45 protein-coding genes, 1 tRNA gene, 1 pseudogene and 1 riboswitch are annotated in these 47,683 nt (G+C 70.4%); of the genes and pseudogenes, 17 read left to right on the top strand and 30 right to left on the bottom strand.

Annotated elements, in window-relative coordinates; all coding sequences use genetic code 11:
* Together GY24_RS09270 and GY24_RS09265 are read left to right on the top strand one after the other, a co-directional pair.
* Positions 1-1,129, top strand: a 1,129-nt coding sequence (locus GY24_RS09270; RefSeq protein WP_133161153.1) for a cell wall-binding repeat-containing protein, incomplete at its 5' end; no start/stop codon positions are given.
* Between the two features lie 96 nt (positions 1,130-1,225).
* Positions 1,226-2,254 carry an NAD-dependent epimerase/dehydratase family protein gene (locus tag GY24_RS09265; RefSeq protein WP_104475368.1) on the top strand — a complete coding sequence of 343 codons (1,029 nt, stop codon included), beginning with the start codon at positions 1,226-1,228 and terminating at the stop codon, positions 2,252-2,254.
* A gap of 59 nt (positions 2,255-2,313) precedes the next feature.
* Here GY24_RS09265 and GY24_RS09260 read toward each other — a convergent pair whose 3' ends face one another.
* Positions 2,314-3,618 carry an APC family permease gene (locus GY24_RS09260; protein ID WP_267892611.1) on the bottom strand — a complete coding sequence of 435 codons (1,305 nt, stop codon included), beginning with the start codon at positions 3,616-3,618 and terminating at the stop codon, positions 2,314-2,316.
* A gap of 86 nt (positions 3,619-3,704) precedes the next feature.
* Here GY24_RS09260 and GY24_RS09255 point away from each other — a divergent pair, with 86 nt between their 5' ends.
* Genes GY24_RS09255 through GY24_RS09245 form a run of 3 tightly spaced genes read left to right on the top strand, consistent with a single transcriptional unit; the run spans position 3,705 to position 4,807 of the window.
* Entirely contained in the window at positions 3,705-4,058 is a 354-nt protein-coding gene (locus tag GY24_RS09255) for a YidH family protein (protein ID WP_083364668.1), read from the top strand.
* A gap of 7 nt (positions 4,059-4,065) precedes the next feature.
* Positions 4,066-4,407, top strand: a complete 342-nt coding sequence (locus GY24_RS09250) for a DUF202 domain-containing protein (protein ID WP_104475366.1) — start codon at positions 4,066-4,068, stop codon at positions 4,405-4,407.
* A gap of 43 nt (positions 4,408-4,450) precedes the next feature.
* Positions 4,451-4,807: a hypothetical protein gene (locus GY24_RS09245; RefSeq protein WP_104475365.1), complete on the top strand. Its 357-nt coding sequence runs from the start codon at positions 4,451-4,453 to the stop codon at positions 4,805-4,807.
* Positions 4,808-4,976: 169 nt separating this feature from the next.
* On the opposite strand, the gene GY24_RS09240 is transcribed toward GY24_RS09245, so the two are convergent.
* The 4 genes from GY24_RS09240 to GY24_RS09225 form a co-directional block, all read right to left on the bottom strand.
* Positions 4,977-5,450 carry a hypothetical protein gene (locus GY24_RS09240; RefSeq protein ID WP_104475364.1) on the bottom strand — a complete coding sequence of 158 codons (474 nt, stop codon included), beginning with the start codon at positions 5,448-5,450 and terminating at the stop codon, positions 4,977-4,979.
* Positions 5,451-5,838: 388 nt separating this feature from the next.
* Positions 5,839-6,816 carry a ribose-phosphate diphosphokinase gene (locus GY24_RS09235; protein ID WP_104475363.1) on the bottom strand — a complete coding sequence of 326 codons (978 nt, stop codon included), beginning with the start codon at positions 6,814-6,816 and terminating at the stop codon, positions 5,839-5,841.
* A gap of 42 nt (positions 6,817-6,858) precedes the next feature.
* Complete coding sequence (glmU, locus tag GY24_RS09230; RefSeq protein WP_104475362.1) at positions 6,859-8,286, bottom strand: bifunctional UDP-N-acetylglucosamine diphosphorylase/glucosamine-1-phosphate N-acetyltransferase GlmU; 1,428 nt, start codon at positions 8,284-8,286, stop codon at positions 6,859-6,861.
* 143 nt (positions 8,287-8,429) lie between these two features.
* Positions 8,430-8,501, bottom strand: a tRNA-Gln gene (locus GY24_RS09225).
* A 125-nt stretch (positions 8,502-8,626) separates the two neighbouring features.
* Between GY24_RS09225 and GY24_RS09220 the strand changes: the two genes are divergently transcribed.
* Positions 8,627-9,118, top strand: coding sequence for a MarR family winged helix-turn-helix transcriptional regulator (locus GY24_RS09220; protein ID WP_083364673.1), 492 nt, complete (start codon positions 8,627-8,629; stop codon positions 9,116-9,118).
* Between the two features lie 148 nt (positions 9,119-9,266).
* On the opposite strand, the gene GY24_RS09215 is transcribed toward GY24_RS09220, so the two are convergent.
* The 4 genes from GY24_RS09215 to GY24_RS09200 form a co-directional block, all read right to left on the bottom strand.
* The gene (locus tag GY24_RS09215) at positions 9,267-9,926 is read right to left on the bottom strand and encodes a methionine ABC transporter permease (protein ID WP_104475361.1); all 660 of its coding nucleotides are present in this window, start codon (positions 9,924-9,926) and stop codon (positions 9,267-9,269) included.
* On the bottom strand, positions 9,926-10,951 hold the full coding sequence (locus GY24_RS09210; RefSeq protein ID WP_083364675.1) for a methionine ABC transporter ATP-binding protein: 1,026 nt from the start codon (positions 10,949-10,951) through the stop codon (positions 9,926-9,928). Before GY24_RS09210 ends, GY24_RS09215 begins: the two co-directional genes overlap by 1 nt.
* A gap of 148 nt (positions 10,952-11,099) precedes the next feature.
* Positions 11,100-12,008, bottom strand: coding sequence for a MetQ/NlpA family ABC transporter substrate-binding protein (locus tag GY24_RS09205; protein WP_162842932.1), 909 nt, complete (start codon positions 12,006-12,008; stop codon positions 11,100-11,102).
* Between the two features lie 213 nt (positions 12,009-12,221).
* Positions 12,222-14,069: an ABC-F family ATP-binding cassette domain-containing protein gene (locus GY24_RS09200; RefSeq protein WP_083364676.1), complete on the bottom strand. Its 1,848-nt coding sequence runs from the start codon at positions 14,067-14,069 to the stop codon at positions 12,222-12,224.
* A gap of 233 nt (positions 14,070-14,302) precedes the next feature.
* On the opposite strand from GY24_RS09200, the gene GY24_RS09195 reads away from it, so the two are divergent.
* A complete protein-coding gene (locus GY24_RS09195; protein WP_104475360.1) occupies positions 14,303-15,229 on the top strand; it encodes an endonuclease domain-containing protein in 927 nt (308 codons plus the stop codon).
* Positions 15,230-15,419: 190 nt separating this feature from the next.
* Here GY24_RS09195 and GY24_RS09190 read toward each other — a convergent pair whose 3' ends face one another.
* The 9 genes from GY24_RS09190 to rsmI form a co-directional block, all read right to left on the bottom strand.
* Positions 15,420-16,355, bottom strand: a complete 936-nt coding sequence (locus GY24_RS09190) for a 4-(cytidine 5'-diphospho)-2-C-methyl-D-erythritol kinase (RefSeq protein ID WP_104475359.1) — start codon at positions 16,353-16,355, stop codon at positions 15,420-15,422.
* A 9-nt stretch (positions 16,356-16,364) separates the two neighbouring features.
* Positions 16,365-16,910, bottom strand: coding sequence for a DUF4287 domain-containing protein (locus GY24_RS09185; protein ID WP_133161152.1), 546 nt, complete (start codon positions 16,908-16,910; stop codon positions 16,365-16,367).
* Positions 16,911-17,104: 194 nt separating this feature from the next.
* Complete coding sequence (gene rsmA / locus GY24_RS09180) at positions 17,105-18,037, bottom strand: 16S rRNA (adenine(1518)-N(6)/adenine(1519)-N(6))-dimethyltransferase RsmA (protein ID WP_104475357.1); 933 nt, start codon at positions 18,035-18,037, stop codon at positions 17,105-17,107.
* Entirely contained in the window at positions 18,034-19,086 is a 1,053-nt protein-coding gene (locus GY24_RS09175; protein ID WP_104475356.1) for a TatD family hydrolase, read from the bottom strand. Before GY24_RS09175 ends, rsmA begins: the two co-directional genes overlap by 4 nt.
* A 63-nt stretch (positions 19,087-19,149) precedes the next feature.
* A complete protein-coding gene (gene metG / locus GY24_RS09170; protein ID WP_104475373.1) occupies positions 19,150-20,712 on the bottom strand; it encodes a methionine--tRNA ligase in 1,563 nt (520 codons plus the stop codon).
* A gap of 10 nt (positions 20,713-20,722) precedes the next feature.
* The gene (locus GY24_RS09165) at positions 20,723-21,853 is read right to left on the bottom strand and encodes an FUSC family protein (RefSeq protein WP_161498716.1); all 1,131 of its coding nucleotides are present in this window, start codon (positions 21,851-21,853) and stop codon (positions 20,723-20,725) included.
* A 75-nt stretch (positions 21,854-21,928) separates the two neighbouring features.
* Complete coding sequence (locus tag GY24_RS09160) at positions 21,929-23,119, bottom strand: NADP-dependent oxidoreductase (RefSeq protein ID WP_202972930.1); 1,191 nt, start codon at positions 23,117-23,119, stop codon at positions 21,929-21,931.
* A gap of 139 nt (positions 23,120-23,258) precedes the next feature.
* A complete protein-coding gene (locus tag GY24_RS09155) occupies positions 23,259-24,053 on the bottom strand; it encodes an SDR family NAD(P)-dependent oxidoreductase (RefSeq protein WP_104475353.1) in 795 nt (264 codons plus the stop codon).
* 68 nt (positions 24,054-24,121) lie between these two features.
* Positions 24,122-24,967, bottom strand: coding sequence for a 16S rRNA (cytidine(1402)-2'-O)-methyltransferase (gene rsmI, locus GY24_RS09150; RefSeq protein WP_104475352.1), 846 nt, complete (start codon positions 24,965-24,967; stop codon positions 24,122-24,124).
* Positions 24,968-24,994: 27 nt separating this feature from the next.
* Between rsmI and GY24_RS09145 the strand changes: the two genes are divergently transcribed.
* The 3 genes from GY24_RS09145 to GY24_RS09135 all read left to right on the top strand — a co-directional run bounded on the left by GY24_RS09145 (position 24,995) and on the right by GY24_RS09135 (position 29,289).
* Positions 24,995-26,734, top strand: a complete 1,740-nt coding sequence (locus GY24_RS09145; protein ID WP_104475351.1) for a dolichyl-phosphate-mannose--protein mannosyltransferase — start codon at positions 24,995-24,997, stop codon at positions 26,732-26,734.
* A 225-nt stretch (positions 26,735-26,959) separates the two neighbouring features.
* Positions 26,960-28,102 (top strand): fatty acid desaturase family protein, encoded by a 1,143-nt coding sequence (locus GY24_RS09140; RefSeq protein ID WP_104475350.1) that lies wholly within the window; start codon positions 26,960-26,962, stop codon positions 28,100-28,102.
* Positions 28,103-28,272: 170 nt separating this feature from the next.
* Complete coding sequence (locus GY24_RS09135; RefSeq protein ID WP_104475349.1) at positions 28,273-29,289, top strand: YeiH family protein; 1,017 nt, start codon at positions 28,273-28,275, stop codon at positions 29,287-29,289.
* A gap of 56 nt (positions 29,290-29,345) precedes the next feature.
* On the opposite strand, the gene GY24_RS09130 is transcribed toward GY24_RS09135, so the two are convergent.
* Together GY24_RS09130 and GY24_RS09125 are read right to left on the bottom strand one after the other, a co-directional pair.
* Entirely contained in the window at positions 29,346-29,660 is a 315-nt protein-coding gene (locus GY24_RS09130) for a DMT family transporter (RefSeq protein WP_104475348.1), read from the bottom strand.
* 13 nt (positions 29,661-29,673) lie between these two features.
* Positions 29,674-29,738: riboswitch (guanidine-III (ykkC-III) riboswitch) on the bottom strand.
* A 113-nt stretch (positions 29,739-29,851) separates the two neighbouring features.
* Positions 29,852-30,148 (bottom strand): antibiotic biosynthesis monooxygenase family protein, encoded by a 297-nt coding sequence (locus GY24_RS09125; protein WP_104475347.1) that lies wholly within the window; start codon positions 30,146-30,148, stop codon positions 29,852-29,854.
* Between the two features lie 109 nt (positions 30,149-30,257).
* On the opposite strand from GY24_RS09125, the gene GY24_RS09120 reads away from it, so the two are divergent.
* Positions 30,258-30,818, top strand: a complete 561-nt coding sequence (locus GY24_RS09120) for a cysteine hydrolase family protein (protein WP_104475346.1) — start codon at positions 30,258-30,260, stop codon at positions 30,816-30,818.
* A 12-nt stretch (positions 30,819-30,830) separates the two neighbouring features.
* Here the strand turns inward: GY24_RS09120 and GY24_RS09115 are convergent, their stop codons facing one another.
* The gene (locus GY24_RS09115; protein WP_104475345.1) at positions 30,831-31,856 is read right to left on the bottom strand and encodes a GNAT family N-acetyltransferase; all 1,026 of its coding nucleotides are present in this window, start codon (positions 31,854-31,856) and stop codon (positions 30,831-30,833) included.
* Positions 31,857-32,065: 209 nt separating this feature from the next.
* Between GY24_RS09115 and GY24_RS09110 the strand changes: the two genes are divergently transcribed.
* Positions 32,066-33,529: an L-serine ammonia-lyase gene (locus GY24_RS09110; protein ID WP_104475344.1), complete on the top strand. Its 1,464-nt coding sequence runs from the start codon at positions 32,066-32,068 to the stop codon at positions 33,527-33,529.
* 129 nt (positions 33,530-33,658) lie between these two features.
* Here the strand turns inward: GY24_RS09110 and GY24_RS09105 are convergent, their stop codons facing one another.
* The 4 genes from GY24_RS09105 to GY24_RS09090 all read right to left on the bottom strand — a co-directional run bounded on the left by GY24_RS09105 (position 33,659) and on the right by GY24_RS09090 (position 37,710).
* Complete coding sequence (locus GY24_RS09105) at positions 33,659-35,065, bottom strand: FAD-dependent oxidoreductase (RefSeq protein WP_133161151.1); 1,407 nt, start codon at positions 35,063-35,065, stop codon at positions 33,659-33,661.
* On the bottom strand, positions 35,058-35,867 hold the full coding sequence (locus tag GY24_RS09100) for a methyltransferase domain-containing protein (RefSeq protein WP_233279287.1): 810 nt from the start codon (positions 35,865-35,867) through the stop codon (positions 35,058-35,060). Before GY24_RS09100 ends, GY24_RS09105 begins: the two co-directional genes overlap by 8 nt.
* Positions 35,864-37,120, bottom strand: a complete 1,257-nt coding sequence (locus tag GY24_RS09095; RefSeq protein ID WP_104475343.1) for a type III polyketide synthase — start codon at positions 37,118-37,120, stop codon at positions 35,864-35,866. The genes GY24_RS09100 and GY24_RS09095 overlap by 4 nt, the downstream gene beginning before the upstream one ends.
* A 71-nt stretch (positions 37,121-37,191) precedes the next feature.
* Positions 37,192-37,710 carry a rhodanese-like domain-containing protein gene (locus GY24_RS09090; protein ID WP_104475342.1) on the bottom strand — a complete coding sequence of 173 codons (519 nt, stop codon included), beginning with the start codon at positions 37,708-37,710 and terminating at the stop codon, positions 37,192-37,194.
* A 152-nt stretch (positions 37,711-37,862) separates the two neighbouring features.
* Here GY24_RS09090 and GY24_RS09085 point away from each other — a divergent pair, with 152 nt between their 5' ends.
* The 4 genes from GY24_RS09085 to GY24_RS09075 all read left to right on the top strand — a co-directional run bounded on the left by GY24_RS09085 (position 37,863) and on the right by GY24_RS09075 (position 41,683).
* A complete protein-coding gene (locus tag GY24_RS09085; protein WP_104475341.1) occupies positions 37,863-38,441 on the top strand; it encodes a dihydrofolate reductase family protein in 579 nt (192 codons plus the stop codon).
* A 333-nt stretch (positions 38,442-38,774) separates the two neighbouring features.
* On the top strand, positions 38,775-39,077 hold the full coding sequence (locus tag GY24_RS09080; RefSeq protein ID WP_104475340.1) for an acylphosphatase: 303 nt from the start codon (positions 38,775-38,777) through the stop codon (positions 39,075-39,077).
* A 56-nt stretch (positions 39,078-39,133) separates the two neighbouring features.
* Complete coding sequence (locus tag GY24_RS17645) at positions 39,134-39,286, top strand: hypothetical protein (RefSeq protein ID WP_161498715.1); 153 nt, start codon at positions 39,134-39,136, stop codon at positions 39,284-39,286.
* A 201-nt stretch (positions 39,287-39,487) separates the two neighbouring features.
* Positions 39,488-41,683 carry a RecQ family ATP-dependent DNA helicase gene (locus tag GY24_RS09075; protein ID WP_233279288.1) on the top strand — a complete coding sequence of 732 codons (2,196 nt, stop codon included), beginning with the start codon at positions 39,488-39,490 and terminating at the stop codon, positions 41,681-41,683.
* Between the two features lie 270 nt (positions 41,684-41,953).
* On the opposite strand, the gene GY24_RS09070 is transcribed toward GY24_RS09075, so the two are convergent.
* The 5 genes from GY24_RS09070 to GY24_RS09050 all read right to left on the bottom strand — a co-directional run bounded on the left by GY24_RS09070 (position 41,954) and on the right by GY24_RS09050 (position 47,201).
* Entirely contained in the window at positions 41,954-43,372 is a 1,419-nt protein-coding gene (locus GY24_RS09070; protein WP_104475339.1) for an HNH endonuclease signature motif containing protein, read from the bottom strand.
* A 491-nt stretch (positions 43,373-43,863) separates the two neighbouring features.
* Positions 43,864-44,718: an NAD(P)H-binding protein gene (locus tag GY24_RS09065; RefSeq protein WP_104475338.1), complete on the bottom strand. Its 855-nt coding sequence runs from the start codon at positions 44,716-44,718 to the stop codon at positions 43,864-43,866.
* 63 nt (positions 44,719-44,781) lie between these two features.
* The gene (locus GY24_RS09060; protein ID WP_104475337.1) at positions 44,782-45,012 is read right to left on the bottom strand and encodes a hypothetical protein; all 231 of its coding nucleotides are present in this window, start codon (positions 45,010-45,012) and stop codon (positions 44,782-44,784) included.
* A 36-nt stretch (positions 45,013-45,048) separates the two neighbouring features.
* Positions 45,049-46,479, bottom strand: coding sequence for a M18 family aminopeptidase (locus tag GY24_RS09055; protein ID WP_104475336.1), 1,431 nt, complete (start codon positions 46,477-46,479; stop codon positions 45,049-45,051).
* A gap of 197 nt (positions 46,480-46,676) precedes the next feature.
* Complete coding sequence (locus GY24_RS09050) at positions 46,677-47,201, bottom strand: nucleoside deaminase (protein ID WP_104475335.1); 525 nt, start codon at positions 47,199-47,201, stop codon at positions 46,677-46,679.
* A gap of 78 nt (positions 47,202-47,279) precedes the next feature.
* On the opposite strand from GY24_RS09050, the pseudogene GY24_RS09045 reads away from it, so the two are divergent.
* Positions 47,280-47,683: pseudogene (locus GY24_RS09045) on the top strand (oligopeptidase B); the annotation flags it as partial.

Raw genomic sequence — 47,683 nt, 5'->3', positions numbered from 1 at the left:
CGTGCTGACCGCCCGCGCGGGAACCTGGACACCGGCTCCGGTCAGCCTGACCTACCAGTGGCTCGTCGCCAACGTCGCCGTCCCCGGCGCCACGGCAGCGACCTACCGGCCGGTGGCCGCCAACGTCGGCAAGACCGTGACGGTGCGCGTCACCGGTACCAAGACGGGCTACACCACCAAGTCCGTCACCAGCGCCGCGACCACCCCGGTCGCCGCAGCGACAGCACCGCGAGGCCCACAGCGGCTCGCAGGCGCAGACCGCTTCGAGACGTCGGCCCTCGTCTCGGCAGCGACCTTCAGCGCTGGGGTGCCCGTCGTCTACATCACCACCGGCGGCGACTACCCGGATGCACTCTCTGCCGGGCCAGCGGCGGGGACGAGCGGGGGCCCGGTGCTGCTGGTCTCGAGAGACGCGATCCCGCAACCCGTCAAGACCGAACTGCTGAGGCTCAAGCCGGCACGCATCGTCGTGGTGGGTGGCACCAGTGTTGTCTCTACCGCGGTACAGACTGCGCTCGCGCAGATCGCCCCGACGAGTCGTGTGGCTGGCGCCGACCGCTTTGAGACGTCGGCCAGACTCTCGGCCGCCAGCTTCAAGCCCGGTGTCGCGGTGGCGTACGTTGCCGCCGGGACCAACTTCCCCGACGCCCTCTCGGGTGGCGCTGCGGCCGGCTCCGTGAAGTCGCCGGTGCTGCTCGTGACCTCCACGGGCATCCCCGACGTGATTCGCGCAGAGCTTCAGCGGCTCAAGCCCGCGAAGGTCGTAGTCCTCGGCGGAACCGATGTCGTCTCGGCTGCGGTGGCCACCGCCCTCGCCGGGATCGCGCCGACCTCGCGGGCTTCCGGAGCGGACCGGTACGCGACGTCGGCGAAAATCTCCAGCACCGCATTCGCTCCCGGAGTGAAGGTGGCGTACTTGGCCACGGGAGAGAACTTCCCGGACGCCCTCTCGGCCGGCTCTGCGGCGATCGTGGGCAGCGGACCGGTTCTGCTCGTCCAGGGTGGCTCGCTCCCCACAGCCATCGCGGCCGAGCTCTCCCGGCTGCGCCCCCAGCGCATCGTTGTGCTGGGTGGCCCGGTGGTGGTGAGCGATGCGGTGTTGAACGCCGCACAGACATATGTGCGCTAGCCCTGGCGGTCGGCGGCTGAACGCCCGGCCGCCGACACTCCCGACAACCGACTCACTCCACCCGCGACACATCGACCTGGAATGCGATAAAACACCATGATCACCACAGTTACCGGCGGCGCCGGGTTCATCGGCAGCCACCTGGTCGAGCAGTTGATCGAACGCGGCGACTACGTCACCGTCATCGACGACCTCAGCACCGGCTCGATCGAGAACCTCGCCCCCGTCCTCGGCCATCTCCGGATGCGCTTCATCGAGGGGTCCATCCGCGACCCGGAGGCCGTGGCCAGCGCCGTCGAGGGCGCCGACCGCGTCTTCCATCTGGCGGCCGCCGTCGGCGTGCGCCTCATCGTGGAGCACCCGCTCGAGAGCCTGCGCACGAACATCCACGGCACCGAGACGGTGCTCGACGCGGTGCGTGCGGCCGGTGCGACGCTGCTGCTCGCCTCGACGAGCGAGGTGTACGGAAAGAACACCGCAGACAGCCTCGACGAGGAGGCCGACCGAATCCTCGGCTCACCCCTCAAATCGCGCTGGACATACGCCGCAGCCAAAGGCATCGATGAAGCCATCGCCCATGCATACTGGCGCGAGTACGGGCTTCGCGTCGCGATCGTGCGGCTCTTCAACACGGTCGGCCCCCGACAGACCGGTCGCTACGGCATGGTCGTTCCCACGCTGGTCGGGCAGGCCCTGGCCGGCGAGCCCGTCACCGTGTTCGGCGACGGTTCGCAGACGCGCTGCTTCGGCTACGTCGGCGACGTGATCCCCGCCCTGATAGCCCTGGCGGAGGAGCCGGCCGCATACGGGCAGGCGTTCAACCTCGGCGGCCGCTACGAGGTGTCGATCCGAGACCTGGCGCAACGGGCCATCGACCTGCTGCACAGCGACAGCTCCATCGTCTATGTGCCGTACGCGGAGGCCTACCCGGAGGGCTTCGAGGACATGCAGCGTCGAGTGCCGAACAACGGCAAAGCCCGCGAGCTGATCGGCTTCGACCCGCAGACAACGGTCGACGAGATCATCGCCCATGTCGCCGCCGCATTGTCGACCTCTGGCGCGCGCCGCGCCGCCGTCACGGAAGTCGCCGTCGAGGAGTTCGCCGCCGGCGCCGGCGTCGTCTAGCAGTCGGGCGAGCCAGAAATGGCGCTCGACGAGCGGCCGGCCGACAACCAACGGGTGGTCTAGGCCGGGCGCGATCGTGGTCTCCGCCGTGCGCCTCGCGCCAGGCGGAGGCCACGGGCGGCCAGCCCGACGACGAGCACGACCACGGCCGTCAGCACGCCCTGCCAGGGCAGAGTGAAGACCAACAGCGTGCAGCCGACAGCTCCGACGACATGCACGGAGGGGTGCAGCCAGCGCTCGGCAACGGGTTGGCGCAGTGCGGCCAGGTGAGCGATCGCGTAGTAGGCCAGCACGCATGTGGCCGAGAAGCCGACCAGCCGGGCCGGATCGAGCAGGAGAACGGCCGCCATCGCGAGTACGGCGACGACGAGCTCGGCGACAACCGGTGAGCCGCGTCGATCCGAGACCCGACTGAGGCTGCCGGGCAACTCCTGGTCGCGGGCCATCGCCAGGCCGGTCCGGCTCAGCCCGGCCAGGATTCCCAGCAGGGAGCCGAGGCATGCCAGCGCGGCGACGAGGCTCACCACGAGCACCCACGCGTTCGGGCCGCTGGACACGCCCGAGCCACCGGTGACAACGGCCGCCACCTCGGCCAGCGGCGAACTCGAGCCAGCGAGGCGTTCCGGGCCCAGAACAAGCACGACAGAGAAGCCGATCGCTGCATACAGTCCGAGAGCGATTGCCAGCGCCCCGAGGATCGCCCGGGGAAGGGTGCGGCGCGGCTCACGCACCTCTTCGCCGAGGGTGGCCATGCGCGCATAACCGGCGAAGCAGAAGAACAGCAGCCCGGCCGATTGCAGCACGCCCAGCCAGCCGGCATCCGCCCCGGGCAGAACCGGGGCCGGGGACGCGGCGACACGGCCGCCGCCCGCCGCCCACAGCACCACGAGCACCACCAACCCGCCGAGGCCCACCAGGACGACGGCCACGACGGCGCCGCTGAAACGGGCCGTGCTGCGCACGCCGAGTGCGTTGACGATCGCCAGCACTGCGATGGCGCCGACCGCCACCCAGCGCCCCTGACCCGGCCAGAGGTACTCACCGGCGATCAACGCGATCGCCCCGGCCGAGGCTGTCTTCCCCGCCAGGAACAGCCACCCCGCCGAGAAGCCCCACCACTGTCCGAGCAGCGCGCGGCCGTAGGCATAGGCGCCACCGGAAACGGGGTGCGCCATGGCGAGCTGGGCAGAGCTCAGCGCGTTCAACGTGGCGATCACGGCCGCGATCAGCAGGCCGATCAGCAGCCCGGTCCCCGCCGCCGCGGCCGCCGGCGCCCAGACGTAGAACACGCCCGCACCGATCATCGAGGCCAGGCCGATCGATATCGCGCCAGGGATGCCGAGGTGACGTCGCAGTGTGTTCACCCGCAGATCGTAGCGGGGAGGGGTGAACGTCTTGGTGCACCGCCGTCATCCGCGATACTGGAATGCGCAACAAACAAGGAGAACGCATGCGGAACCCTCAATGGCGGCAGCAGGGCGAAGAGCCCGACTACCGTTTCACCCTCGCCAACGAGCGGACCTTCTTGGCGTGGATCCGCACCGCTCTGGCGCTGCTTGCCGGTGGCGTGCTGCTGCACCAGTTCTCCCACGCCCTCGGCCCGCGCTGGGTTGTCGTGGCGCTGGCCGTCGTGCTCGCCCTCATCGGCGCCGTGCTCAGCGTGATCGCGTACACGAGGTGGCGGGCCAATGAGATCGCGATGCGCACCGGCAAGCCGCTGCCCTTCTCGCTGCTGCTGCCACTGCTGGCCGGATTCTGCCTGCTCACGGCGGCCATCATCGCCGTTCTCATGATCTTCGGATGACGCAGCCATGACCCCCGCTCAGCCGGCGGCCCCGCGTCCGCGCGACCCCGGCTTGCAACCGGAGCGCACGGCGCTCGCGTGGAATCGCACCGCCCTGGCCGTCGCGGTCAATGCGGCGCTCGTGCTGCGTGCCGGCGCGCTCGGCGATGCCCCTCTGTTGGTGGGCGTCGGCGTCTTCCTGTTGCTGGCAGCGGGAGCGGCGACCGCCTACTCCTCGATCCGCAAGCGGCAGCTGCTGCGCGCGATCGACACGCCCCCGCCGAGCAGCTCCCTGGCGCTGACGCTGGCGGCGATCCTCGCGCTGCTGGCCAGCGCGGCCGGAATCGCGTCGATCCTCACGATTCGATGACCGTTCCCGCCCCGACAGCGTCGAACTGCGAAGATGGAGCACGATGACAAACCACCCAGAACTCGCCATCCACGACGACGATGATTCCCGGCCGCTGCACGGCAACCGGCGGCGCCGGCTCACCCAGATCGTCGTGCTGCTCTGCGTGCTCGGCCTGGTGCTGCCGACCATCTTGACCACGCTCAGCGTGTCTACGGCGACAGCGGATCGGGCCTGCGAGATCACGGTCGCCGCGTACTATCCGGACGCCGGCGGTTCTCGCGCCGGGTTCGAGCTGTTCGGCAACGGCGGCCCCGGCTGGCAGTGCTACCGGCTGAACCAGAGCGGCGCCGAGTTCTACCTGGCCCCGCTCGGACTCCTGCCCGGCATCCCCTCAGTCGTCCCCGGCCAACAGAGCTAGCCTGCTCGGGTTGGCTCGAACCCGGGTGCGCGGTCTCGATACGGCCCTGGCGGGCCTCCTCGACCAACGGGATTGATCGTTCCCCCGTCGGCTCGAGGGAATGTGCGACCGAAGCCCACTCTGTGACCCCTCTGAGTGAGACCGTCGAACCCCTGAGCCGTCAGCGCGCTCAACTCTCGGGCAGGAACACCCGCTTGTACTTGCGTCCGTCCGGAAGCTCGATGGTCTGCGCCTCCAGCTGTCCCCGCGTCACGCGCAGGTAGATGGCCTGAGCCGTCACGCCGAGCTTGTCGGCGGCCTCGGCGACAGAGAGACCGGGCAGGTCGGTGGGCTTCGCACTCGGCCGCGCCGAACGCTTCCGGCTTGCCTGCTGGCGCTCGGCGATCGCCGCGTCGTCGCCCTGCCAGCGGGCCTTGGCGGCAGCCGGGCTGAGCCGGGCGGCTCGGCCGATCTGCTCCCAGTCGGCGCCGGTCGCGAGGGCTTCCCGCACGGCCGTCAGTGCGGCGGCATCCGCCTCGAGGGCCGCGATCAGCGTGCGTACCGCGGCCAGACGGTCGAGGGCGGATGCCGGCGTTGGGGTCGCCGCGTCAAGCTCCTGAGCGCGCGCCAGAGCGGCGCGGGTGTCATCGGCGAGAAAGGGCATGGCTACCTCCGGTTCGGGACGCCTGCGTCAGGGCGGCGGCCACCTAGCGAATCTACCGAATCGCCGTGCGCCGCGGTGTTGCCCTGCCGCCCGGCCAGCGGCGCAGAAACCGCGTCTCGCTGCAGCTGGTGCTGCGGTGAAACGCGGTTTCTGGTGGGAGACGGATGCGGCGCGAGTGGCCAGCGGTCGCTGTTCCCGAGGATGCATGGGGAATGGCTGCCGTTTATCCCGGCGCCCTCGTGGCCAGCGGTCGCTGTTCCCGGGATTTCCTCTGCATGGGCTGCCGTTTATCTCGGCGCCCTCGTGGCCAGCGGTCGCTGTTCCCGGGATTTCCTTGGGATTGGCTGCCGCCTTTCGCGGCGTAATAAAAGGCGCGCAGCGCCTTTTATTACGCCGCGCCGTCAAACATGCTGGTGACGGAGCCGTCCTCGAACACCTCGTGGATGGCGCGAGCCAGCAGCGGGGCGATCGGGAGCACCGTCAGGCGGTCCCAGGTCTTCTCGGGCGGCAGCGGCAGGGTGTCGGTCACGACGACCTCGTCGATGAACTCGCTCTGCAGCAGCTCGGTCGCGGGGTCGCTGAACACGGCGTGCGTTGCGGCGACGACGACGCCGATGGCGCCGGCGGCCTTGAGCGCCTCCGCAGCCTTGACGATGGTGCGGCCGGTGTCGATCAGGTCATCCACCAGCAGGCAGACGCGCCCCTCGACCGGGCCGATGATCTCGTGCACGGAGACCTGGTTCGGCACGAGCGGGTCGCGGCGCTTGTGGATGATGGCCAGCGGGGCGCCGAGCTTGTCGCTCCAGATGTCGGCGACGCGCACGCGGCCCATGTCCGGCGAGACCACAGTCAGGGTGGCCGGGTCCAGCTTGTCCTTGAAGTGCTTGAGCAGCACCGGCATGGCGAAGAGGTGGTCGACGGGGCCGTCGAAGAAGCCCTGGATCTGCGCGGCGTGCAGGTCGACGCTCATGATGCGGTCGGCGCCGGCCGTCTTGAACAGGTCTGCGACGAGGCGGGCCGAGATCGGCTCGCGGCCGCGGCCCTTCTTGTCCTGGCGGGCGTACGGGTAGAACGGAGCGACCACGGTGATGCGCTTGGCAGAAGCGCGCTTGAGGGCGTCCACCATGATCAGCTGTTCCATCAGCCACTCGTTGATCGGGGCGGTGTGCGACTGAATCACGAAGGCGTCGCAACCGCGCACGCTCTCGTCGTAGCGAGCGTAGAGCTCACCGTTGGCGAAGGTCCGAGCATCCGTCGGCACCAGATCGGAACCCAGTTCCGTGGCAATGTCGATGGCAAGTTGCGGGTGTGCTCGCCCGGAGACGAGGACGAGGCGCTTTTCTCCGCTGGACTTGATTCCGGACACGTGTAGTCTCGCTCTCCCCGACGGCGGGCCGTCGAAATTTTGTTATTCTGCCTGCGCGGCCTGGGCGGCGTCATCCGCGGCGCTTCCGGACCGGTGGGTGTGCACCCAGCCGTCCATGTTTCGCTGCGGAGCGACGCTGATGGCCAAGGCGCCGGCCGGTACGTTCTTGCGAACGACCGTTCCCGCACCCGTGTACGCTCCGTCACCAATTGTAATCGGCGCGACGAAGACCCCGTGCGACCCGGTGCGCACATGCGACCCGATTTGCGAGGAATGCTTGTTGACGCCGTCGTAGTTGGCGAAGATCGAGCCGGCGCCGATGTTGGAGTGCTCGCCGATCGTCGCGTCGCCGACGTAGCTGAGGTGCGGCACCTTGCTGCCGGTGCCGATCTTCGCGTTCTTCGTCTCGACGAAGGCGCCGATCTTGCCGTCGGATCCGAGGATCGTGCCGGGGCGGAGGAAGGCGAAGGGGCCGACGGATGCCGCGGCGCCCACGACCGCGAGCGTGGCGTCGCTGCGGCGCACCTCGGCGCCCTCGCCGATCTCGCAGTCGACCAGGGTCGTGTCCGGGCCGATGACGGCACCGGTCTCGACGACGGTCGCACCGAGGATCTGGGTGCCGGGACGCAGCGTGACGTCGGGTGCGAGCTTCGCCTTGAGGTCGATCCAGGTGCTTGCCGGGTCCTGGATCGTGACGCCGGCCAGCTGCCAGCCGCGCACGATCAGCGCGTTCAACCGCAGGGCTGCCTCGGAGAGCTGGGCGCGGTCGTTGACGCCGGCCACCAGCCAGGCCTCGGCCACGGGAACCGCGCTCACATCGGAGCCCGCCGCGCGCAGCAGGCCGATGACGTCGGTGAGGTACTTCTCGCCCTGGGCGTTGTCGGTGGTGAGTTTGCCGAGCTGCTCGCGCAGCGCGTCGGCGGAGAAGACGTAGACGCCGGCGTTGCCCTCGCCGATCGCGAGCTGCGCTGCGGTGGCATCCTTCTGCTCGACGATGCTGTCGAACTCGCCGGTGTCCCGACGCACGATGCGGCCATAGCCCGTGGCGTCGTCGTAGACGGCCGAGAGCACGGTGGCTGCGGCGCCGCTCGCCCGGTGCGCCTCGACGAACTGGCTGAGCGTCTGGGCGTCCAGCAGCGGAACGTCGCCGTTGATGACGAGCACATCGCCGGAGAAGTCGTCCGGCAGCGCGGCGACGGCCTGCTCGACGGCGCGGCCGGTGCCCGGCACCTCGTCCTGGTCGACGATGATGCTCTCTGGCAGCTCGGCGTTGACGACGGCGGTGACGAGGTCGCGCTCGTGGCGCACGACGGTGACGATTGTCGCGGCGTCGAGGGCCTTCGCGGTGGCGAGCACGTGGCTGACCATCGGCATGCCGGCGATCGGGTGCAGGAGCTTCGGCGTCGCCGACTTCATGCGCGTGCCCTGGCCTGCTGCGAGAACGATAATCGCCAGATTCTGATCGGTCATGGTTTCAGGCTCCTCGTAGTGGGAAGTGGGCCGCTTTCGTGGCCATGTAGGTGCGGGCACGATTTCTTTTCCAAGGACTTCCTTGGAATCACGCTGCCGCCTTTCGGAGCGCCCTTTTGGAGCGCACAGCGCTGAGAAAAGCGCTCCGCCGCCAGGACTCGAACCTAGACCTAACAGCTCCAAAGGCTGTCGTGCTGCCATTACACCACGGCGGAACGCGCCGAAGTGACTTCCGCGCGTCCTCCAGTCTGCCAGAACATGGGGCCGGTCTCCGACGCGAACGCCGAAGCTGTGCGTGCCGCGCGCCGCGGCCGCGCCGTGCGGCCGGGATAATGGGGGGATGCCCACGAGTGACGAAGTCGACCGCATCGTCGATGCCTGGCTGCGCGAGCGCCCGGATCTCGATTTCACCCCGCTCCAGGTGCTCTCCCGGGTCGGCCGTTTGGCCAAGCACCTCGACCGCGCGCGCCGCACCGCCTTCGCCCGCTCCGAGCTGGAGTCGTGGGAGTTCGACGTGCTCTCGGCGCTGCGCCGGGCCGGAGAGCCGTTCCAGCTCTCCCCCAAGCAGCTCCTGCAGCAGACGCTGGTCTCCAGCGGAACGATGACGAACCGCATCGACCGGCTCGTGGTGCGGGAGCTCGTGCAGCGCCGCACCGACCCCAACGACGGCCGCGGCATCCTCGTCGTCATGACCCCGGCGGGCCAGACCCGGGTGGATGCCGCGATCACCCGCCTCGTCGACGCCGAGGCCGAGCTGCTCGGCGCACTCAGCGCCCCAGAGCAGGAGCGCCTGGCCGGCCTGCTGCGCAAGCTCTCGCTCGACTTCGACTGATCGGCGCCCCGGGTCTCGAAACGCCCGTTCCTCGCTACTCGACCAGCGGGTGACCGCGAATCCGCCGATCGACCAGCGGGTGTTCTCAACATCCGTTGGTCGAGCAGCGCCGCCTGCGGCGTGTATCGAGACCCGGGACGGACCCGCCTTAGCGGCGGAGCGCCTTGCGGGCGAGGCGGTTGCCGAGCCACTGCACGAGCTGCACGAACACGACGATGAGCAGGATGGCCGCCCACATCACGACCGGCTCGAACTGGCGGTGGCCGTAGAGCTGCGCGAAGTAGCCGAGGCCGCCGCCGCCGACGAAGCCGGCCATCGCTGTCATGTCGACGATCGCCACGACGACGAAGGTGTAGCCAAGGATCAGCGGGCCGAGCGCCTCGGGGATCACGATCGTGCGGAGGATCCGCACCGGGCCCGCGCCCATCGCGCGGCCGGCCTCGACCACGCCGGGCGACACCGTGACGAGGTTCTGCTCGACGATGCGGGCGATGCCGAACGCCGCGGCGATGGACAGCGCGAACACGGCGGCGTTGTTGCCGATGCCGGTGCCGATCACGGCGCGCGTCAGTGGCTGCAGCGCGGCGATGAAGATGATGAACGGGATCGGCCGGAAGAAGTTGATCACGACGTTGAGGATCGTGGAGATGGTCTTGTTGGGCAGCAGCCCGCCGGCACGGGTCGTGTACAGGCCCAGCCCGATCAGCAGGCCGAAGAAGCCACCGAAGAGCAGGGTCGCCGAGACCATGTAGAGCGTTTCGGCGGCGGCCTTCCAGAACTCGGGCTGCAGTTCGATCAGCGCATCCATCACGCCACCTCCGTCACGCTCGTGGCCTGGGCAATGTCGGCGAGCACGCCGTCGATGACGGCATCCGATGCCCGCAGCGCCAGGGTCAGGTGGCCGAAGGCCTTGCCCTGAATGTCGTTGATTCCGCCGTAGATGAGCTCGAATTCGACGCCGGCCTGGGCCAGCTTGAGGAACACGGAGGCCTGGCTGGCGTCGCCGTCGCGGAACGACAGCGTCACGATGCGCCCCTCGTGCCGCTCGCGCAGCACGGCGCGCTCGGCCGGGCTGGGCACGCCCTTGACGACGGTGCCGACGAAGGTCTGGCTGGAGCCGTTCTGCGGGTTGGAGAACACCTCGAACACGTCGCCGCTCTCGACGATGCGGCCCTGGTCCATCACCGCGACCTTGGTGGCGATGCTCTGGATCACCTCCATCTCGTGGGTGATCACGACCATCGTCACGCCGAACTCGGAGTTCACCCGCTTGAGCAGGGCGAGTACCTCCTGCGTGGTCTCCGGGTCGAGGGCGCTGGTGGCCTCGTCACAGAGAAGGATGCTGGGCGCCGTCGCCAGCGCGCGGGCGATGCCGACGCGCTGCTTCTGGCCGCCGGAGAGCTGTTCCGGGAAGTTCTTCGCCTTGTCGGCGAGGCCGACGAACTCCAGCAGCTCGTCGACGCGGGCCTGGATCTTCTCCTTGGAGGCGCCAGCCACGCGCAGCGGGTAGGCCACGTTGTTCCACACCGTCTTCGCGTTGAACAGGTTGAACTGCTGGAAGATCATGCCGATGCCGAGGCGCACGGGGCGCAGCTGCTTCTCGCCGAGCCCGGCCAACTCCTGGCCGTTGACGACGACGCTGCCGTCGGTGACGGGCTCGAGGGCATTGATCAACCGGACCAGGGTGCTCTTGCCGGCGCCGGAATAGCCGATGATGCCGTAGACGTCGCCCGCCTCGATGTCGAGACTGACGTCGTTGATGGCGAGGACGGGGTCGCCGCCGTTCGGGTTCGGATACGCCTTGGTGACGTTCCGCAGGCTGACCAGGGCCATGGGCTACTCCTTTGCGGCGTCGTGCGGGGTGTGCATCGGCCGCGTTGTGTGAAAACGTGAGGAGCGGCCCCGCGGGGAGGATCCTGGCCCGGTGGGGCGGATGCCTCCCCGCGAAGCCGCGGGGTGGTGCGGTGTTGCTACTGCTGAACTACTTCTGTGCCTTGGTGTCGGCCTCGACCTTGGCGAGCGAGGCGACCAGGTCGGCGACGGGGGTCTGCAGCGCGAGGCCGGTTCCGGCGGACGACTCGAGCAGACCGGCTTGGACGGCCTCGTCGGTCTGGAAGATCTCGACGAGCTTCTTGTAGGTCGCGTTGTCCTTGTCCTCGGCGCGCGCGGCGAAGACGTTGACGTAGGGCAGCGCGTTGGGGTCGCTGGGGTCGTCCTTGGCGATGGCGTCGGTGAACTCGAGGCCGGCATCCTGGACGAAGTCGTTGTTGATGACCGCGGCGGCGACATCCGGCAGCGAGGTCGGGATGAGCGAGGCTTCGAGGGCGGTGACCTTGACCTTGGACTTCGCCTCGTCGATGTCGTTCAGGCCGGAGAAGATGCTGCCGCCGTCCTTCAGCTCGATGAGCTTGGCCGACTGCAGGACGAGGAGCGCGCGGGCCAGGTTGCTGGCGTCGTCCGGCACGGCGACCGTCTCACCGGCGGGGATGTCGGCAACGCTGCCGTACTTGGTGGAGTACAGGCCGAGCGGGTAGATGGCCGTGGAGCCGATGACCGTGAGGTCCTCGCCCGAGGCGACGTTGTAGTCGGCGAGGTAGACGATGTGCTGGAACTGGTTCAGGTCGAGGTCACCGGCGGTGAGCGCGGGGTTCGGCTGGGCGTAGTCGCCGAAGTCGACCAGCTCGACCGTGATGCCCTCGGCCGCGGCCGCATCGACGAAGGCGGGCCACTGCGGGTCGCTCTTGCCGACGACGCCGACCTTGACCGTCTCGGACTGCTCGGAGGATCCGGCGCCGACCTCGGCGGTCGTGGCGCAGCCGGCGAGGGCTGCGAGGAGGGGGAGCGTTGCGAGAGCTGCGAGGACCTTGGTGGTCTTCTTCGAGATGGACATAACTACCTTTCGCTGTGTGTACCCGACGACCGGTGATCTGCTGCGATCACGAAGCCGGTGCGGCTCCGCCATCTCTCTCGGCGCAGAGCTCCGCCACGGGGAAATTCCACGGGGGTTTTGTGCGCCGCAGCTGTGCGGGGTAGTTACAACCGTACGCGGCCAATCTTCGACCGCCGGACCACTCCGCCTTAGTTCGTCACAGTTCCTGCGGCGCTAGCCCTCGAGAAGCTCAGAAAGTTCGATCCACCGGGTCTCGTTCGTGACCACGTCAGATTCGAGCTTCTGCAGCTGGGCCGTCAACGCACCCAACCCGTCGTAGTCGCTCTGGTCGTGAGTGGCGAGCTTCTCGTGAATCTCGGCGATCTGCTGCTGCCACTTGGCGATCTTGCGGTCGATGGATGCCAGCTCCTTCTGCGCGTTGCGCAGCTCGGCGCCGCCCAGCTTCGGCTTGGCGGCCGCGGCGGGCTTGCCCGCGGCAGCCGGGGTGTCGTTGGAACCGACGACGCTCTCGAAGCCGACGTTGTCGGCATCCGCCGCCACCTGGCGCTTGCGCATCTCGATGTACTGCTCGACGCCGCCGGGCAGGTGCTTGAAGTGCCCCTCGGTGACGGCGTACTGCTGGTCGGTGACGCGCTCGATCAGGTACCGGTCGTGGCTGACGACGAGCAGCGTGCCGGGGAAGGAGTCGAGCAGGTCTTCCATCGCGGCGAGCATGTCGGTGTCGAGGTCGTTGGTCGGCTCATCGAGAATCAGCACGTTCGGCTCGTCGAGCACGATCAGCAGCAGCTGCAGGCGGCGCTTCTGGCCACCGGAGAGGTCCTTGACCGGGGTGGAGAGCTGCGAGCTCATGAAGCCCATGCGCTCGAGCAGCTGGCCGGGCGTCATCTCCTTGCCGCCGGCGACGTAGCTGGACCGCTGGCGGCCGATGACCTCGCTGACGCGGTCGTTCTGGATCGCCTTGAGCTCGTTGAGCTGCTGGGTGAGAACGGCGACCTTGATCGTCTTGCCGCGCTTGACGGTGCCCGTGGTGGGCTGCAGGGTGCCGGCGACGAGGTTCAGCAGCGTGGACTTGCCGGCCCCGTTGACGCCGAGGATGCCGGTGCGCTCGCCCGGCGCGATGCGCCAGGTGATGTCGTTCAGCACGGTCTTCTCGGCCGAGTGCGCTGTGGCGGGGAACTTGACGGTGACGTCGATCAGGTCGACGACGTCCTTGCCGAGGCGCTGCATGGCCATCGACTGCATCGACACGGTGTCGCGGGGCGGCGGCTCGTTCGCGATCAGCTCATTGGCGGCGTCGATGCGGAACTTCGGCTTGGCGGTGCGGGCCGGGGCGCCGCGGCGCAGCCAGGCCAGCTCCTTCTTCATCAGGTTCTGGCGCTTGGCCTCACTGACGGCGGCCGAGCGGTCGCGCTCGACGCGCTGCAGGATGTACGCCGCGTATCCTCCCTCGAAGGGCTCGATGATGCGGTCGTGCACCTCCCAGGTGGCGTTACAGATCTCGTCGAGGAACCACCGGTCGTGGGTGACGACGACGAGGCCGCCGCTGCCCTGGGGCCAGCGGCGCTTGAGGTGCCCGGCGAGCCAGGCGATGCCCTCGACGTCGAGGTGGTTGGTGGGCTCATCGAGGAAGATGACGTCGTGGTCGCCGACGAGGAGGGCAGCGAGGGCGACGCGGCGGCGCTGGCCGCCCGAGAGGCTCTCCACGATGCCGTCCCACGGCACGTCGCTGAGCAGCCCGCCGATGACGTCGCGGACGACGGGGTCGCCGGCCCAGACGTGCTCGTCGATGCCGCCGACGACGGCCTGGGCGACGGTGAGCGTCGAGTCGACGGTGTCGGCCTGGTCGAGCATGGCCAGGCGCACGTCGCGGCGGCGCGTGACGCGGCCGCCGTCGGGCTCCATCCGGCCGGCGAGCAGCTTCAGCAGGGTGGACTTTCCGTCGCCGTTGCGGCCGACGATGCCGACGCGGTCGCCCTCATTGAGCCCCACCGTCACTTCGTCGAAGATCACGCGGGTAGGGAATTCGAGGTGCAGCCTTTCGGCGCCAAGCATGTGTGCCATATCGCCACCAACTCTACTGGGCGCGCCTGTGCGTCGGGCCCGCCTCCCCCGTTCTCCTCCCTCCTTCCCTTCGCCCTTCCTCCCCTCCCCGATTCCATCGAGACTGCGCGACTTGTAGTTCACGCCCACTCGAACGACAAGTCGCGCAGTCTCGATGTCTGGAGGAGGGAGGCGGGCGGGGCAGCTGTGGATAACTTCTGCGGGAACAGGCGCCGTTCGGGCACGCTGTGTGCATGCACAAGCGCGACCAGCTGCGCCGTTTCCTCGCCGCGAGCGGACCGCTCGCCACGACCGAGTCGGCGGCAATCGGCATCACTCCAGGACAGCTGCGGCACCGCGATGTGCTCAGCCCGTTTCGCGGAGTCGTGATGGGCCGGGCCGCCGAGTCGGTCCCCGAGTTGGCGGCCGCCTATGCGAAGCGGATGCCGCGGCGCCAGTACTTCAGCCATTCCACCGCGGCGCTGCTCCACGGCATCCCGTTGCCAGCCGAGCAGGAGCGGGCTCTCGTGCTCCACGTCAGCACCTCGGTCGCCGGAGGGATTCCCCGCTGCCGCGGCGTCGTCGGCCATCAGGGCGCCTGGGATCGCTCGCCCACCGAACGCGCGGGGCTGCGCCTCAGCGCGGCCGTGCACGCCTGGTGCGAGCTCGCGTCGCTCCTCGCCGTCGACGACCTCGTGGCCGCCGGCGACTTCCTGGTCACCGGGGACGAGCCCTACTCCGGCCTCCCTCCGCTGGCCACGCTGGAGCAGCTGACCGCAGCGGTCAGGGCGTACGGCTCCCGGCGCTACGCGCGCCGGCTTCGCCAGGCTCTCGCACTGGTGCGCTACGGCTCGATGTCGCGGATGGAGAGCCTCACCCGCCTGGCGATGCAGGCTGCGGGCCTCCCCGAGCCCAACTTGAATCACCCGGTGTTCGACGAGCACGGCACCCAGACCGCGCTGATCGATCTGGCGTACCCCGAGTTCAAGGTCGGGATCGAGTATCAGGGTGACGGGCACCGCGATCGGGTGCAGTACCGCAACGACACCGCCAGGCGGGAGCGCCTCGAAGACCGCGGCTGGACGATCGTCTATGTCACCGCCGACGACCTCAGGTTCCGCTTGAACGAGACCATGGACCGCATCCGAACCCGTCTGCGCCAGCGCGGCGCCCGCTTCTAGCCCCTCCAGCCCCAGCGCGCGCCGCCCCCACACGCCCACCCATTCACGTCGAGACTGCGCGACTTGTAGTTCGCGCGCGCTTGAACGACAAGTCGTGCAGTCTCGACGCAAGGGGGTGGGGTGCGGGGCGCGGGAGCGCGGGGCGCGGGAGCGCGGAGGGCGGAGGAGGTGGGGCGGATGCGGGGTGCGACTAGGAGTGCATGACGCGGGCGCCGTGCACCGGGCCGTGTGCCCGCACCGCGGTCAGCCGCGAGGCGGAGAGTGCCACCTGCAGCTCGAGTGCGGTGTCGGCGTCGGGTGCCAGGAAGGCCAGCGTCGGGCCGGAGCCGGAGACGATCCCGGCCAGCGCGCCGTTCGCCTCGCCGAGCTCGAGGATCTGTCCGAGTCCGGGGGCCAGGTGCAGCGCCGGCGCCTGCAGGTCATTGTGCAGCGCCTCGGCGAGCAGGACGGAGTCGCCGGCGCGCAGGGCGTGCAGCACGCGGGCGTCGACCTGCGGCGAGACGGCCGCCGGCCGGATGTCGGCGGCGTTGCGCTCCCGGTGCCGGTCCAGCTCGGCGTAGACGGCCGGCGTGGACATGCCGAACTCGGCGACGGCGAGCACCCAGTGGAAGTTGCCCTGCGCGAGCGCCGGGCTGAGCTGGTCGCCGCGGCCCGTCCCGATCGCGGTGCCGCCGGCCAGGGCGAAGGGCACGTCGGCGCCCAGCTTCGCCGCCAGCGCGTGCATCTCGTCTTTGCCGAGTTCGGTGCCCCAGAGCGCGTCGCAGGCGATCAGGCTGGCCGCGGCATCCGCGGAGCCCCCGCCCATGCCGCCGGCGATGGGCACGTTCTTCTCGATCTCCAGTCGCACGCCGCCGCGGTAACCCGTCTTTCGAGCGAGCAGCCTGGCCGCCTTGATGGCGAGGTTGCTTCCGTCGACCTCCAGCCCCGAGGTGTCGACGCTGCCGCCGAAACTCACCGAGAAGTCGTCGGCCGGGTAGGCACGCACGTCCTCGTACAGCGAGACGGCCTGATAGGCGGTGGCCAGGTCGTGGTAGCCGTCGTCCTGCAACGCGCCCACGGCGAGGAAGACATTGATCTTGCCCGGCGCCCTCGCATGTACAACTGGGGAGGAGGCGGCGAGAGTCATATCTTCACGCTATCCCAACTCGGCGGCGGCCTGCAGCCAGCCCTGCATGCGCAGCTTGGCCGGGGCGACCTCGTCTGCCCCGCCGAGCCGCTGCCAGGTGAGGCCGGCCGAGGTCCTGCCGCCCTTCGAGGGCGCGGCCGAGGCCAACAACGAACCGACCGGCATCGGCCAGCGCGCGGTGACGTGCTTCGCGGCACGGCTCTCGGAGGCCGGCGTGCCCAGCTCGGCCGAGACGGCCGCGATCACGGCGTCCAGCGCCGGGAGCTGCTCGAGCGGGAGCGTCTTGGAGACGCTCGCCTCGAAGCTGCCGTCCTGGCGCTGGCCCGGCGCGCGGATGCCGCGGGCCTGCTCATAGCCGACGGTGACACCCTGCGCCCACCAACCGCCGAGCGGGTAGTTCGCGTCGAGCCAGCGGGCGATCACGGAGTGCTTCCAGCCGACGGCCCCCTCGGCGTCGAGGATCGCGAACCACTCCGGCCAGGTCTTGCCGGTCGCGGCCGCGAGCGCCTCGTCGCTGACGCCGTCGCGGCGCCCGGTCACAGGTTCATCGGCCATGCGGGCAACGCTAGCCGGTGGCCGCCGCGCCGCGCCAGAGCGGACGCCGCCGGCCTCCGTCCTCATCCGGTGCTCCCCTGCCGATTCCCGCTGACTGGGCCTGTCGAAATCCGCTCACCCGAAATCCCCTCACTGTGGACGAGGCTTCGACATGCTGAACCAGCGGACGGGCGGATCTCCCCCGTCGGCTCGGATCAGTTGGCGCTGGCCGCAGCGGAGCGCGCGATGCGCAGGAAGTCGTGCACGGTCAGCTGCTCGCCGCGCTCGGTCGGGCTGACACCGGCGGCCTCGAGCACGGCGCTGGCCGTCGCGGTGTCGCCGAGCACGGGCGCCAGCGACTGGCGCAGCATCTTGCGGCGCTGCTGGAAGGCGGCATCCACGAGCGCGAACGTTGCGAGGCGCTCTTCCTCTGTGCCGATCGCGCCGGTCTCGTCGATGGCGGCGTCGCCGCTGGATGCGGCATCCCGGCGGTCGAAGCCGACGAGGATCGAGTCGACGTTCGGCACCGGCCAGAACACCTGGCGGGAGACGTGGCCGGCGGTGCGCCAGGAGCCGTACCACTCGGCCTTGACGCTCGGGCTGCCGTACACCTTGGAGCCGGGCGTGGCCGCGAGGCGCTGGCCAACCTCAGCCTGCACCATGACGATGCCGGAGCGGATGGACGGGAAGTGCTCGAGGAAGTGCAGCAGCACGGGCACCGAGATGTTGTACGGCAGGTTGGCGACGAGCCGGGCCGGCTCGCCGGGCAGCTCCGTGACACGCATGGCGTCCTGGGTGATGACGGTGAGCGGGACGCCCGGCTGCATGAGCTCGACGGTCTTCGGCAGCTGCTCGGCCAGGCGCTTGTCGATTTCGACGGCGGTGACGGATGCCCCGGTCTCCAGGATCCCGAGGGTGAGCGAGCCGAGCCCCGGCCCGATCTCGACGATGTGCTCGCCCGAGCGCACTCCGGCGACCTTCACGATGCGCCGCACCGTGTTGGCGTCGATGACGAAGTTCTGGCCGAGCTTCTTGGTGGGGGTGACGTCGAGGAGTTCGGCGAGGTCGCGGATCTCGGCCGGGCCGAGCAGGCGGCCGTGCCCTGGCACCGTCTCAGGCGTTTCTTCTTCGTGGCGGTGTGCGGTCATGCGATGCCTCCGATGGCCTCGGTGTTGCCAGGTGAAGTCGTGGCAGGGGAAACGGCGGGTGAGGCAGAAAGCGGTGCGCTGCGCGGCGCGGCGGATACTGCGGCGGCTGGCGTGAGGGAGCCGACCGGCTCCGCGTCCCAGCGGCCGTAGACCAGCTCGGTGTTCGAGTTGACCTGCGCGGCGAGCATGCCGACGTCGGTGCCGAGCTCGGACGCGATCGCGCGCAGCGTCAGCGGCAGCAGGTACGGCGCGTTGGGCCGGCCCCGGAACGGGGTCGGGGTGAGAAAGGGCGCATCCGTCTCGACCAGGATCTGGGAGCGCGGGATGACGGCGAGGGCGTCGCGCAGGTTCTGCGCGTTCTTGAAGGTGACGGTGCCGGCGAAGGAGAGGAACCAGCCGTTGTCGGCGCAGACCTTGGCCATCTCGGCGTCGCCGGAGAAGCAGTGGAACACGGTGCGCTCGGGCGCCCCGACCCGCAGCAGCGTCTCAATGACGGCGTCGTGCGCGTCGCGGTCGTGGATCTGCATGGCCAGGCCGTGGCGCTTGGCGATGTCGATGTGCGCCTCGAAGGAGCGGTGCTGGGCCGCGCGCCCCTCCTCTCCGGTGCGGAAGTAGTCCAGACCGGTCTCGCCGACGGCGACGACGCGCGGCAGCCCGGCGAGCCGGTCGATCTCGGCGATCGCCGCGTCGAGCCCGCCCTGCCAGCTGCCGTCCGGGCCGCCCGCGGTGTCGTAGATCGGCGCCTCGTTGGGGTGGATCGCCACGGCCGCGAGCATACGCGGCTCGATCGCGGCGGTCGCGGCGGACCACTGCGAGGTGGGAACGTCGCCGCCGACCTGGATCACGCCGCGCACGCCGACGGCCGAGGCCCGGTCGAGCTGCTCCCGGTAGTCGAGGGGGTTGTCGCCGTCGGCGATCTCCAGGTGCGTGTGGTTGTCGTAGATGCCGACGGTGAGCGCCTCCGGCAGCGGTGGGTAGCTGAGCTCCCGCCCCTCGGTCTGTGCGCGTGTGCGGACGTGCCCCGAGATGTCAATGTTGGCGTCGCTCATCGTCGTTCCTCCTGGACCCGGCCCCGGGGCGGCCGCGAACGGCCGCCCCGGGCAGCGGGCATGTTATTCGGCCGAGGTCTCGATCCGCGGGAACAGGGCCTCGAGCGGGGTGACCGTCCCGGACCCGGTCCACTCCCACGCCTGGTCGATGCGCACGTCCTGCACGGCGCCGTCGCCGCCGAGCGCGGTCCACAGCGTCGCGGTCGCCTTGGTGAGCACCGGCGAGAGCAGCACGGCGAGCGTGCCGAGGCCGCGGACGGCGGTGTTCAGCACCGTCTCCAGGCGCTCCCGCTTCTCCGGGTCCTTGGCGAGAGCCCACGGCTCCTGCTCGGTGATGTAGCCGTTCAGGGCGTCGACGAGCTCCCACACGGTGCCGATGGCCTCGTGGATGGCGAGCCGGTCGATCGCGATGGATGCCGTGGCGGTCGCCGTGCGCTCGATCGCGCGGATGGCGGCATCCGCGTCGGTCATGTCGCCGGCGGCGGGGATGACGCCGTCGCAGTAGCGGTTGACCATGGCGATCACGCGGGAGGCGAGGTTGCCGAAGCCGTTGGCCAGCTCGGAGGTGTAGCGGGCGTGCAGGTCCTCCCAGGAGAAGGAGCCGTCCTGGCCGAAGTGGATGGCGCGGAGGAAGTAGTAGCGGAACGCGTCGGAGCCGAAGGTGTCGGTGATCTGCGTCGGCGCGATGCCGGTGAGCTTGGACTTGGACATCTTCTCGCCGCCGACGAGCAGCCAGCCGTGGCCGAAGACGCGGTGCGGAACCTGCAGGCCGGCGGCCATGAGCATGGCCGGCCAGATGACGGCGTGGAAGCGCAGGATGTCCTTGCCGACGAGGTGGGTGGCCGGCCAGCGGCGCTCGAACTCGGCATCGTCCTGCCCGTAGCCGACGGCGGTGACGTAGTTCAGCAGCGCGTCGAACCAGACGTAGACGACGTGCGACTCGTCCCACGGCACCTTGACGCCCCAGTCGAAGCTGGAGCGCGAGATGGAGAGGTCGTCGAGGCCGGAACGGACGAAGGACATGACCTCGTTGCGGGCACTCTCCGGCTGGACGAAGTCCGGGCGCTCCTCGTAGAGAGCCAGCAGCTGCTCGGCGAAGGCGCTCATCTTGAAGAAGTAGTTCTTCTCGTGCAGCAGCTCGACGGGCTTGGAATGGATCGCGCAGACCTTCTGGCCTGCGTAGTCGCCCTCGCCGTCGAGCAGGTCGCCCGGCTGCTTGTACTCCTCACAGCCGACACAGTAGAAGCCCTCGTACTCGCCGGTGTAGATGTAACCCGTGTCGTAGAGGTGCTGCAGGAACTTCTGCACGTTCTCTTCGTGGCGCTTCTCGGTGGTGCGGATGAAGTCGTCGTTGGAGAGGTCGATGGTCTCCAGCAGCGGCTTCCACGCCTCCTCGACGAGCTTGTCGGCCCATTCCTGCGGGGTGACGCCGTTGGCGGTCGCCGTGCGCAGGATCTTCTGGCCGTGCTCGTCGGTGCCGGTCAGGAACCAGGTGTCATCGCCGCGCTGGCGGTGCCAGCGCGCGAGCACATCGGCGGCCACCTCGGTGTAGGCGTGTCCGATGTGCGGCACGTCGTTGACGTAGAAGATCGGCGTGGTGACAAAGAAAGAGGAGCCATCGGACATGCGCTCCATTCTATTCGGGCGCAGGATGCCGCTGGGGCGCGTTACCGGCGGCCGGCGGTTTCGGCGCGAGGGCGGCCAGAATCCGCCGGGCGTTCATGGCGATGGCGAGAGCAACGCTCAAGGTTGACGACGTTGTCTCGGATCGCTCATCGAGGCGGTCGAGCAGAGCGGTCAGAGCGTCGTCAGCCACCGCGACGGTTTCCGGGTCCGAGTCTGCTCCGTTGCGGGCGAGAAGGGCCCCGGCCACCGCTTTCAGCACCTCGCCAACGGGTGCCCGCAAATCATCCGGGAGCTCGGCGGCGAATCCGCGCTCCCATATCGACGCGGCCAAGACATCGGTCATGTCCCGCACATGGAAGGTGATCGTTTCCAGCGTCTGGAGTTGAGCGTAGTCGAGGCCGAGATCGCGTTTCTGCAGCTGCGCCCTGGGATTCGCCTTGCGCGACTCTTCCGCCTCTTGCAGGGCCGTGCGCACCGCGTCGGAGGTCGTGCGGAGCAGCTCGTCGCGGGTGGCCCACTCCTCGTTCTGTGGGGGCCATTCTTCCTGCAGCGCCGTCGACATCTCCTGCAGGTGGCGGGCCAGCAGTTCCCGGAACTCGTTGAGGCGAAGCACCGCGGCCGTCACCGTCAGGGGCGGGAAGATCAACAGGTTCACCCCGAGTCCCACCACGATGCCCACCGCCATCTGCACCAGGTACCCAATGGAGTAGTTGTCGGCATTCGCGCCGCCGATGATGAGCACGAAGAGCGCGGCGGTCGGCACATACTCACCGCCGACAGTGAGCCAGCGGCTGCCGGCGATCAGCATCCCAATTCCGACCGCGAGCGAGATCGTGAGCACATTCGGTTCCCAGAGCACGAGGACTGCGCCGGCCAGGAGGATGCCGAGGCCCAAGCCGACCACGGTCTGCAGCCCCGTGCGCACCGAACCCATCAGCGTCGGTGTCATGCTGACCAGCGCACCGAGCGGGGCGTAATAGGGGTACTCGTCGGCAACGCCAGGGACTAAGGGGGCGATGAGCCAAGCCAGCCCGACGGCGAGGGCGGTCTTGGCGGCCAACAGCAGCCGGGAGTGGGTGATCCAGGTGTTCAGGGACGTGCGGATAGCGCGCGCGGCACGCTGCGCGGCAGCGGAAGCCATCCTCATATTCTCGCCAACACCGGCTGAAAGGTCGAATCCGGCCGCGTCGCTGCACCGGTCGGCTGGCCGGGTTGCTCACCGATCGACGACCGCTTCGCCCTCCTCCTCGGCCTCCGCTTCGGCCTCGGCCAGGGCGGCGGCCTCGGCGGCCTCTGCCGCGTCCAGCTGTTCGGAGGGGTGCGGGTGATGCTGTCCGCGCAGGTGCCCGAGCACAGGGGGAAGGTTCTCGAAGACCCGCATCCTGGCGTGCCTGGTGGGAACGTCGACGGTCGAGGCGGATTCCTTGAGCGGCACCCCGTGCGCAGTGGCGCCGTGCACGCGTTGCCGGGAGTAGCCGACCGGGTGCATGCCGAGCAGGATCTTGCCCCTGACGTGCCCGCGGTCCAACTCCTCGAACGCCTCCCGGACCTCGTCGATGGCGAAGATGTCGGAAATGGGCAGCAGCAGCCGGTGCTGCACAGCGAGCCGGGCGAGTCGGCCGACGACTTCGTGCCCATACTCCTCGGCGCTCTCGTCGGCGATGTCCGAGCCTTCCGCGCCGGAAGCGGCTGCACCGGCGCCCCGCGTTCCCGGCTTGGTGCGACCGTACTCATCGAGCCCGTAGTCGAAGACGCCGTCCCAGTCGACGACGCTGCGGATACGCGCCTCCTTCACGTTGAGCTCGCGCGCGATCTCGAGGTTCTGCCCCCCGAACGCGTCGAGGTACACGTCGACCCCCTCGGGCGCGAGTTCCCGGATCTGGCCGGCGACATCGCCGTCGTGGATCACCGGGATCACATCGAGCTGGCGGAGGAAGTCGGCGTTGCGCTCGCTGACCGTGCCGATGACCTTCGCCCCGCGCAGGCGGGCCAACTGGGCGGCGATGCAGCCGACGCCGCCGGCCGCGGCCGAGATGACGACGGTGTCGCCCTGGCCGATGTCCACCGCGTTGATCGCGGCCCACGCGGTGGTGCCCGTCACGAACAGGCTGCCGGCGACCTCCCAGGGGAGGTGCGGCGGCTTGGGGGTGATGTTCGTGGCGGGCACGGTGAGGTGGGTGGCGTGCGAGCCGCGCGAGACGTGCCCGATGACTTCGTCGTTCACCGACCAGCCGGTGACGCCGGGGCCGATCCCGCGGACGAAGCCGGCGAAGTCTGAGCCTTGGCCCTGCGGGAAGTGCGCCGGTATGCGATCCGCCAGTTTGCCCTCGCGCAGCCGCGAGTCCGCCGGGTTCACCCCGGCCGCGACCACCTCGATCAGCACCTCGCCCTCTCCGGGCACAGGCATGTCAATGTCAACGACCTCGAGAACCTCGGGACCGCCGTATCGCGAGAACTTCACTGCTTTCGGCACGGTGCACCTCCAACACTGGCTTCAACGGATTAAACGCTGCCGGGCTGTGCGTTGTTCCCGGCTGCTGGCATCATCACGGCAGGATCGCCCCGGCCGAGATGTTGAGATTTGCCGCTGTGATCGTGCGGGCGTGCTCGGAGGCGGCGAAGACCGCGACGTTGCCGACGTCCTCCAGCAGCGCGGCCCTTCCGAGCATCGTGTCGGCGGTGACCATCTCGGCGATCTGGGCGAACTCCGCCGCCTCGACGGGGTCGGCCGGGGTGTCGCCCAGCACTCCGCCCGTCTGGATCATCACCGTGCGCACGCCCCGGGGACCGAGCTCTGCGGCGAACTGCTTCTGCAGGTGGTCGACGGCCTGCAGTGCCACCTGGAATCCGCCCATGCCGAAGCCGCGCACCGGATCGCCGGTGCCGCCGAAGAACAGCAGCACCCCGGAGCCCTGCGCACTCATCTGCCTGGCCGCGGCCCGCGCCGTGAGGAATGCGGTGCGCACCCCCAGATGGATGGGGCGCTCGAAATCGGCGAGCGACATGTCCACGAGCGGCGTCCCCATCACCTCGCCGATGCCGATCACGTTCAGTGAGATGTCGATGCGGCCGGATTGCTCGACCACCGCGGCCGCGTGTCGCTCGACCTGTTCCTCGTCCAGCGCGTCGACGACAGCCGGCTCGGCCTGCCAGCCGTCCGCGCGGAGCTCGACGGCGAGGCGCTCCACCGGTTCGGCGGTGCGACCGGCCAGGTGCACGGTGGCGCCGGCACGGGCGAACGCGCGCGAGACCGCGCCGCCGATCTGGCCTCCGGCACCGTAGACGATGGCGACCCGGCCGTCGAGCAGTCGGCTCCCCGAGTGGCTTTCCTGCGGCTGCATGGGCACCTCCACCGTCATGATCGCACCGGCACCGGCCGCCCGCAATCCCCGCCCAGCTCGCGCGGGGCCTAGGGAGTGACGGGCTTGCCCGGCTTGGCCGGCTTGGCCTCCAGAGCAGCCTGGTAGAGCTCGCGCTTGCCGAGTCCGGTGCCCTCCGAGACGACGGCCGCGGCATCCTTCAACCGCTCCCCCGCCGCCACCAGCGCCAGCACCTCTGCAATGCCGCTGGCCAGGTCGCCGACGCGCTTCTCCGCCCCGGCCACGACGATGCAGATCTCGCCCTTGACCCCGGATGCCGCCCACTCGGCGAGTTCGGCTGCGGTGCCGCGCTTGACCTCCTCGTAGAACTTCGTGAGCTCCCGGCAGACCACGACGCGGCGCTCGGCGCCGAACACGCTCGCCATGTCGGCGAGGGAGGCGGCCAGGCGGTTCGGCGACTCGAAGAACACCATGGTGCGGCGCTCGTCGCGCAGCTCGGTGAAGGTGCTGACCCGCTCGCCGTGCTTGCGCGGCAGGAAGCCCTCGAAGGTGAACCGGTCGGTCGGCAGGCCGGAGACGGCGAGGGCGGTGAGCACGGCACTCGGGCCGGGCAGCGCGGTCACGGTGACGCCGGCGCTGGCGGCGGCGTCGACCAAGTGGAAGCCGGGGTCGGAGACGGTCGGCATGCCGGCGTCGCTCAGCACGAGCACGTCGCCCTCGCGGGCCAACTCGACGAGTTCGATCGACTTCTCGCGCTCGTTGTGGTCGTGCAGGGCGATGAGGCGGGGGCGGTTCTCGATGCCGAGGGCGGCGAGCAGGCGCTGCGTGACGCGGGTGTCCTCCGCCGCGATCACCGTGGCGGAGCCGAGCGCCTCGACCAGGCGCACCGAGGCGTCCTTGAGATTGCCGATGGGGGTCGCCGCGAGAATGATCATGTGTCCAGTCTGGCCTAGCATGGGCGCATGAGCATCGGGACGTCGCAGCAGCCGAGCGGCGATGACGCACCCAGCTCCCCCATTCTGGCCGCTGGACCGGGCGGCGAGACCGCGTCGACGGGACTGCCCGGGCAACAGATCGGGCAGCCGCTCGAGCATCCGGTGGAACCGGTCGAGGAGCGGCCAGAGCCGCGCGGCAGCCGCCTCGACGAGTGGTGGGGCCACATGCTCCGCACCCCCGGCCGTCGGCGGCTCTGGTACTGGGGCGGCCCGATCGCCGTCACGCTGCTCGCCGCCGTCCTGCGGTTGTGGAACGTGGCCAACCCGCACTCCCTCGTCTTCGACGAGACCTTCTACGTCAAAGACGCGTACACCCTGCTGAACAACGGCTACGAATCGCAGTGGCCGGCCGGCGCCGACCAGCGCTTCAACTCCGGAGACACCGACATCTTCAGCGACGAGGGGTCCTTCGTGGTGCACCCGCCGCTCGGCAAGTGGGTGATCGCCCTCGGCCTGGCCGCCTTCGGCGCCGACAACTCCTTCGGCTGGCGCATCGGCACCGTCGTCGTCGGTGTTCTCGCCGTCTTCCTGCTCACGGTGATCGCCCGGCGACTGTTCGCCTCGACCATCGTCGCCGTCATCGTCGGCTTCCTGTTCGCGATCGACGGGCACGCGATCGTGATGTCCCGGGTGGCGCTGCTCGACGGCATCCTGATGTTCTTCGCCCTGCTGGGCTTCGGCGCCATCTTGCTCGACCGCACCTGGCACGAGAAACGCCTGCGCGCCTGGCTGGCCGCACGCCAGGCGAGGGTGGATGCCGGCCTGGCCACCGAGTCCAGCTGGGGGCCGGGCCTGTGGTGGCGGCCGTGGCTGCTCGCGGCCGGGCTCGCCTTCGGCATGGCGGCGAGCGTCAAGTGGTCTGGCCTGTACTTCCTGGCCGCCTTCGGCGTCTATGTGGTCGTCGTCGACGCCCTCGCGAGGCGGCGGGCCGGCGTGGCGTTCTGGGCGAGCGCGGCCGTGCTCAAGCAGGGCCCCATCTCGTTCCTGTTGATGGTGCCGATCGCCCTGGCGACCGTCATCGCCAGCTGGACCGGCTGGTTCCTCACGGCCGGCGGCTACTACCGCAGCTGGGCCAGCGAGGCCGGCAACGCCTGGACCGGCGCGCTCGCCTGGGTGCCGGAGAGCGTGCAGAGCTTCTGGCACTACCAGGTCGCCGCCTACGAGTACCACGTGGGCCTCAGCACCCCGCACCCCTATCAGGCGAACCCGCTCACCTGGCTGTTCATGACCCGACCGACGAGCATGTACTACCAGGGCTCGAGCTACGGCGAGGACGGATGCCGCGCCGACCTGTGCAGCGCAGCGATCCACTCCGTCGCCAACCCGCTGATCTGGTGGGCCGCCGCGGCCGCCGCCTTCTACCTGCTGTACCGGCTGGCGCGCTACCGCGAGTGGCAGACCGGACTGATCCTGATGGGCCTCGCCGCCGGCTACCTGCCCTGGCTGATGTACCTGAACCGCACGGTTTACCAGTTCTACACAATCGCCTTCGAGCCGTACCTGCTGCTCGGCCTCGGCGTCGTGATCGCCGTCATCCTCGGCCGACGCGACGACCCCCGGTGGCGCCGTCAACGCGGCATCGGGGTGGTCGCCGTCTACCTCGGCGTCGCCGCACTGGTCAGCGCCTTCTTCTACCCGATCTGGACGGCCCAACTCGTGCCGTACTGGTTCTGGCACCTGCACATGTGGCTGCCCAGCTGGGTCTGACCCGGCCGGGACACGGCCGGGAAATCGGGCACATTGCCCGCGAGGAACATACACCCTTCATATTCCCGCCACGGCATGCAACAGGCGTGTAATCGAGGCCGTTTCTCAGCCAAAGCGACGTAGGCTGCTCTCATCCGATCGCAATGTCGCCGTATGAATTTCGACACGTGAGCTCCGGGCAGTTGCCCACCCCCGACTGGGAAGTCACTCACACGAAGGTCGACGATGAGCGAAGCGAACGCCGCCCCCCTTGCCGCCGGAGCCGCGGCATCCGTCATAATCACCAAGCCTGCCGTGCGGATCATCCGCACCCGCCCCGGCGGTGACCGGCAGAACCCCACCACCGAGTACTCGGCGCTGCTGCACACCGTGCGCAACCTCGGCCTGCTGCGCCGCGCCACCTGGTTCTACTGGATGATCTTCGGCATCCTGCTGGCCGCCCTCGGCGGCATCGTCACCGGCTTCGTGCTGCTGGGCGACAGCTGGTTCCAGCTGCTCATGGCCGCGGCCCTCGGAATCGTGCTCACCCAGTTCGCCTTCCTGGCGCACGAGGCCTCGCACCGAACCGTGTTCGAATCGGGCAAGGCCAACGACCGGGCCGGGCGCATCCTCGCCAACGCCTTCGTCGGCATCAGCTACTCCTGGTGGATGACCAAGCACTCGCGGCACCACTCGAACCCGAATGTCGTGGGCAAGGACCCCGACATCGACAACGACTTCATCGTGTTCCAGCCGGAGGAGGCCGCCAAGGTCAACCGCCTGCACGCCTTCGTCACCCGCAAACAGGGCTGGCTGTTCTTCCCGATGCTCACCCTCGAGGGCCTGAACCTGCACATGCACGGCCTCCGCACCGTCATGGGCAAGGGCAAGGTCGACAAGCGCGGCCTCGAGATCAGCATGATCGTCACCCGCCTGGCCGCCTACCTGGCCGTGCTCTTCCTCTTCCTCCCCGTCGGCATGGCGTTCGCCTTCCTCGGCGTGCAGCTGGCCGTGTTCGGCGTGTACATGGGTGCGTCCTTCGCCCCCAACCACAAGGGGATGCCGATCCTCCCGCACGACTCCAAGGTCGACTTCCTGCGCCGCCAGGTGCTCACCAGCCGCAACATCCGCGGCGGCTGGGGCATGCTCACCTTCATGGGCGGCCTGAACTACCAGATCGAGCACCACCTGTTCCCGAACATGCCGCGCCCGCACCTGCGCAAGGCGCAGGAGCTCGTGAAGGAGTACTGCCAGGCGCACTCGATCAGCTACACCGAGACGGGCCTGTTCCAGAGCTACGGCATCGTCGTCGAGTACCTGAACAAGGTCGGGCTCTCGGCCCGCGACCCGTTCGACTGCCCGATGACGGCGCGCTTCCGCACCCACTAGCGCGTCGCGCAGCGACGCGAAAGGCGGCAGCCTCTCATCAGGCAACCTGCAGACCCGTCACCGATGCTTGGCCGTCTTAGTCGGACGCAGGGCCCCGGCGGGCCAGATATGGCCTCGCCGGGGCCCTGCTCCTGTTTTTTGTGATTCCGGCATGCGGTTAGGCTCGTTGGGTGAAGTGGTTGCCCGGTATCGCCCTCGCGGCCGCGGCCGCACTCCTCTCGTGGGGAATCCACGCGCTGATCCCCGCGATCCCGCTGCTCACGGCCGCCGTCGCCCTCGGCATCATCGTCGCCCAGATCCCCGCGCTCCGGCCAGCCCTCGCCGGCCCGCTCAAGCCCGGCCTCGGGGTGGCGTCCAAGAAGTTCATGCGGCTGGGCGTCGTGCTGCTCGGGCTGAAGCTCAGCCTCGTCGACATCCTCGGCCTCGGCTGGGTGTCGATCGCGATGATCGTGGTGATCGTCGTGCTCACCTTCGTCGGCACGATCGGGCTCGGCCGCGCGCTGCGGCTGCCCGGCCACCAGCCGCTGCTGATCGCGACGGGATTCTCGATCTGCGGCGCCTCGGCGATCGGCGCGATGAGCGGCGTCGTCAAGGCCAAGGATGAGGAGACGGCGACGCCGGTCGCCCTCGTCACCCTCTGCGGAACGCTGGCGATCGCGGTGCTGCCGCTGCTCTGGCATCCGCTCGGCCTGAGCAACGAGCAGTTCGGCCAGTGGGTCGGCGCGAGCGTGCACGACGTCGGCCAGGTCGTCGCGACCGCGCAGATTGCCGGCCCGGCCGCCCTCGCCGTCGCGATCGTCGTCAAGCTGACCCGCGTCGTCATGCTGGCCCCGATGGTCGCCACCGTGGCAGGCATCGAGCGCCGCAAGCACAGCGCTGCCGTCGCCCATGCCGCGGCGACCGGCGGGGAGGCCCCGGATGCCGGTGCCCGCCCGCCGATCGTGCCGCTCTTCGTCGTCGGCTTCCTCGCCGCGGTCGTCGTGCGCACCGTGTTGCCGGTGCCGGAGGTCGTGCTGGAGACGGCCGACGTGCTGCAGACGGCGCTCCTCGCCATGGCTTTGTTCGGCCTCGGCTCCGCCGTGCGGCTGCGCGAGCTCGTGCTCACCGGCTGGCGCGCGCTACTGGTCGGCCTGCTCTCCTGGGCGCTGATCGCGGGACTGGCCTGGGCCGTCGTCGTCTACGTCTAGCGCAGGCGGCGCGGCGCGGCGGGGCAAGCACGGCGGCTGGCAGTCCCAGCCGGCGGCTAGTCGACGAACTTGAGCCCGACGATGCAGCCGACGAGGCCCATCAGCAGCAGGATCTTCAGCCAGGACACGCTCGTGTCGCCGGTGATCATGGCGTAGACGACGGTGAGCGATGCGCCGATGCCGACCCAGACGGCGTAGGCCGTCGCGGTCGAGATCCCGCGCATGGCGAGGGCGAGCCCGCCCATGCTGAGCACGATGCTGATGCCGAAGATGACCGACGGCCAGAGCTTGGTGAAGCCCTCGGATTTGCCGAGCGCGGTGGCCCAGACGGCCTCGAGCACGCCGGAGACGATGAGGATGATCCATGACATGACTGTTCACTCCTGTGGCCAGTCTTGTCGCGTTCCGGGTACTGATCCCTCGTCCGGGGCCGCAGTCGGCGGCCTCAGAAAAGACTAGCAGCGCGCAGGCGGCCGGCCCTGTGCAGGCACTGTGCACGCACTGTGCACGGCACTGTGCACGGCACTGTGCACGGCCGGCATCCGCCCGCCGTGCCGTCAGTTCAGCCGCCGAGCACGACCGCGAAGTGCTCGACCACCGGGAACGGCTCGTAGAAGGGATGCAGCAGCGTGCGCCACTCCTGATACTCCGGCGAGCCGCGGAACCCCTGCTCGTGCGCCTCGACGCTCTCCCAGCCGACCAGCAGCAGGTATGTCGACGGGGACTCGATGCCGCGGGAGAGGCGGAGGTGCAGGAAGCCGGCCTGCCGCTCGATCAGCGGGCGGGCCAGCGCGAAGGCCGCCTCGAACTCGGCCTCGCGGCCGGGCAACACGGGCAGCAGGGCGTGTTCCAGGATCATGCAGGCCAGCGTATCCTTTGGCCGAGGCCCGCCCTGCTCGAGCGGCCCGATGCCGGCTGGCCCGGCATTGCCCCTTCCGGATGCCGCCGGCAGCCGCCATCATGGGTGCATGAGCCTCGACCCCAACGCCGCCCTCATCGTCATCGACATGCAGAAGGGCTTTGCCGACCCCGGCTGGGGCCCGCGCAACAACCCCGACTGCGAGTCGAACGTCGAGCGCCTGCTGGGGGCCTGGGCCGCATCGGCGCGCCCGGTGGTGCTCGTGCGGCACGACTCGCTCGAGGAATCGCCGCTGAACCCGAACCACCCGGGCAACGCGCTGCTGGACTTCGTCGCGGCCGCCCCGCACGAGCTGTTCGTGCGCAAAGACGTGAACTCGGCCTTCTTCGGCGAGCCCGACCTCTCCGGCTGGCTCGACGAGCGCGGCATCCAGCAGATCGTGATCTGCGGCATCCAGACCAACATGTGCGTCGAGACGACGGCCCGCATGGGCGGCAACCTCGGCTACGAGGTGCTCGTGCCGATCGACGCGACGCACACCTTCGACCTCGAGGGCCCTGGCGGCGTGCGCCTGAGCGCCGACGAGCTCTCCCGGGGCACAGCCGTCAACCTGCACGGGGGCGAATTCGCCACCGTGCTGAGCACCGACGAGCTGCTCGAGCGCGCCTAGGCCGCGCCGGCTCTACGCGGTGAGGGCGTAGCCGAAGCTCAGCAGCTTGAGCTGGTTGCCGTTCGGGAACGTCATCACCGGCTCGCGGTCGAGCAGGCGGTCGAAGCCGACCTGTGCGTACAGCTTGTGCGCGCCGAGCATCTCGGGGCCCGAGTTCATGACCACCTGGGAGACCTGGCGCAGCCGGCCGAGCAGAAGCACGTGGCGGCTGAGCAGCTCGCCGAGGCCGCGACGACGGGCATCCGGGCTCACCGCGAGCAGGCGGAAGTCCATCTCGCCCGGCTGGGCGAGGTCGGTCATGGTGGCGCCATCGCGCGGCGTGGACACCGTTCCGAGCAGGGCGCCGGTCTGGGTGTCGACGGCGACCCACACCTGGTGCTCGGCGGCGCGGCCGGCGACGTCGACGATCGACGCGCGATAGGAGTCGTTCAGGGTGTAGTCGTGGGAGTAGGCACGCTCTGAGAGGCTCGCGACGGCATCCACCTCGTCGTCGTGCATCAGGCGCACGAGCACCTCGTCGGGGCTCTGCTGCAGCGGGTATCGGTAGACGACGAGCGAGGCGGCGCGGCCAGTGCCGTCGATGACGGCCTCCCGCTCGAAGCCGAGGCGCTCGTAGAGGCGCTGAGCCGTGAGGTTGAGCTCGCCCGTGTCGAGCACGAGGGCCGTGGCGCCCCATTCGAGGGCGACCTCGAGGCTGGCGCGCATCAGGGCGTCGCCGATGCCGGCGCCGCGCGCCTCAGGGGCGACGGCGAGCAGGCGGATCTCGGCCTCGCCGGCGTTGGCGCGGCGGGCGTACGGGGTGCCGGCACGCAGAACGCTGGCGGTGCCGACGAGCGCGCCGTCTGCGTTCAGGGCGACGAGCAGGGTTCCGGATGCCGCGCGGCCGGCGGCGTCGAGCGAGAACGCGCGGCGCTCAGCGCTGACGGGCAGGTGGCCGTAGGGGCCGACGAGAAAAGCGCTCTCGGTGAGCTGACCGATTGCGGCGGCCTCGGAGTCGAGGGCGGGCCGGATGGTCAGGGAAGAAGGTGCGAACGTCACTGAATCCAGTGTACCGGGGCGTAATGAATCGCAATAATCGGCGCAGTGGTTGACGGCGGGAGCGCCGCGGGGTCAAACCGCGGCCATCGCGCCGAGAACGCCGCGTTCCCGCACCCCGGCCACGAAAAGTGCCGCCCACCGGGCGAATACGCACGAATCTGCGATGTGATGCCACACTCCTGCGCGCCCCGATCTCTACGATGAGAGGCGTGACAGCGTTCGTCTCAGCCCTCGATCTCTTCTCGATCGGCATTGGCCCGTCCAGTTCCCATACGGTCGGCCCGATGCGGGCTGCCCTCGACTTCGCCGGCCGTCTCGGGCCCGGCACCCTAGAGAGCGTCGACCGCATTTCGTGCGTGCTCTTCGGCTCGCTCGGTGCCACCGGCATCGGCCACGGCACCCCGGATGCCATCGTCGCCGGTCTGGCCGGACTGCGCCCGGAGGACTGCGACCCCGCCGCGGTGCGCGGCGCCTGGAGCACGTTGCCGCGGGCAGCCGATGGCGCGGGCACCGTGCTGCTGGGCGGTTCCCGGCCCGTGCCGATCACCCGCGACGACATCACCTTCGCGCCGTTCACCCGCCTGCCCGGGCACCCGAATGCCATGACGTTGCACGCCTGGGCGCGCGATGCCGCCGGCACGGAGCGCGAGCTGCTGCACGAGACGTACTACTCGGTGGGCGGTGGCTTCATCCGCCGGGCCAGCGAGGACGCCGGCGGTGCGGCCTCGCTCGCGGGCGGTCCCCGTGCGTCGGCGACGGCGGCGCCCGGCCCGAGGCGGGCGACCGCGGCGGCCACGCCCCGGCATCCGCTGCCCTACTCCAGCTCGGCCGAGCTGCTCGCCCTGTGCGAGGAGCAGGGTGTCGGGCTCTGCGACATCGCACGCGCCAACGAGGAGGCGCTGCACGGGCGCGAGGCGCTGGATGCGGGACTCGACGCCATCTGGGCGGCCATGCACAGCTGCGTGGAGAACGGGCTCGTCACCCCGGGTGTTCTGCCCGGCGGCCTCGGCGTCAAGCGCCGCGCCCCCATCGTGCGCGAGCAGCTCGACGCGCACGACTGCCAGCCGGTGCGCGAGCGCGACACCTCCACCGAGTGGCTGCACGCCTTCGCCCTCGCCGTCAACGAGGAGAACGCCTCGGGCGGCCGGGTCGTCACGGCGCCGACCAACGGCGCGGCCGGCATCATCCCGGCGGTTGCGCACTACTATCTGCGTTTCGTGCCGGGGGCGTCGCCGGAGGGCATCCGCAACTTCCTGCTGACAGCGGCCGCGATCGGCTCGCTGGTCAAGGCCAACGCGTCCATCTCGGGGGCGGAGGGCGGCTGCCAGGCCGAGGTCGGGTCCGCGTGCGCGATGGCCGCCGGCGCCCTCTGCGGCGTGCTCGGCGGCACGCCGCGCCAGGTGGAGAACGCGGCCGAGATCGCGATGGAGCACCATCTCGGCCTCACCTGCGACCCGGTCGGCGGGCTGGTGCAGGTGCCGTGCATCGAGCGCAACGCGATCGCCGCGTCGACCGCGGTGTCGGCTGCCCGGCTCGCCCTGCTGGGCGACGGCACCCACCTGGTCTCGCTCGACACGGTGATCGAGACGATGCGCCAGACCGGCCTCGACATGATGACGAAGTACAAGGAGACCAGCGAGGGCGGGCTCGCCGTCAACGTCATTGAGTGCTGAGCCCTGCTCTGGGGCTGATGCCGCGCGAAAATACAGGACCAGAGCGGTGCGACCCCTCAATGGAGGCGTCACGGGCGTCTCCTCCTGTTTTTGTGTGTGCCGGCTTCTGCGGTCTTCGGATGCCGGAGCTCAGAGCCCGCGCATGGTGAAGGCCTGCGCCAGCAGCGCCCGGAACGGCGGCCGGGCCAGCAGTCGCACGAGCGCGTTGCGCGCGGCGAGGCTGCCGCCGCGCGCCGGCCGCCCGACGCCCATGTTGAACGAGGCCTGCAGCACCGTGCGGCGGGCGGCACGGCCGCGGCGGGCGCTGTAGTCGGCGAGGGCGCGGGAGCCTAGCGCGTGCCCGCCGCGCACGCCCAGCTCGAGGGCCGGGGCGAGGGCCGCGGCATCCAGCCAGCCGAGGTTCATGCCCTGGCCGCCGATCGGGCTCACCTCGTGCGCCGCGTCGCCGAGCAGGGCGACACGGCCGGCCGCCATGGTGCCGGCCAGGTGTTGCCGCACCGCGAAGGCGCTGATCGAGCGGGCGGTGCGCTGCGCGTTGTCATGGTCGCTGTCGTGGGGGTGGTTGTTGTCATGGGCGTGGTTGGTGTCGTTCCCGGCGGTGGCTGCGCCGGCTGCCGCGTCCAGCACGATTCCGGTGCGCTGCCGCACGATGGCGGCGAGCTCATCGGCCGTCGCCTCCGGGCGCAGCCGCCCGGTGAGCACCACCCAGCGGCGCCAGCCGCCCGGCAGCGGGAAGGACTCGACGACTCCCCCGCGCTCGAAGGCGAGCAGCGCGGTCGTCGCCATGTGCGGCGCGGCGAGCGGGCTGCCCCGCACTCCCGACCGCGCGGGCTCGCTCTGCTCGCTGCGGAAGTCGCCCATCAGGTACGGCTGCGCGTCGCCGACCGCGCGCCAGCTGATGCCCAGGTACTCGCGGACGCGGCTCCGCGCGCCGTCAGCACCGACGGCGTAGCGCGCCCGCAGCCCGGCGCCTGCGGCCAGCCGCACCCGCACGATGTCCCCCCGCTGCGAGAGCGCGACGACGCGCGCGCCGCGGCGCACCGGGTCGCGGCCGTCGCAGAGCTCGGTCAGCCGTTCGCGGAGCAGCCGCTCCGTGTCCCGCTGCGGGAGGGCGAGCACGAAGGGGTAGCGGCCGGCCGCCTCGCTGATGTCGAGCCCGCCGAGGACCTCGCCGTCGCACCACGCCTCCCCGCGGAAGATCGGGGTCCCGGCGGAGATGGCCGCGTCGGCGAGCCCGAGCTGGGCGAGCACGGCGAGGCCCGGCGGGTGGATGCCGATCGCACGGGAGTGCTCAGAGCCCTGCTCGCGCGCCTCGAGCACGACGACGCTCAGACCCCGCTGCACCAGCAGGCAGGCGAGGAGCAGCCCGACTGGACCGGCCCCGACGACTGCGACGTCCACGACCTCTGTGGAGTCGGCTGCGTCCGTGGAGTCCGGGGTGTCCAGGGCCCCAGTGGCGTCCGCGGCGCCAGGGGCGTCCGCGGCGTCCGCGGCGTCCGCGGCCGTGTCGGTGCCCGGGTCTAGCGTGTCAGGCATCGGGACCGGCCCAGGTGAGCAGATAGCGGAAGTGGCTCTGCGGCTGGACCGACCAGCCCGGCGGCAGGGCGACCTGCAGCTCGGCCGGCCGGTAACTGCGGCGAATGGAGGTGAGGCCATCGGCACGGATGTACGAGCGATTCAAGAGGTTGCGGGCGAACGGCAGCGTGCCCAGCGCGAAGCCGGCGTAGGCCAGGGCGCTCCGGGTGATGTCGCTGTGCAGCGCGCGCGGCAGCCGTCGGCCGTGCGGGTCGGCGGCGTTTCCTGGGCCGGTGGGGTCGGACGCCGGACGCACCAGCCGCTCGCTGTCGTAAAGCAGGCCGCCGAGCTCGGCGGGGGTGAGGTGGTGCAGCATGTGGTTGGAGATCACCAGGTCGAACTGGGCCCCGTCGGCGACGAGCTCCGAGCTGAATGCGCGCCGGAACTCCACGCCGCCGACGCCGGGCTGCAACCGCGCCGGATGGCGCAGCACGAGCTGGCGCCGGGCGAACTCGTCGGCCCGGGCATCCGGGTCGATGGCCGTGACCTGCAGGCGCAGGCCGTCGTTGGTGGCCCAGTGGGCCAGTGAGAGGGGCAGGTCCCCGCCGCCGGCGCCGATGTCGAGCAGCGTCGTGTCGCGGGTCGCCGAGAGGTGCGGCCGGACGAAACGGCGGTAGATGTCGCGCCATCCGGAAACGGCGGCGTTGACCAGGCGAAACTGCTCGTAGGTCCGCGTCAGCATCTCCGGGTCGGCGTCGGGGGCGTCCATGAGCTCGGCGGCGTCCGTCGCCCTCGAGCGCAGCGGCCAGCCCCAGCGGGTCACGCCGTCAGCACCGAAGCTGCGGCGGGCTGCGGGGCGGCCGCACTCGCCTCGGCGTTCGCCCCGGCACTCGCCCCGGCAGCCGTCGGCGCTTCCGCGGCGTGTGGAACCCGCACCCCGGCCACGGTCAGCAGCGCCGTCTCGACGGTGAGCCCCGGCCCGAACGCCATCGCGAGCACCCGCTCGCCCTCGGCCGTCGCGGGTGCCTCCAAGATCTTCTTCAGCACGAACAGCACCGTCGCACTCGACATGTTGCCGAAGTCGCGCAGCGTCTCGCGGGCCGGCACCAACTGCGCCTCGCTGAGGCCGAGCTTCTGCTCGACCTTGTCGAGGATGCTGCGCCCGCCCGGATGGATCGCCCAGTGCTGCACGCTCTGCCCGGCGGCCCCGGCGGCGAGCGCCGCGGCAAGCACCGGTTCGGGGGCGAACAGGGGGGCAAGCGCGCCGCCGATGTGCTCGTCGATGATGTGCGGCACGTAGCTGGAGAGCACCATCTCGAAGCCGTTGTCTCCGATGCGCCAGGCCATGTCGCCTTCACCGACGGGGGTGATCACGGTCTCGGAGCGGTCGAGCACGAATGCCAGCTCGCCCTCCACTGGTGGGCGCGAGCTGACGATCCCGGCGGCCGCGCCGTCGGCGAACAGCGAGGAGGCGACGATCTCGTCCGGGTCGTTCGAGCTGCGCAGGTGCAGCGTGCAGAGCTCGGCGCTGACGACCAGCACGACGGCGTCCGGATCAGCCTCGACGAACTGACGGGCGGTGCGGAGAGCCGGCATGGCCGCGTAGCAGCCCATGAATCCCAGGTGGTAGCGCTGGACGGATGCCGCCAGCCCCAGCTGGCGCACCAGCATGTAGTCAGGCCCCGGCTGGTAGAACCCGGTGCACGAGACCGTGATGACGTGGGTGACGTCGGCGGCCTCGATGCCGGGGCAGGCTGCGAGCGCGCGCCGGGCCGCCTCGACGAAGAGCAGTGTCGCCTGATCGGCGTAGAGCTCGTTGCGCACCTTGGTGCCCGGGCTCAGCAACAGCCCCGTCTCGGCGTCGAAGAACTGGTGCTCGCCCGGGGATTGCTCCAGCGAGAGCTCCTCGATCACCGAGTATCGAGTCTCGATTCCGGAGGAGTTGAAGGCCGTGCTGACCAGGCGTTGGCCGAGCCGGCCGAGGCCGGGCTGGCTGGCGAAGACGTCACGCACCTCCTCCTGCACCAGCACGGTGGGGGGAACAGCGGTCTGCAGTGCGCGAAGCGTCACATCCATGGTTCATAGTAGGCGCGCATCCCGGTGGGGCACAGGGGAAAATCAGAATGTTCCCAGCCTCGGCGCGAGCGCTAGCAGTCGCAGCGGATGCCGGCGGCCCCCGTGCCCGACGAGACCGGGCCGACCAGCGGGTCCATCGGACCGGCTGCGGTGCCGGCATCCGTCTCCACCGGGTAGCCCTCCCTGGCCCAGTACTCGAAGCCGCCGATCATTTCGCGCACCGCGTAGCCCTGCAGGGAGAGGGCGAGGGCCGCCTTGGTGCTGCCGTTGCATCCGGGGCTCCAGCAGTAGACGACGACGTTCGTCCCGGCGGGCAGGAGCGCCGCGGCCCCGCCGGCGATCCGGGCGGTCGGCAGGTGCACGGCCCCGGCGGCGCGCCCCTGCGCCCAGGCCGCATCGCTGCGGGTGTCGACCAGCACGAAGCTCTGGTCGCCCGCTTCGAGCTCGGCCCAGACGTCGGAGGCGTCGGTCTCGAACGCGAGCTTCGCCCGGAAGTGGGCGACCGCCTCGTCCCGACTGGCGGCCGGCTCCGCGCCGAAGATGGGCGCGACGGGGGAAGCGGGGGACGCGGTGAGCTGGCTGGCTGTCATGCGCCCATGATGCCGGATGACGCCCGCGGGCGCCGCCAACGCTTGACAGCGTGTTGGCCCCGACCTAGGTTCGCCACTGCCGGGTGTCCCGGGCGGATGCCGCGGCATCCGCCCGTCGCGTCGGACCGGCGGCTCGGAGAGGGAGAAGGACCATGAGGATTGTGAGCTTGGGGATGCAGATCACCCTGGACGGTTTTGTCGCTGGGCCGGAGGGCGAGCTGGACTGGGCGATGGAACGGCTCGATGACGAGCTGTTCGCGCACCAGGAGGTGCTGATGCAGGGCTCGGACACGATGCTGCTTGGGCGGGTGAACTACCTCGACCAGGCCGCCTACTGGCCGACGGCCACGGAGCCGCTGGCGAAGATCCTGAACGCCCAGCAGAAGATCGTCTTCTCGACCACGCTGAAGAGCGTGGACTGGGAGAACTCGCGCCTGGCCAAGGCGTCGCCGGCCAAGGAGATCGCCGCGCTGCGCTCCACGAAGGGGACGGCGATCAGCGTCGCCGGCGGCTCCCGGTTCGCCCAGTCGCTGTTCCGGGAGCACCTGATCGACGAGGTGCGCTTGTACGTGCACCCGATCGCGCTCGGACACGGCATCCCGCTCTTCGCCGAGCAGATCAAGCTCGAGCTGATCGGCACCCGCCGCTTCGCCAACGGCACCCTGCTGAACAGCTACCGCGACCCGCTCTCCGCCGCGTCGAAGGCGGGCGCGACGACCCCCGCCGACTGAGAATCGAACGGGTACTCCCCCACGGCGGCTCGAGGGAGCGAGGAACGAGCGACCGAAGCCGCGCAGCCAACACGACCAGGCAGGAACCGGTTGTTGGCTTCGGTCGCTGGCGCTCCCTCGAGCCAACGGGAACTCCCCACGGCGGCTCGAGGGAGCGAGGAACGAGCGACCGAAGCCGCGCAGTCACCACGACCAGGCAGGAACCGGTTGTTGGCTTCGGTCGCAGGCTCCCTCGAGCCAACGGGACTAGGCAGGCTCCGGATGTTGGCTTCGGTCGCTGGCGCTCCCTCGAGCCAACGGGAGGGGGACGCGGGCCGAGCGTAGGATGCCGACATGAACGAGCCTCCCCGCGAGCCGGTTGCGAAGCACGTCCTCGTGCACGGCCTCGTGCAGGGCGTCGGATTCCGCTACACCGCCCGCGCCGAGGCGGAGCGGCTCGGCGTCTCCGGCTGGGTGCGCAACCGCTCCGACGGCGCCGTCGAGGCCGAGGTCCGCGGCGGCGCCGAGGCGGTGGCACACATGCTGGACTGGCTTGGTCGCGGGCCGCTCGGATCCGACGTCTCGTCGATCGAGGTCAGCGACGCGCCCGACGCCACGCCGCGGCATCCGTCTGCGGAATTTCGCATCCTTCCGTGACGCGGCGCTCAGCGCGCGCTCGGCGAGTGCCCAGCAACCGGATTTAGCCTGATCGTATGACCCAGGAAATGTGGTGGATCCCCCTGTCGGCATCCGGGCTTCTCGTGCCCATGCTGCTCGGCCTCGTCGCGCCCAGACGCCGCGCCGTTCCCGTACGGGTCGCGCGCCAGGCCGACCCCCGCCGCGACGCCGGCAGCCTCCGCCGCTAGCTCCGGCTTCTCCGGCCGCGCGATTGGCCGTGTGCGGGGCACGATGTCAGCGGCGTCTGTCAGGCTGTAGCCGTGAACAACATGCAGAACGCAGACGTGCAAAACACAGACGTGCAGAACGCCGACGTGCAGAACACAGACGTGCAGAGCGCCGAGCAGCCCGCGGCCGCCGCCTACTCCCCCGACTCTGGTGCCGGCGGCATCCGCCCCGCCGCCCTCGCCGCGCTGCGCGCCCTCGTCGGGCGGCCGGACGCCGACTTCCACGACGGCCAGTTCGAGGCGATCCAGGCCCTCGTCGCCGAGCGCCGCCGCGCCCTCGTCGTGCAGCGCACCGGCTGGGGCAAGTCCGCGGTCTACTTCGTGGCCACCAAGCTTCTGCGCGACGCCGGGGCCGGCCCCACCATCCTCGTCTCGCCGCTGCTCGCCCTCATGCGCGACCAGGTGGCCGCCGCCGCCCGTGCCGGGGTGCGCGCCGTCTCAATCAACTCCGCCAACGCCCACGAGTGGGGCGCCGTGCTCGAGCAACTGCGCGCCGACGAGGTCGACGTGCTGCTCGTCTCCCCCGAGCGCCTGAACAACCCGCGCTTCCGCGACGAGCAGCTGCCCGCGCTGATCGACCGGGTCGGCCTGCTCGTCGTCGACGAGGCGCACTGCATCAGCGACTGGGGCCACGACTTCCGCCCCGACTACCGGCGTCTGCGCGAGCTGATCGCCGAGATGCCGGCCGGCGTGCCCGTGCTCGCGACGACGGCGACCGCCAACAGCCGTGTGGTGACGGATGTCGCCGAGCAGCTCTCCGTGGCTGCCTCGCACGGCGACCCGGCCGACGCCGCCCCGGTGCTCACCATCCGCGGCCCACTCGCGCGCGCCTCGCTGCGCCTCGGCGTGCTGCGCCTGCCCGACGCGAAGGCGCGCATGGCCTGGTTGCTCAGCCACCTGGCCGAGTTGCCCGGCAGCGGCATCATCTACTCGCTGACCGTCGCCGCTGCCGAGGACACCGCCCGGCTGCTGCGCGAGGCCGGCCATTCCGTCTACGCGTACACCGGGCAGACCGACACCGACGAGCGGGAGGCGCTCGAGGGCCAGCTGAAGCGCAACGAGCTCAAGGCACTCGTCGCCACCAGTGCGCTCGGCATGGGCTTCGACAAGCCCGACCTCGGGTTCGTGCTGCACCTCGGCGCCCCCTCCTCCCCCGTCGCCTACTACCAGCAGGTCGGCCGCGCCGGCCGCGCCACCGACAACGCCGACGTTCTGTTGCTGCCCGGCGTCGAAGACGAGGCGATCTGGACGTACTTCGCCACTTCCTCGATGCCCGACGAGGAGAAGGCTCAGGCCGTGCTGAGCGCGCTCGCGCAGAGCGAGCGGCCCCTCTCCACCCCGGCGCTGGAGTCCATCGTCGACCTGCGCCGCTCCCGGCTGGAACTGCTGCTCAAGGTGCTCGACGTCGACGGCGCCGTGCGCCGGGTGCAGGGCGGCTGGAGCTCCACCGGGCAGCCGTGGGTCTACGACCGGGAGCGTTACGCGCGCATCGCCGCCGAGCGCGTCGCCGAGCAGCGCTCCATGATCGAGTACGAGCGCACCACGGAGTGCCGGATGGCGTTCCTGCAGCGCGCCCTCGACGACGACACCGCGGTGCCGTGCGGGCGCTGCGACAACTGTGCGGGCATCTGGTACCCGGTTGATGTGGCCGCGGATGCCGCGGCCAGCGCCAGCGCTTCCCTCGACCGCGTCGGCGTGGCCATCGAGCCGCGCGCCCAGTGGCCCACCGGGGTGGCCTCGCTCGGCGTGCCGGTGAAGGGCAACATCCCACCCGGCGAGCGGCTGGAGCCCGGCCGGGCGCTGGCCCGGCTGAGCGACCTCGGCTGGGGCGGCCCACTGCGGGCGATCTTCGCTCCGAGCGCCGCCGAGCAGGAGGCGTTTCGACAGGCTCAAGCAGCGGGAGAGTTTGGCTCCCCCCACGATGCCAGCCCGAGCGACGCCCCGGCGACGCCTGCCCTCCTGCAGGCCTGCGTGCGGGTGCTCGCCGAGTGGGGTTGGGAGGAGCGCCCGGCCGCGGTCGTCGCGATGCCGTCGCGCCGGCATCCGCAGCTCGTCGGCTCGGTGGCGCAGGCCATCTCTGAGCGCGGCCGGCTGCCACTGCTCGGCACCCTGGACTGGGCCAACGGGGGCCCGACCGGGGGCTCCGGCGGCAACAGCGCCTACCGGCTCTCCAACGTCTGGGACCGTTTCGCCGTCGGACCGGAGCTAGCCTCCGCACTGGAACAGTACGCTGGCCGTCCCATCCTGCTCGTCGACGACATCGCCGACAGCCGGTGGACCCTGACCATCGCCGGTCGGCTGCTGCGCCAGCGCGGGGCCGGCGCGGTGCTGCCGTTCACCCTGGCGCTGCAGGCCTGACCCGGCTGCGCCGCACAGGTACAGGTACAGGCGGCGCCTAGGCCGTGCCTCGTCATGCCCTCGTCCAGCTCGTGCTCACCCGGACGACGACCGCGCATCGATCTGTCCGGGCGAACCTGTCGAATCGAGTGGCGGGACCGCACCGCTGGTTCGCATCGACGAGAACGGGCCACCCGGGTCGAGATCCTGCGGACTCACTCATCGAGTAGATCTCGGGCACGGGCTCGGCAGTTGACCGGTGGGCGGGTGTGGTTCGACTCGGCCGGCGCCCTACTCGACGAGGACGGGCTGGCGCTCCCGCTGGCGCTCGAGGAGGTCGGCCAGCTGGGTGCGGGACTTGGTGGATCTTCGCCACGGCGTCTCGGCGTCGGTGCGGCCGTTCCGGAGCCAGGGCGGCGGCTTCACGAACGGGACGCCGTCGATCATCAGGATCAGCCAGCCGCTCGTCTCGATCGTGCGGTGGTGGAACCAGCAGAGCAGCACCCCATTGCAGGTCTCGGTCTCCCCGCCGTCCCGGTACGCGATCACGTGGTGGATCTCCGACCAGGCCGCCGGGATCGTGCAGCCGGGGATGATGCAGCCGCCATCGCGGAGGCTGATCGCCCGCCGCTGCGCCGCGTTGAACACCCGATCGGTGCTGCTCAGGCTGACCAGGCGCCCGTCGTCGTCGATCAGCACGTGCTGCTGCCCGCCCGCGCAGATGAACTGCTCGATCGCGCGGAGGGAGATCGGCGCCTCGCAGCCCTCGATGAACCCGGACCCGCTGTGGGCATCGAGGTCGGCCTGCCGCACCGACACCAGCACCGTCGGGGCCGCCCCGCCCATCGTCGGGGCGGCCGCGCTGCGGGCGGCCCCGTCGATCAGACTCGCGAACACGTCGTGCCGGGCCTGCGCGGTGGCGCGCGGGTCCTTCGGCTGGTCCGGGTCGGCCTCGGCGAAGCTGGGCTTCGAGCGCGGGCTCAGGTACGCGTTCAGCAGGGTCTCGAACTTCGCGTCGACCTCCGGCAGCAACGCCATCCTGCGGTGCACCAGCCCGTCCCGGGTCAGCCCGCCACTGATGCCGCGGGCGGCCATCGCCCGCTCCTCGGCCGGGATCGTGCCGTCCTCGTCGAGGACGCTCTCCCAGACCCGGGCCTGGCCGCGGACCTCGTCGGCGGCAAACGGCAGCGGGGACTCCACGGTGGGGCGGGTCGCCGCGGCGACGAGCGCCTGCTCGGCGAGCTCGACGTTGAGGTCGCCGACCCGGCCGCGGATGGGGTCGAGGGTGTCGATGATCGCCGCCGCGCTGTCGTAGCCGAGGGTGCCGGAGCGGAGGGCGTCGGCGACCTGTTCGAAGCGGGCCGGCATCGTGTCGCCGGTCAGTGCGGTGCGGGCGCGGGTCGCCGCCCCGAGGCGCATCCGCTGGGTGAGGCTGCGCTCGGAGGCCAGGGTGGTCCGGGCGAGGAGCTCGACCCCGTTGCGGCAGCCCTTCCTGGCCGACAAGCGGTCCTCGCCGAGCTCCCGGCGGGAGCGGAACGCGACCTCGCCGGCGGCGCGGATGCGGAGCGCGTCGGCGAGCCGGCCGACAGCCTCGGCCGTCGCGGTGAGCTCGAGCAGGGCGTCATCGCGCAGCATCCGCTCATCGGAGCCGGCGAGTGCGCGGGCCAGGAGAGACTGTGCCTCTGCCAGCTGCCCCGCCGCGTTTTCCATGCTCCAATTCTACGGCGGAATGCAAGTGAATCCCGAGAAAAATGCCTGATGTGGATAACTTTTCACGCAGTGTCGGTGGGGTGCGGTAGCGTCGGAAGTGGCGCCGCGTTCGGGCGGGAAACCGGGCTTCGGTCGCTCGTTCCTCGCTCCCTCAGCCGACGTGGAGAGAGGGCCCAGCCGACGCGGGAAGAGTGGCCCGGCCAACGTGGGGAGAGGGGCTCTAGAGTTGCACGCCGGCTGGAGGGAGCGCCAGCGACCGAAGCCCCGACACGGCGTGAGACAGGTGACGCTCGCGGGAGACTCAACCAGCGGCACGGCGACGCGAACAGGTCGGAAGCCGGGCTTCGGTCTCTCGTTCCTCGCTCGCTCAGCCGACGTGGGGCAGGCTCCCTCATCCGATGTGGGGCAGGCTCAACGAGCGGGGCTGTTTCGTCTGGCCTCGCCAGCGGAGCCGATGGGAGTGACGGGACTGATCGCTGAGAGAGAATCGGCTAGCCCGGCGCGGGCGGCAGCAGGTCTGCGAGGCTGCGCGCCGGGTGCCCGGTGAGCCGGCGTACATCGTTGCTCACCGCGGCCAGCGAGCCGTCGGCGATCGCCGTGTATGTACTCACCCAGGCGTCCAGCTGCCACTGCTCCACCCCGTAGTGGGCGCGCGAGGCATAGGCCTCCTCGATCGTCTCGTTCTGGAAGGTCAGCCCCGTGGCCGCAGCGATCTCGTCGAGGGTGAGCGCCTCCGGCCCGGTGAGAGTGTACGTCGCGTCCAGGTGGGACGGCAGGTCGCGGATGACGGCGACGGCGGCATCCGCGACATCCGCGCGCGCCACCGCGGCGACCCGCCCCTGCCCGGCCGGGCCGCGGATCACGCCGTTCTCGTCGGCGAAGTGCGGCAGCAGGTCAAGGTAGAGGTTGTCTCGGAGGAAGGTGAAGCGCATGCCGCTGGCCCGGATGACCTCCTCCGTGTAGGCGTGGTCCTGTGCGAGGGTGAACGTCGCCCCGGGATCGGCCCCGACGAACGAGGTGTAGACGATGTGCGGGACGCCGGCGTTTGTGGCGGCTCGCACGAACTGGCGGTGCTGCTCGCGCCGGTCGGCCGACTCGGTCGCCGACACCATGAAGACGACGTCGAGCTCGCCGAGGTCGACGGCCGTGACCGAGTCGTAGGAGGCCTGGACCACCTCGATCGCTGAGAGCACGTCGCCGTTGGCGACCCCGTCGAGGCTCGGCAGCCTGGCCGGGTCACGCGTGATGAGCCGAAGCGTCTGGTCTGGCACCGGCCCCGCAACCAGGGCTTTGGTGACGAGGCCGCCGATGTAGCCGGTGGATCCTGTGATGCCGATGCGCGTCATGGGGGCACTCTAATGCCGAACCCTGTCAGTGCGAACAGCTCCGCCCGAATCCGGCAGCACCCGTCAGGACTGCGTGCTCAGCTGCCCGGCTTCAGCCTGGGCCCCGGGCAGCTCGTCGACAAAGGGGCCGCGCGGCATGACCACGATCAGCAGCGTGGCGATCGGCCCGAGCAGCAGTGAGAGCAGCCACCAGTTGAAACGGCCGCGCCCTTTCGACTCCGCCAGCCCCGCATTGATGAGCGAAAGGGTGAACCAGATTCCGCCGCCGCCGAGGCCTTCGATGCTCAGATCCATGGCGCCAAGTATGGCGTGCTGCGTAAAGATCCGGCGCTATGCCCCGCGGAGGAACGCGGTGATGGCGCGGCTGAGCGCCACGGCGTCGTCCACGTGCACGAGCTCGCGGGCCGAGTGCATCGACAGCAGCGGCACGCCGACGTCGACGGTGCGGATGCCGAGGCGGGTGGCCGTGAGCGGTCCGATCGTCGAGCCGCACGGCACGGTGTTGTTCGAGACGAACTCCTGGAACGAGACGCCGGCCGCCGCGCAGGAGCGCACCCAGAGGGCGGCGCCGGCGGCATCCGTCGCGTAGCGCTGGTTGGCGTTGATCTTCAACAGCGGTCCGCCGCCCGCGTGTGGGCGCACGTTCGGGTCGTGCCGCTCGCCGTAGTTCGGGTGCACGGCGTGGCCGGCATCGGCGGAGACGCACCAGGAGCCGGCGAACGCCTGCAGCTGCTGCGAGGCGGTCGCGCCGAGGCCGTCGGCGATGCGGCTGAGCACGTCGGCCAGGAACGGGCCGGAGGCGCCAGAGCGGGTCTCGGAGCCGAGCTCCTCGTGGTCGAAGGCGGCGAGCACGCTGATGTGCTGAACGGTTGCGGGCGTGCGGGAGGGCGCTGCGGCATCCGCCCCGCTCGGCGCCGTCGCGAGGGAGGCGACGTCGATCAGGGCGACGAGGGCGGCGTAGACGGAGCTGAGGTTGTCCATGCGGCCGGAGGCGAAGAGTGCCTCGTTCAGGCCGAAGCGGGCGGGCGCCGCGGTGTCGGCGGTGAGGATGTCGTAGCCGGCGACGTCTTCGGGGTTCAGCCCGGCGAGGCCGGCGAGGTGGCCGAGGAGGTCGGCCTCAATCGGGTCGCCGATGCCCCAGACCGGCTGGGTGTGCCGCTGCTTGTCGAGCGTCAGGCCGTCATTGACGCCGCGGTCGAGGTGGATCGCGAGCTGCGGGATGCGCAGGAACGGGCCGGTGCGCACCAGGTGTGCGTGGCCGTCGCGGGTGACGAGGCGGCCGGCGAGCTCGAGCTCGCGGTCGAGCCAGGAGTTCAGTAGCGGGCCGCCGTAGACCTCGACGCCGGCCTGCAGCCAGCCGTTCGACCCGGTGGTCGGCTTCGGCTTGAGCTTGAATCCGGGCGAGTCGGTGTGCGCGCCGAGGATGCGGAACGGGGTGGTGGGGCCGGATGCCGCGGGCTGCACCCACGCGATGATCGCGCCGTCGCGCACCACGAAGTAGCGGCCGGGGGCGTCGCCGTCGGTGCTGTCGTCGCTGTTGTCGTCGCTGCTGTCGTCGCTGGTGTTGTCGTCGCTCGCACCGGCATCCGCTGCGGGCCTCGGCCACGCCGCCGTCTCGTCCAGGCCCGTGAATCCGGCCTCAGCCAGTCGCCGCGCGACCTCGGCGGCCGCGTGGTACGACGACGGCGAGGCCTGGATGAAGCGGGCGAAATCTTCGATGTAGGCGGTGGTGTAGACATCGGCACTGACTTCAAGATTCATGAGTCCATCCAAGCAGACCTGCGCGACGCGCAGCGTCGCGAAAGGCGGCAGCCCAACCCAAGGAATCCTCTGGACAGTTACCGTTGCTCGCCGGGTTTCGACAAGCTCAACCAACGGGCCCGGGGTTTCGCCGAGCTCAACCAGCGGGAGCGACGCGGGCGGCTACACCCAGAACGCGTCATGCACGACGCGGGCGGCTACACCCAGAACCCGTCGTGCACGGCGCGGGCCTCGGCGGCGAGTGCCTCGGCCGGGCCGACGACGACGGTCGGGCGCTGCCCGGCGGCGAACACCTCGCGACAGGGCAGCCGCATGGTGGGATTCTCCGGGTTGGCGCCGGTGATCGCGTACAGCTCCGCCTCGGCGAGCGCGTAGACGACCCGGCCGATGCCGGACCAGTAGATCGCGCCGGAGCACATCGCGCACGGCTCGCAGCTCGTGTACAGCGTGCACGAGTCCAGCTCCGCCGGCGTGTAGTCGCGGGAGGCCAGGCGCACGAGGTTGGTCTCGGCGTGGCCGGTCGCGTCCCCGGTGGTGACGACCGTGTTCTCGGCCTCGAGCAACACCGAGCCGGCGGCATCCGTCAACACGGCCCCGAAGGGATGGTTGCCATGGCTGCGGGAGCGCTCGGCGACCCGGATGGAATCGAGCAGCCGGTCGAGGTCGCGCGGCCCGGGCTCGGCGGGGGGCGGCACGGCGCGGGCAGGGGAATCGCTCGTCATGCGCCCATTCTGCACGCGCACCCCCGCGTTCGCGAGCGAAACCACCCACCGGATGCGCTTCAGGCTTACCCTGAAGACATGCTCACGCCACCGCTTGCCGCCCAGGTTCCGACGGAACGCGTTCACCACGGCGACGTCTACGTCGACAACTACGAGTGGATGCGCGACAAAGACAGCCCCGCCGTTCAGGCGCACCTGCACGCGGAGAACGCGTACACGAAGGCCCGCACCTCCCACCTGAGCATCCTGCAGGAGCAGCTCTTCGAGGAGATCAAGGCGCGCACACAGGAGACCGACCTCAGCGTGCCCGTGCGCCGCGGCGACTGGTGGTACTTCACCCGCACCATCGAGGGCCAGCAGTACGGCGTGCACTGCCGGGCCCCCATTGCGGATGCCGACGACTGGACTCCCCCGACGATCGCCGCGCCCGCCGCCCCGGACGCCGGGGCCGCCGGGGCCGCCGGGGCCGCGGGGGCCGCCGG

It is taken from the genome of Microterricola pindariensis (assembly GCF_002936985.1).
Taxonomy (GTDB): Bacteria; Actinomycetota; Actinomycetes; order Actinomycetales; family Microbacteriaceae; genus Microterricola; species Microterricola pindariensis.
Note: the sequence above shows the minus strand (reverse complement) of the source record. Positions and strands in the feature narration are given on the sequence as shown.

Bases quoted from the DNA above. Each gene is read 5' to 3' on its own strand.
- GY24_RS09265 (WP_104475368.1), top strand. From the start codon at position 1,226: ATGATCACCACAGTTACCGGCGGCGCCGGGTTCATCGGCAGCCACCTG.
- GY24_RS09255 (WP_083364668.1), top strand. From the start codon at position 3,705: ATGCGGAACCCTCAATGGCGGCAGCAGGGCGAAGAGCCCGACTACCGT.
- GY24_RS09250 (WP_104475366.1), top strand. From the start codon at position 4,066: ATGACCCCCGCTCAGCCGGCGGCCCCGCGTCCGCGCGACCCCGGCTTG.
- GY24_RS09245 (WP_104475365.1), top strand. From the start codon at position 4,451: ATGACAAACCACCCAGAACTCGCCATCCACGACGACGATGATTCCCGG.
- GY24_RS09240 (WP_104475364.1), bottom strand. From the start codon at position 5,450: ATGCCCTTTCTCGCCGATGACACCCGCGCCGCTCTGGCGCGCGCTCAG.
- glmU (WP_104475362.1), bottom strand. From the start codon at position 8,286: ATGACCGATCAGAATCTGGCGATTATCGTTCTCGCAGCAGGCCAGGGC.
- GY24_RS09220 (WP_083364673.1), top strand. From the start codon at position 8,627: ATGCCCACGAGTGACGAAGTCGACCGCATCGTCGATGCCTGGCTGCGC.
- GY24_RS09215 (WP_104475361.1), bottom strand. From the start codon at position 9,926: ATGGATGCGCTGATCGAACTGCAGCCCGAGTTCTGGAAGGCCGCCGCC.
- GY24_RS09210 (WP_083364675.1), bottom strand. From the start codon at position 10,951: ATGGCCCTGGTCAGCCTGCGGAACGTCACCAAGGCGTATCCGAACCCG.
- GY24_RS09205 (WP_162842932.1), bottom strand. From the start codon at position 12,008: ATGTCCATCTCGAAGAAGACCACCAAGGTCCTCGCAGCTCTCGCAACG.
- GY24_RS09200 (WP_083364676.1), bottom strand. From the start codon at position 14,069: ATGGCACACATGCTTGGCGCCGAAAGGCTGCACCTCGAATTCCCTACC.
- GY24_RS09195 (WP_104475360.1), top strand. From the start codon at position 14,303: ATGCACAAGCGCGACCAGCTGCGCCGTTTCCTCGCCGCGAGCGGACCG.
- GY24_RS09190 (WP_104475359.1), bottom strand. From the start codon at position 16,355: ATGACTCTCGCCGCCTCCTCCCCAGTTGTACATGCGAGGGCGCCGGGC.
- GY24_RS09185 (WP_133161152.1), bottom strand. From the start codon at position 16,910: ATGGCCGATGAACCTGTGACCGGGCGCCGCGACGGCGTCAGCGACGAG.
- rsmA (WP_104475357.1), bottom strand. From the start codon at position 18,037: ATGACCGCACACCGCCACGAAGAAGAAACGCCTGAGACGGTGCCAGGG.
- GY24_RS09175 (WP_104475356.1), bottom strand. From the start codon at position 19,086: ATGAGCGACGCCAACATTGACATCTCGGGGCACGTCCGCACACGCGCA.
- metG (WP_104475373.1), bottom strand. From the start codon at position 20,712: ATGTCCGATGGCTCCTCTTTCTTTGTCACCACGCCGATCTTCTACGTC.
- GY24_RS09165 (WP_161498716.1), bottom strand. From the start codon at position 21,853: ATGGCTTCCGCTGCCGCGCAGCGTGCCGCGCGCGCTATCCGCACGTCC.
- GY24_RS09160 (WP_202972930.1), bottom strand. From the start codon at position 23,119: ATGCCTGTGCCCGGAGAGGGCGAGGTGCTGATCGAGGTGGTCGCGGCC.
- GY24_RS09155 (WP_104475353.1), bottom strand. From the start codon at position 24,053: ATGCAGCCGCAGGAAAGCCACTCGGGGAGCCGACTGCTCGACGGCCGG.
- rsmI (WP_104475352.1), bottom strand. From the start codon at position 24,967: ATGATCATTCTCGCGGCGACCCCCATCGGCAATCTCAAGGACGCCTCG.
- GY24_RS09145 (WP_104475351.1), top strand. From the start codon at position 24,995: ATGAGCATCGGGACGTCGCAGCAGCCGAGCGGCGATGACGCACCCAGC.
- GY24_RS09140 (WP_104475350.1), top strand. From the start codon at position 26,960: ATGAGCGAAGCGAACGCCGCCCCCCTTGCCGCCGGAGCCGCGGCATCC.
- GY24_RS09130 (WP_104475348.1), bottom strand. From the start codon at position 29,660: ATGTCATGGATCATCCTCATCGTCTCCGGCGTGCTCGAGGCCGTCTGG.
- GY24_RS09125 (WP_104475347.1), bottom strand. From the start codon at position 30,148: ATGATCCTGGAACACGCCCTGCTGCCCGTGTTGCCCGGCCGCGAGGCC.
- GY24_RS09120 (WP_104475346.1), top strand. From the start codon at position 30,258: ATGAGCCTCGACCCCAACGCCGCCCTCATCGTCATCGACATGCAGAAG.
- GY24_RS09105 (WP_133161151.1), bottom strand. From the start codon at position 35,065: ATGCCTGACACGCTAGACCCGGGCACCGACACGGCCGCGGACGCCGCG.
- GY24_RS09095 (WP_104475343.1), bottom strand. From the start codon at position 37,120: ATGGATGTGACGCTTCGCGCACTGCAGACCGCTGTTCCCCCCACCGTG.
- GY24_RS09090 (WP_104475342.1), bottom strand. From the start codon at position 37,710: ATGACAGCCAGCCAGCTCACCGCGTCCCCCGCTTCCCCCGTCGCGCCC.
- GY24_RS09085 (WP_104475341.1), top strand. From the start codon at position 37,863: ATGAGGATTGTGAGCTTGGGGATGCAGATCACCCTGGACGGTTTTGTC.
- GY24_RS09080 (WP_104475340.1), top strand. From the start codon at position 38,775: ATGAACGAGCCTCCCCGCGAGCCGGTTGCGAAGCACGTCCTCGTGCAC.
- GY24_RS17645 (WP_161498715.1), top strand. From the start codon at position 39,134: ATGACCCAGGAAATGTGGTGGATCCCCCTGTCGGCATCCGGGCTTCTC.
- GY24_RS09070 (WP_104475339.1), bottom strand. From the start codon at position 43,372: ATGGAAAACGCGGCGGGGCAGCTGGCAGAGGCACAGTCTCTCCTGGCC.
- GY24_RS09065 (WP_104475338.1), bottom strand. From the start codon at position 44,718: ATGACGCGCATCGGCATCACAGGATCCACCGGCTACATCGGCGGCCTC.
- GY24_RS09060 (WP_104475337.1), bottom strand. From the start codon at position 45,012: ATGGATCTGAGCATCGAAGGCCTCGGCGGCGGCGGAATCTGGTTCACC.
- GY24_RS09055 (WP_104475336.1), bottom strand. From the start codon at position 46,479: ATGAATCTTGAAGTCAGTGCCGATGTCTACACCACCGCCTACATCGAA.
- GY24_RS09050 (WP_104475335.1), bottom strand. From the start codon at position 47,201: ATGACGAGCGATTCCCCTGCCCGCGCCGTGCCGCCCCCCGCCGAGCCC.